The sequence below is a fragment of the Kitasatospora sp. NPDC040550 genome (assembly GCF_055594965.1).
Genome location: NZ_JBVIWC010000012.1, coordinates 108,406 through 163,094, shown reverse-complemented (window position 1 = coordinate 163,094; position 54,689 = coordinate 108,406). Strand labels below are relative to the sequence as shown.

Sequence of the window (54,689 nt, the reverse complement as noted above, 5' to 3'; positions counted from 1 at the left end):
GGGGTGGACGCCGCTGCGTCCACCCCCGGGTGCGTGTCCCGACGGCGCGGCCGGGGGACCGTGGAGGCGTAGTCCGCGACCGTCAGGAGCCTCCCATGTCCCTGCCGTCCCTCCTCTCCCTGCTCGGCGTCCTCTGCTGGGTCGGCTACGAGCTGGTGCTGCGCCGCCGCGAGGACAGCGCGGCCGGCAGCTGGCGCGCGGACGACCGCGACCGCGGCTCGACCCGGCTGCTGCTCACCTGTTACGTCGCGTCCGTGCTGGTGGTGGTGCTGTTCGGACGCGCCGACGTCGGCGTGCTGTCCACCGGGCCGCGCTGGTTCGGGGTCGCGCTGGTCGCCGCCGGGCTGGCGCTGCGCGCCTGGGGCATGCGGACCCTCGGCCGCTACTACACCCGCACCCTGCGCACCGTCGACACCCAGCACGTGGTCCGCACCGGCCCGTACCGCCTGATCCGCCATCCGGGTTACGCGGGCAGCCTGCTGGTCTGGACCGGCTACGCGCTCGGCACCGGCAGCTGGGCGGCGTCCCTGCTGGTCACGGCGCTGCTGCTCGGCGCGTACGGCTGGCGGATCGCCGCCGAGGAGCGGCTGCTGCTCGGCGCCTTCGGCCCGGCGTACGCCGACTACCAGCGGGTTTCCAAGCGGCTGGTGCCGTTCGTCTACTGATGGGCCACTGACGGCGCGAACAGCGGGAATCGTCGGACGGGCCCTCGCGGTCCGCTCCAACGGCACCTGGTTTTCGGCCAGCGTTTCCCGGCCGGTGTATCCGTTCGGTGTCAGGTCCAGGCATACTGGCCAGCAGGGCCTAGCGCCCTCCGTGACTCTAGACAAGAAGGGACCGGTGGCCAGGGATGCTGCGGAACGGTCTTGAGCCCTGGCACATCTTGGTGGTGCTGGCGGTCGTAGTCCTGCTGTTCGGATCGAAGAAGCTGCCGGAAATGGCCCGTGGCCTCGGCAAGTCGATGCGCATTCTGAAGGCGGAGACCAAGGCGATGCGCGAGGACGGCGGCGAGCAGGCGGACGCCGGCACCGCGCAGAGCACGGCCGCCCCCCAGCAGGCCGCCGACCGCCCGGCCGTCACGCCGACCAACGTGACGAAGAGCGCCGAGGCGAAGCGCCCCGAGACGACCGCCTGAGTCGTCCGAGCTCCGTTGTCGAGCCCCCCGGTGGATTCCACCGGGGGGCTCGACGCTTTCCCGGGCTGCCTCGCCCCGGCGGAGTAGTCGGGCGGGCGGGGCGCGCCCGGGTGGACCAGGCTGGGCGGGATGTCCGAAAACCCTCCTCCTCCGCCCACCGACCGCCGGGCCGTGGCGTGGCTGCTGGGCGCGTTCACGTTGCTGACGGTCGGGTACTTCACGCTGCCGTTGGAGTGGTTCGGTGACCGGCGTCCGGTGCTGAGCTGGACGGTCTTCGTGGCGGCGCTGGGCGGGTTGAGCTGGCTGATGTTGGCGAAGATCGTCGGGGTGATGCGGGGGACGGCGAAGCGGCCGGTGGCCTGGCTGGCCTTCCTCATCTTCCTGGCGATGATCATCTTCTCGGCGACGTACTACGCGCTGGGCGCGCACAAGGCCGAGTTCGCGGGGCTGGAGACGCGGCTGGACGCGCTGTACTTCACGGTCGTGACGATGGCGACGGTGGGGTACGGCGACATCACCCCGGCGGGGCAGACGGCACGGCTCGTGGTGGTGCTGCAGATCGGGTACAACTTCGTGTTCCTCGCTGCGGCGGCCGGGACGGCGTCGCGGACGATCCGCGGGAACGTGGAACGGCGGATCCGGCGCAGAGGGTGAGGACCGCCGGGGTCCGTCCGGTCCGTCAGTCACCCTCGTCGGGCTCGGGCGGGGTCGCGCGGAGGGCGGTGACGACACCCAGGGCGACGGTCGCGAGCGCGAGCGCGAGCGCGAGGAGCGTCGCGAAGGCCGCGGCGATCAGGAATCGCACGGCGCGCCCCACTGGCGTTCGGCTTCGAGGAGGAGGGACAGGAGGTTCAGCAGCGTCGACGCGGGCGCCGTGTTGAAGCAGACCAGGACGCGGCCGTCGAGGGTCAGGTCGGTGTCGATGGAGGGGAAGAGCAAGCCGAACTTACGGCCGCGCTGCTGGAGTTCGGCGATCAGCGTACGGATGTGCTCGTCGGTGCAGGCCCGGACCCGGGGATCGGTCGGCAGCAGCGGGCGGCGGGGGAGGGACATCAGGCGGCGCCCAGGTCGCACTCGAACCAGATGACCTTGCCGCGCTCCTGCGGGTCGACACCCCACCGGTGGGTGAGGCCGGCGACCAGCTGGAGGCCCCGGCCGGACTCGGCGAGGAGGTCGAGGGGCTGCGGGGCAGGGAGCGCGGGGCTCTCGTCGGCGACGGAGACCCGGAGGGTGTTGTGGAGGAAGAGGATCTCGGTGACCGGCGCGGGGGTGTCACCGTGCAGCCAGGCGTTCACGAGGAGCTCGCCGAGGGCGAGTTCGGCCTCGAAGGTGGCGGAGGGGTGCCAGCCCGCGCGGACCATCGCGTTGCGGAGGGACTGGCGGGAGAGGGCGAGGGAGGGCGTGTTGAGGTGACGCATGGGAGAACTCCCGGGCGTGTGTGGGGTGGAGAACCGGCGGACACGTCGCCGTGAGCCAGGCCGAGGAAGAAGACACGGCTGCTCTGCGGTGCTTGCCAGCAAGCGTTACTGACGATCCGTCGGATCGGTGTGACATCGACCATAGCGCCCACCGACCTAATATTAGGTCGATTGGCCGAAGTTCCCTCTCTCGGGGGACAGATGGCCCCATCGACTGGCGGCGCGGCACACTGGACCCACATGATCTGAGAGGACTCCATGCCAGGCCGCCAGAACCCAACATTCCGTCAGCGCCGCCTGGGCGCCGAGCTTCGGAGGATGCGCGAGCAAGCAGGCCTCAGCGGCAACCAGCTTGCCCACATGCTCGGAGTAAGCGCTCCCCAGGTCACGCAGATGGAGAACGGAAAGACCAGTGCCAGCGCTGACCGAATCCGGACCATTGCCGAAGCCTGCAAGTGCGAGAACCTGCCACTCATCAACGCCCTTGGCGGCCTCATCACTTCACGCAGGAAGTCCTGGTGGGATCAGTATCGCGACCGCCTTCCTGACGGCCTACTCAAAACCGCCGAGCACGAAGACTTCGCTGCCGGTGTCATTCGGTCGTGGACGTCCGCCATCATCCCAGGCCCTTTGCAGACAGAGGACTACGCGCGAGGAGTGTTCAGTCGGCGGATCCCTCCGCTCTCTACTGAGGAGCTCAACCTGCGCGTCGAGTTCCGCTCAGAGCGCAGAAGAAAGATCCTCCAGCACCCGGGCAAGAGCCATGAGGCCTATATCCACGAGTCCAGCCTCCTCACACGCTTCGGGGGCACTGATGTGCTGCGGAACCAGCTTCACTCGCTGATGGACGACTCCCTCCGAGAGGATGTGATCATCCGCGTCGTTCCATTCACAGCTCACACTTGCCCAGGCCCGATCGAGAACCTGATCTACTCCTTCGGGGAGGTCCCCGAGCTCGACACAATAGAGGTGGAGTTGTCGCATAGCCCGATCTACCTCGACGACCCGGCCGAGCTCGCGTCCTATCGCAAGGTCTTCGACCAGATCGCGCGCGCCGCGCTCAGCGATGAGGACTCCCAGGATCTGATCCGGCAGACGCTCAAGAACTTGAAAGGCTGAGATGTCTCAGAACCAGTGGCAGAAGTCGTCCTTCAGCAGCTCCGGAGAAATGTGCGTCGAGATCCGCGCAATGGCCGGGGCGGTCGAACTCCGGGAGTCCGACGAAGGCGACACCATCCTCCGCACCACCCCCACCGCCCTCGCCGCCCTCCTCCACGGCCTCAAGGCAGGCGAGTTCGACCACCACGCCTGACCCGCTGCCCCGCGCAGGAAGTCGGTCTGCCCGACTTCCTGCGCAAGCACCCCCTCGCAACCCGGCGGCTCCTTGCACCCGCAAGGAGCCGCCGAGCAAAGGCAACATGCCTCCACGCCGACAGCGACCTCACCCCAGAGGCACGGCGCACGGGGCGCAGGACACTAGGAGGCAAGATGTTCAGCCCCCACTGGCAGAAGTCCAGCCACAGCGGCGCGACCAACGAATGCGTGGAGATTCGTGCCGCTGACAGGCTGATCGAACTCCGCGAGTCCGACGAAGGCCACACCATCCTCCGCACCACCCCCACCGCCCTCGCCGCCCTCCTCCACGGCCTCAAGGCAGGCGAGTTCGACCACCACGCCTGACCGCCCGGCGGCCCCTCGCGCGCTCGCGAGGCGCCACCCCCAATGCCCCTCGGAGATCAGATGTCTAGCTCCCACTGGCAGAAGTCATCATTCAGTGGGTCCACCGAGCACTGTATGGAAATCCGCAAGGCCGAAGAGCTTGTCGAACTCCGGGAGTCCGACGAAGGCCACACCATCCTCCGCACCACCCCGGCCGCCCTCGCCGCCCTCCTCCACGGCCTCAAGGCAGGCGAGTTCGACCACCACGCCTGACCGCCCGGCGGCCCCTCGCGCGCTCGCGAGGGGCCGCACCGCATGTGGTGCGGCACGCTCGCGCAGGTGGGCGACCGTCACCCGAGCTGTGCGCGGCGGACCTGCAGGCCCTCGGGAATGAATCTCAGGATCTCGTGGCTGTCGATCAAGTCGGGGTGATCACAGCTTCCCGGCTCCGATTGTTCAGTTTTGAGGGAGTGTCAGCGATATGTCCGTCACACAGCCTGCCGCCGAGCGCGTGCGCGTCTCCGCGGAGCCCGACTGGTACGAGTCGGCCGGTATATCGCTCGGCGTCCGGGTCGGAAACCTGGTCTTCACGTCAGGGCAGGCGCCGATCGATGCCCAGGGAGCCACGGTCGGCGCTGGGGACTTCGAGACGCAAGCCCGTCAGGCGCTCGCGAATCTGTCGACGGTCCTCACGAACGGGGGCTCCAGCCTCGCCGACGTCGTCAAGGCGACCGTGTTCGTCACGGACATCTCGCAGCAGGACATCTTTGCCACGTTGCGCGCGGAACACTTCCCGGACAAGCCGCACCTCGCGGAGTCGTTCGTGGAGGTCTCCTCACTCGCCAACCCCGAGTGGATGATCGAGATCGAGGCCATCGGACTCGTCCGGTGATGCCGGGTACTCACAGGTGAAAGAGCTAGGCCCTCCTGCCGAACCTCGTAGCATCGCCCGGAAGTTCTTCCACGCGTTGATCGTCCGCTCAACTTCCTTCCTGCGCTTGTAGGTCGTCTTGTCGAAGGTCAGGGCAGGGCGTTGCCGGGGTCGTCCAGCCAGACGGATTGTGCGCCGTCCGGGGCGATGCTCACTCCGAACCGGCCGAGGTCCGGCTTGCCCTCCTCCAGCCACCACAGCCGGGCGCCGGTGATCTCGTCCCACAGCCGGCGCGGCCCGGACTGGCGGACGGCATCCTCGGCGTCCCACCCGGAGTAGCGGGCCGACGCCCACGAGCCCGCGCCGTCCGAGAGTTGCATGCGGTAGGTGCCGCTGGGGTCGGCCTCGTCCCAGACGTGTTCGTACCGGACGCCTGGTACCCGCAGGCCGATGGCGAAAGCCGCGTGGACGTCCTCCTCCGCGAGGTCGGGATCCATCAGGGACGGGCCCCGGTAGTCCGGCGTGCCGGCGGGGCCCGTCACCGCGTGGGGCCGCTGCGACCGCATCCACATGAAGCTGACGTTGCCGACGAACCGGCCGTGCGACGGCTCGCCCGGCCTACCGACCACGAGGCGCAGCAGTCCGGCGTTGGCGTACGGGGTGCCCCACGGGGTGACGATCACGCCGCCGGGTCGGGTCTGCGAGATCCAGGCGGACGGCACCCGGCGGACGGCTGCCGTCGAATGGATGCGGTCGTAGGGGGCGCCTTGGGCCCACCCGGCGAGCCCGTCGCCGACCACGCACTCGGGTGCGAATCCGGCGGCCCGGAGTCTCAGCGCGGCCTCAGCCGCCACGCCCGGGTCCACCTCGACCGTGGTCACCTTCTCGTCGCCGAGTCGGCTGCACAGCAGGGCACTTGTCCAGCCCGTACCGGTGCCGATGTCGAGCACGCTGTGCCCGTCGCTCACGTCCAGGTGGCGGAGCATGTCCGCCACCAGGGACGGCACGGACGCTGACGACGTGGCGACACCGGGACCGTCCCCGACCCCGTCGTCGACCTGCGTAACGACCACGCCGTCGGCGTTCACCAGCGCCCACCAGGCGTCCGGATCGTCAACGCGGGTGATCCGCCGGTAGCCGGTCGGGGCGTCGTCGTCCGGGGTCCACACGGCGTCCGGAACGAACGCGAAGCGCGGGGCGCGCTCGAACGCGCCCCGCCACTCCTCGCCCAGTACCCCGGCCTCGGTCAGATCGGCCAGCAACTGCGCGTACTGATCCATTGGTTGGCGCTCACTTCTTCGGGGGAACGGGCTTGGTCCACTGGCCGTCCGACTCCTTCGGGGACTGCTTCTTGTCCCCGGACCCGCCGCCCTCGACGACGGGTTGATCGAGTACACGGAGTCGTGCCTGCCCGCTCGGTTCACCATCGGCTACGAGTACACGCCGTAGGGGCGCAGCGCACAGGGTTGTCCACAGGGTGTGGACAACCCTGTGCTCAGCCGTGCGCGGTGTCGATGACGCAAAAGCGGTTGCCGTCGGGGTCGGCGAGGACGACGAAGTCCGGGTCCTCGGGGTAGAGGTCCCAGTCGACCTCCTCGGCGCCGAGGGCGAGCAGGCGCCGGACCTCGGCGGCCTGGTCAGCCGCGTTCCCCGCGTAGAGGTCGAGGTGGACGCGGGGGTGCTCCTGGACCGGGGACTCGGAGATCCCCAGGGCGAGTTGGACGCCGGTGCCGCCGTCGGCGGGGACCAGGACCGTCCAGTCGTCCTCGGCCAGGCCGCCTCGCGGCACGTAGTCCAGGGCGGCCGTCCAGAAGGCGACCGCGCGGGACATGTCGGCGACACCGAGGACGAGGGATCCGATCGTCAGCACCGCGCCATTATGACGTGGCATCAGCCTTGTTGCGGCGGGCGTAGGCCCGGGCGGCGCGGACCCGGTCGCCGCAGCGGGTCGAGCACCAGTGGCGGGCGGCGTGGGTGCGGACCAGGAAGCGGGTGCACGGGCTCGCCGCGCAGGCGGCGAGGCGGTCGGCGTCCGGGCCCGTGAGCAGTTCCGCCGCGTCGGCGGCGATGACGGCCATGGCGTGCACGGCGACCTGGTCGGCCGGGTGCGCCAGGGCGCGGTACGGGCCGTCCGGCGCGTCCCAGCGCAGCAGGGCGGCGGCGGAGGTGGCGGTCAGCGCGGAGTTGAGCGCGTCCACGGCCTCGCCCGGCGGCACGGCGCCGTCGACCCGGGCGGCGAGCAACACCCGCAACTGGGAGCGGAGTTCGCGCAGCCGCCCGGTGCAGTACTCGTAGACCTCCGCGCCCTCGGGGGCGAGACCCCGCTCGACCAGCCAGCGGGTGGCGTCGGCGGGGGTGGCCAGTAGGTCGAGGCGGCCGGCGGTGAGCGCGAGGTCGCTGTTGGCGAAGTCGAGGGCGACGTGCTGCTCCGAGCCCGGTGCGGGCGGCGGGGCGGTGAGGGTGGCATTCACATTTCTCATGGTAAACCTTGCGCTCTTCCGTGATGGAGGTGCTAGGTTCATCACGTCAAACGACGACTTTCTCCGTGAGGTGAACCAGCATGTCGACCATCCGCGTCTTCGGCGGCCCGACCGCCCTCATCGAATTCGGCGGCCTCCGCTTCCTCACCGACCCGACCTTCGACGAGCCCGGCGACTACCCGCGCGGCGGCGGCCGCGCCCTCACCAAGACCGCGCCCTCCCCCGTCACCGCCGCCGCCATCGGCCCGGTCGACGCCGTCCTGCTCTCCCACGACGAGCACCCGGACAACCTGGACACCTCGGGCCGCGCCCTGCTGCCGACCGTCCCCCTGGTGCTCACCACCACCAGCGGCGCCGAGCGGCTCGGCGCCACCGCGCGCGGGCTCGCCCCCTGGGAGTCCGTGGAACTGGCCCGCCCGGACGGCGGCAGCGTCACCGTCACCGCCGCGCCCGCGCTGCACGGGCCCGAAGGGGCCGAGGCCGTGCTCGGCCAGGTGATCGGATTCGTCCTGACCGCCCCCGACCTGCCGAGCGTCTACGTCAGCGGCGACAACGCCTCACTGGCGCTGGTCAAGGAGATCGCCGAGCGGTTCGGCCCGATCGACACCGCGGTCCTGTTCGCCGGCGCCGCCCGCCCCGGGCCCTTCGACGGCGCGCTGCTCACCCTGGACAGCGCCCAGGCCGCCGAGGCCGCCGTCCTGCTGGGCGCGCGGCGCGTGGTGCCGGCGCACTTCGACAGCTGGGCGCACTTCACCGAGGGCCGTGCGGCGCTGGAGGCGGCCTTCGCGGCGGCCGGGCTCGGCGACCGGCTGCAGTTCGCCTGATCAGGGAGCCCGCTGCAGTTCGCCTGACCAGGCGACCGGCTGCAGCTCGCCTGATCAGGGAGCCGGCTACAGCTCGCCTGACCAGGGAGAAGGGACCCTAGTCGTCCTGGAAGTTGCCCGCCGTGTGGAGGGTCGCGTACAGCGCGGACAGCCGGGCGTTCCAGTTGGCGTAGGTGGGGGCGTCGATGGCGTGCTTCTTGCCCAGGTCCTTGATCGTCTTCTGGGCGGCCCGGAGCTCCTGGGCGGCGTCGTCGGGGTTGCCCTCGTTCAACCGGGAGGCGGTCTCGTCGAGGATCTGCAGCAGCTCCGTCTGCTTGTCGCGCTCCTTGCCGACCTGCGCCTGCGCCACAGCCTGGCGGAAGGACTGGAGCTGGAGCTCCGCGGGCTGGTTGCGCGGGACGGACTGGGTGGGGGCGGGGAGCGCCGCCGGGCTGGTGGGGGCGGCGGAGGCGGACGTGCCGGAGGGGGTGGGGGCCGCGGCCGGGGTGGTCCGGGCGGGCGCCGCCCCGCTGGTCCTGGCCGCGGCGGGCTTGGCGGCGGCGTTGCCGGCCGGCTCGTCGGCCGCGGTCAGCACCACGGCGATGACCCCAGCGAGGCCGGCTATGCCCAGCGCTCCGAGGACCAGGGGCTTGTTGCGGCGGCTCACGGTGGGGGCGGGCACGGGGAGCCGCCCGGCCGGGTGCGCCGTGGGCGGCATCGCCGGGAGCGGCGCCATCACCGAGGTCGCGGCCGGGACGGGGTGGTGCGGGGACTGGGGCGGGAGCAGGGTGGTGTGCTGCTGGTCCGGGTGCACCGGGGCGACCGGCGGCAGGAACTGGGTGGCGGCCGAGGTGGTCGCGAGCAGTTCGGCGGTCGGATCGCCGACGGCCAGGCCCGGGACGGTGGCGAGCAGTTCGGCCCGCGCCGCGGCGGCGTCGGCCGGGCGGTGGGCCGGGTTCTTGGCCAGCAGGCGCAGCGCCACCGCGTCCAGCGCCGGCGGCAGGCCCGGACGGCGCACGGACGGGGGCAGCGGCTGCTCGCTGACGTGCTTGAAGGCGATCGCCACCGGGGTCTCGGCGGTGAACGGGGTCGCGCCGGTGAGCATCTCGGTCAGCACGCAGCCGACCGCGTACAGGTCGGTGCGGCCGTCCAGGGCGGAGGCGGTGGCCTGCTCGGGCGAGAGGTAGGCGGCCGTACCGAGCACGCTCGCGGTCTGGGTCAGGTTGCTGGACGATCCGGCCCGGGCGATGCCGAAGTCCACCACCTTCACGCCGCCGTCGTCGGTGATCATGATGTTGCCGGGCTTGATGTCCCGGTGCACCAGGCCCGCCGCGTGCGCGACCGACAGCGCCTCGCAGACCGCCGCCGCGATGCCGACCGCGCGCTCCACCGGCAACTGCGGCTGCTGGACCAGGACGGCGGCGAGGGAGCGGCCGTTCACCAGCTCCATGACGATGAACGGGGTGCCCGCGTCCACGCCCGAGTCGAAGACCATGACGATCCTCGGGTGCACCAGCATCGCGGCGTGCTGCGCCTCGCGGCTGAAACGCTCGGCGAAACGGGGGTCGTCGGCGAGGCCGCCGTTGAGGACCTTGACGGCCACCTGGCGGCCCAGGACGCGGTCGACGCCTCGCCAGACCGTGGCCATGCCGCCGACGCCGAGTATCTCGACGAGTTCGTAACGCCCGTTCAGCGCGCGTCCGATCACCTGGGACTCCCCTCACGTGCGGCCTCCGGGGTCCCGGGCGGCCTCGTGCACCTGTGCACGATAGCCGCCCCGGGCCCGGGGCCTGAGGGGGTGGCGGCCGGGGGACCGGGCAGCGGTCCCCCGACCGCCGGCCGTGGGGTGCGGCCCGCCCTGACTGCGGGAGGGCGGGCCGCACGTTCCGGGCCGGCCGGGCCGGCGGCGCGTCCGGGGAGAGCGCCTGCCGGGCCGGCCGGGGCCGGCCGGGTGGACGGTGGGCACGGGGGAGCCGACCGGCCACCCGGGGTCTTCGGGTGGTTGTGCGTACTGCGGGTGGTGCGGTCCGGATGGGCGGCGAGCCCGGGGGGGTCGCTCGCCGCCCATCCGGAGTTCTGGGGGTCAGCTCCGGGCGGACTGCTGGTCCTCGGAGGGGCCGGTTCTGCCCGGACGGGTGTCCGGCGGGGTGGGGAGGTTCGACGGGGTCGGGATCGCGGGGCCCTTGCCGGGCTTGGCCTTGCCGTCGCCGTTGCCGTTGGTGTCCTCGTTGCCGTTGGTGTTGCCGTTCCCGTTGCCCTTGCCGTTGGTGCCGTCCTTGCCGTCGGCGTTGCCGCTTCCCTTGCCGGTGCCCTTGCCGGCGCCGGAGGGGCTCGGCTGCGGACCGTTGCCCTGGTGGTCGCCGTCCTGGTGACCGGGGGTGCCCCCGCAGTAGTCCTGGACCTCGTCCGCTCCGCCGGCCGCCGCGACCAGCGGGGCGAACAACGGGTCGGCAGCCACCTTGCCGGGGCGTTCGCCCTTGCCCGTACGGTCCGCGAAGCGCTCGCAGAGCGGGAGCAGAGCGGCGGGCGGGGCGGGGTGTCCGGGGTGTTCACCGGCCGTGGGGCCGTTGGGTGAGGCGGGGTCGGGCGGGACGGTGCGGTGCGGGTCCGCGAGGGCGCCGACGGACGGCCGGGTGGTTCCGCCTGGGGAGGCGGAGCCGGTTCCGGTGCCGGTTCCCGTCCCGGTGGAGGCGCCGGACGGGGAGCCCGGGGCGGCGACCGCGTGCTCGGGTTCGGATGTGCCGCCGCCCAGGGGGGACGGCAGGTTGCCGGTGCCGGCGGCGACCGCGACCCCGCACAGCGCGGTGGCGCCGAGCACGGCGGCAGCGGCCTTCGTGCTGAAGGCCCTGGCCAGCGCGGCGGTTGCCATCGATCGTCTCCGGACGGGTGTGACTACGGGGTCGGGCGTGAGACTCGCCTCCCGGAACGCGGCCAGGGCGGCCTCCTCCCCGGCCAGTTCGGCGGCCGTCGCCGGGGCGGCGGCCGCGGCCAGCACCCGGGCGAGCTGCCCGGGGCCGTCCGGTCCGGTGAGCGAGGCGTCCTGCCCGGCCGACGGGCCGCCCACGGCACCGCCGAGCAGGTGCTCGGCGGCATCACGGTCGATCCGACGGGATCGGTTGGTGCTCATCTCATGTCCTTCAGCGTCGCGGCCCGGCGTTCTGTCACACCCTGCGGAGAAGTTTTTTCCGCGGGTTCCACGGCAGGTTGCCCCGCGGACTCCCGCGCCCGGGCCGGCGCCCGTTCCGCGGCCGCCGGTTCGCCCCGGCGGGCGGCCGGGATCCCGGCCCCGGGGGCGAAGGGCTGCTCCAGCAGCTTGCCCAGTCGGCGCAGCCCCCGGTGGGCGGCCATCCGGACGCTGCCGGCCCGCTTGCCGAGCACCCGGGCGGCGCTCTCCGCGTCCAGTTCCATGACCACTCTCAGCAGCACCGCCTCGGCCTGGTCGCGCGGCAGCCGGGAGATCAGGGCCAGCGCGTCGGCGGTGCCGACGGTGGTGAGGGCGGCGCGGGCGGTGTCGTCCCCGGCGGCCAGTTCGGCCAGGTACTCGTACGGCAGGTCGGCGACCGGGCGGCGGCGCCGGGCGCGCAGGTGGTCCATCGCCCGGTTGCGGGCGACGGTGGCGGCCCAGCCGCGGAAGCCGTCGCCGTCGCCGGAGAAGCCGCGCAGGTCGCGGGCGATCTGGAGCCAGGCCTCGGAGGCGATGTCCTCGGCGTCCTGGACGTCCTCGGGCCGGCCGCCGACGAGCACTCTCAGGTAGCGCAGCAGGCCCGGCTGGACGGTCCGGAACAGCAGCCGGAACGCCTCCTCGTCCCCCTCCTGGGCGGCGCGGACCGCCTCGGTCAGGTCGGTGGGAGCGGGGCCCCCGCCCGGTGGTGGGCCGACGGAGGGTACTGGTCCGGACCGGCCGAGGGGGCTGCCGGTGTCCGCTCCGGGGTGTTCTGCACTCTGCACCCGCCACATGATGCGCCATCCGGGCGAACGGGTCGGCTCCGGTCGAAGGACCGGGCCGGACGGGGCCAAGGTCCCGCGGACGGCTGCCGTTCGCCCGCAGCCCCGGGACACCGGCCCCGCCTACCTTGTCGGTAGGCGAATCGATCCGGGCGCCGACCGTGCCCCGGACGCCGGGCCCGCCGACGCACCCGGCCCCTCGCCGTGACCCCGCGACCCCGCCGCGCCCGTTCTTCCGACGCCCGCCCGAACCCGTTCGGGCGGGCGCTTCCGGGCGGGCGCTTCCGGGCTGTCCCCGGCCGGAGCGGGGCCGGGACGACCGCACGACCAGCAGGGAAAGACCGCGATGACGACTGCCCACGAGCTCCACACGACGGGACTGCGCGAACACCTCGCGCCCGCCCTGCGCGCCCTGGGCCTCACCGGTCGGCAGCGGGCCTTCGTCCTGCCGGACGACACCCACCGGCTGCTGGTCGAGCTGGTCGAGCGACCCGCCGCCGACCGGGTCGCCTTCACCTTCGGGCTCCGGGTGGTCCGCCGGGGCGACGGAGGCGACGGAGGCGGCGGGACCGACGGGGAGCGGCCTGACGCGGCCCCGGCCCCGGTCCCGGCCCCGGACGGCGCCCACGGCGTCGAGGTCTGGCGGGCCCGGATCGGCGAGGTGCTGCCGGTCGGCGAGGACGTCTGGTGGGAGGTGCTGCCCGGGCCGCGCTGGCAGCTGCCGCTGGACGACGCCGTCGCCGCCGTCCGCGACTACGGCCTGCCGGAGCTGCGGCGCCGGGCCGCCGCGGACCTCTCCCCCGCCGTCGGCCCCTACCTCTCCCCCGCCGAGCTGGAGGACGTCAACGCCGCACTGCTGACCGCCTCGGTGGCCCGGGTGCAGCGGGCCGAGCTGGCCGACGGGGCGCTGGTGCTGACCGGCGCCTGGACCCGGGGCGACGGGGTCGCCCGGACGGTGCTGGCCGGGGCCGCGCAGGGCTTCCTGTCCGCCGGGGACGAACGGTTCCGGACGGTGCGGTGCCTGGACACGCTCGGCCGGGAGCTGTGGACCTTCGCATAGGTCCGCGGGGGTCCGCGGGGGTCCGCGAGGGTCCGCAGGGGTCCTGGGTCCGCAGGGGTCCTGGGTCCGCGGGGGTCCGCGTGGATCCGTGCAGGTCGGCGGGGGTGTCACGGGCCGCACCATGACACCTGTCATGCGGATCCGGCAACGGACGACACTGCTCTGACGGAGGGTCGGACGGAAAGACTGGAGGCACGACGCGGGCAGCGGCCCGCGGCCACCAGTCGGGGAGGAACCCACCATGAGCAGCCAGACCCTCAGCGCCGCCGGCACCGTTCCCACCACCACCGCCGCCGTCACCGCCGCCACCGCCGTCACCGCTCCCGCCGCTCCCGCCACTCCCGCCGCTCCCGCCGTGGACGAGGCCGCCGCCTCGGCGCCGAACCCGGTGGTCGCCGGGATCCGCCCGCTCCTCCTGGACGTGGCCGCCCCGCTGGCCGGCTACTACCTGCTGCACTCGGCCTGCGGCCTGAGCGAGTTCGCCGCGCTGGCCTGGAGCAGCGTCTTCCCGGCCGGCCGGACCCTCCTCGGCCTGCTGCGCGAGCGTCAGGTCAACCTGTGGGCCGCGCTGATGCTGGCGGTCAACCTGGCGGGCCTGGCTCTCACCTTCGTCACCGGCGACGCCCGGATGATGATCGCCAAGGACGGCGGACTGAGCGGCACCGTGGCCGTGGCGGTCCTGGTCTCCGGGCTGGCCGGCCGGTCGGTGATGACCCCGATGCTGATGCCGTTCATGACCAAGGGCAAGCGGGACCGCGCCGCCGCCTGGCAGCGGCTGGTCGAGGGCCGGGCGGCGGGCTCGCGGGCCTTCCGCCGGCACGAGCGGGTGTTCGCCGGCATCTGGGGCACCGCCCTGCTGGCCGAGTGCGCGGCCCGGGTGGTCGGTGCCTTCACCCTGCCGGTGTCGACCATGGCCTGGCTGGCCACCGTGTTCATGATCGGCGCGATCGTGGCCGGTTCGCTGCTCGGCCAGATCGCGGCCGAACCGATCGAGAAGCTGGTCGCCGCCGAGGCCGCGACCCCGACCGCGGCCTGACCCCTCGTCGGTACGCCGTACGAACTGCCGGTGCCGACGGTTCGAACGATCAGGAACCAATGGGATCTCCCGGGAGTCATATAACGAGGGGATAACGGGATCCCCCGAGACGACCAACCGGGGAGCCCCACATGCGGACCGACGCACTGACCACCACCGAGGACCGCACCCTCGTCTGGGACGGTTGCCTGAACGTCCGCGACCTGGGCGGACTCCCCACCGCCTCCGGCCGCCAGACCGTCCGGGGCGCGATAGCCCGGGCCGACAACCTGGACCGGCTGACCCGCGAGGGCTGGGACGCCCTTCTCGACCACGGTGTCCGCACCGTGGTCGACCTGCGCAACGCCGAGGAGTACAAGCCGCTCCTCCCGCTCCCCGACGGCACGGACCTGGTCCGCGTCCCGCTGGACGAACTGGCCGGCCCCGCCTGGTGGGCGGAGCACGGCCGACTGGACGGCACTCCGCTGGCCTTCCGCCCCTACCTGGAGCACTGCCCGCACGCCGCCGCCGCGCTGATCACCGCGATCGCCGACGCCCGCCCCGGCGGCCTGGTGGTGCACTGCGGCGCCGGGCGCGACCGCACCGGCCTGGCCGCCCTGCTGCTGCTCGCCCTGGCCGGGGTCGACCGGGCCGCGATCGCCGAGGACTACCTGCTGAGCGGCCCCAACGTCCGCCCACTGTACGGGATGCTCGGCCTGCCGGACCCGTACCGCCGGATCGACGCCGCGCTGGCCGAGGCCGGAACCACCGCCGAGGCCGCCCTGGCCGCCGCGCTCGACGGGCTGGACCCTGCGGGGTACCTGCTCGCGGCGGGGGTCACGCCCGCCCAGGTCGCCGCCGTCCGGGCCCGGCTGCTGCCCGCCGTGTAGCGGCGGGGGCGACAGGAGGCGACGGGAGGCGACGGCGGCGGAGTCCAGGGGAGGCGGGGGCGTTCGACGGAGGGCGAACGCAAGCTACCCAGAGGTAAGCGTCAACCGATGGTTGACGATTCTCGGATCGACAACCTACGGTTGACGCATGGAGAATCCCGTCGTTCCCAACACCACTCCGCTGCGCCTCGACGACCTGATCGCCGCGATCAAGAAGGTCCACACCGACGCACTCGACCAGCTCTCCGACGCGGTCATCGCCGCCGACCACCTCGGCGACCTCGCCGACCACCTCATCGGCCACTTCGTCGACCAGGCCCGCCGCTCCGGCGCCTCCTGGACCGACATCGGCCACAGCATGGGCGTCAGCAAGCAGGCCGCCCAGAAGCGCTTCGTCACCAAGGGCCCGGGCAGCCCGGCCGACCTCGACCTCGACCCCAGCCAGGGCTTCTCCCGGTTCACGCCCCGGGCCCGCAAGGTCGTGGTGGCCTCGCAGGAGGAGGCCCGCCGGGCCAACAACCCCGAGATCGGCCCCGAGCACATCCTGCTCGGCCTGCTCGCCGAGCCCGAGGGCATCGGACTCAAGGCGCTCCTCGCCCAGGGCGTCACCCCGGAGGCCGTCCGGACGGCGACCACCGCCGTACTGCCGACCGCCGTCGAGCAGCAGGTGCCCGCGCTGATCCCGTACTCGACCCAGGGCAAGAAGGCCGTCGAGCTGACCTTCCGGGAGGCGCTCAAGCTCGGGCACAACTACGTCGGCACCGAGCACATCCTGCTCGCCCTGCTGGAACTGGAGAACGGCCAGGGCGTGCTCGCCGGGCTGAACGTGGACAAGACCGAGGCGGAGACCTTCGTCTCGGAGGCCGTCGCCGCCCTGATCGCCGCCCGGGACGCCGCGCCCGAGCAGCGGTGAGGCCTGCGCACCGACCGTGCCCCGAGAGGGAACTCCCTCCCGGGGCACGGCACTTCGGCAATCCGGCCTAGAAGCCGGAGACGTGGGTGGTGACGATCCGGACCCGGCCGTCGACGGCCGCCTCCAGGGCCGCCCGCAGCCGGGCCGAACGGGCCGGGCCGAGCAGCTCAAGGGCCTCGTCGAGCGGGGCCCAGCGGTGGGTGTCCAACTCGCCGGCCGGGACGGTCACGGGGGTGCCGTCCGGGACGGTGCCGAAGTCGAACATCAAGTGCTGGGCCGGGTGGTCGAGTTCGTTCGAGGGGTGGGTCCAGGAGATGGCCAGCAGGTCGCCGGCCTCCTTGACGATGCCGGTCTCCTCCTCCAACTCCCGGGCGGCGCACTCGACCGGGCCCTCCCCGAGGTCGATCGTCCCGCCGGGGAACTGCCAGTGCTCGCGGTACCCGGCCTTCACGATCAGGATCCGGCCCGACTCGTCACGCAGCAGGCAGCCCGCCGCCGCGTAGATCCGGGGCAGGGAGGCAAGCCACTCCTCGCGGGATCTCAAGGGCTCAGCCGTCACGGTGTTCCTCCTGGGGCAGGGCGGTTCGGTCGCCCCCACTCTGCCACCGGCCCGGCTCTGCCACCGGCCTGGTTCTGCCACCACTCTGGTGCTGCCGGCCCCTGGTGCTGACACCCCGGTGGACCGGACCGATGAGTCCGGCGCCCGCGGGCGGTCCAACCCGCATGGAGAACAGAGCGAACGACGCCGTACTGACCTGCGACCTGGGCGCCCTGACCGCCCCCGACCTGGCCGTCGTCGACGCCCTCGCCCGACTGCGGCTGGCCGCCGCCCGGCACCGGGTGGCCGTGGTGCTGCTGAACACCACCGGCCCACTACGCGAACTGCTGGCGTTCAGCGGGCTCGCGGCGCTGCTGCCGGGCGCGGTCGGCCCCGCCCGACCGGCGGGCCTACTCGGCGGGGAGCCGGGCCGGGAGGCCGAACAACGGGAAGAGCACGTCGGTGTCGAGGAAGTTGGTGAGCCCGGTGATCCGACCGTCTGACACCTCCGGCACGATCAGCGCCCACGGCTCGTACCCGCCCGCCGGGCTCGGCCGGTACTGGGCGAGGGCCGGGCCGCCGTTGGCCGTCACCGGGAGCAGCCGGGAGCCCCGGCAGCCGTGCCCCGGGCCCAGCATCCAGGCCCGGACCTCGGCCGCACCCCGCAGCCACATCGAGTACGGCGGCATGTTGAGCGTGACGTCCTCGTGCAGCAGCGCGGCCAGGCCGTCCATGTCGTACGCCTCGAAGGCGCGGACGTAGCGCTCCAGCAGGGCGCGGTGCGCCTCGTCCAGCGCGGCGGCCGGGCGGGCGGCGGGGGCGTCCGCGGCGAGCACCGCGCGGGCCCGCTGCAACGCGCTGTTGACGGAGGCGACCGTGACCCCGAGCAGTTCGGCGACCTCGGCGGCCTTCCAGCCGAGCACCTCGCGCAGGATCAGCACCGCCCGCTGCCGGGGCGCGAGGCGCTGCAGCGCGGCGACGAAGGCCAGCTTCACCGACTCGCGTTGGGCGGCCACCTCCGCCGGATCCCCCGCCCCGGGGAGCACCCGACCGTCCGGCGCGGGGCCGATCCACGTCACCTCGGGCAGTTGGGTACCGCTCGCGGTGGCCACCGTCACCGGACCGGCGAGGTCCATCGGACGGGCCCGGCCCTTGCGGCCGTTCAGCGCGTCCAGGCAGACGTTGGTGGCGATCCGGTACAGCCAGGAGCGCAGCGCCGCCCGGCCCTCGAAGCCCCGGTGCCCGCGCCAGGCGCGGACCATCGTCTCCTGCACCGCGTCCTCGGCCTCGAAGACCGAGCCGAGCATGCGGTAGCAGTAGCCGGTGAGTTCGGTGCGGTGGCGCTCCAGTTGGAGCTCGACCGGCTCCTCCGTGGTCACGTCGGCCATGGTGCGCCCCCGTCGTCCTGTGCGTTCCGTCCGCCCCGCCGCGTACCGGTGAACGGGTCGAACGTAGCGCACCCCACTGACAGTCGGCCGGTCAGCGGGGTGCGTCGCCGAGCGGGGCGCTCGGGTCGGGTCGCTCGGCGGGGTTCGCCCGTGGGAGTCGCGCGTGGGAGTCGCCCCTGGGAGTCGCTCAGTGGGCCGAGTGCTTCTCGGCGCCGCGGTGGCGGTGCCCCTTGAGTTCCGCGTGCATCGCCGGGGCGGCGTGCGGCATCGCGGCGGCCGCGTCCCGCCCGCCGTGGCGGAAGAGGTCGCCGGCGGGGCTCCCGGCGGCGGCGGACAGCGCGCCGAAGGCGGGCTTCGGTCCGAGCCGGCCGGGCATCGTCGCCATGCCCCGGCGTTCCAGCAGTTCCTGGGTGCCCTTGCGGAGCTGGGCGGTGCTGCCCGCGGTTCGCTTGGTCATCGTCGGCCTCCCTTCGGCGGCCGCGGCCGGACGGATGCCGGGCCGAGGGGCCGCTCGGGTGTTATGTCCGGATTTTATCCGGTCGGCGGGCCGGTGCCACCGGAGCGGTCGGGGCCGGCTCAGCCCATGACCTCGTGGACGTAGCACCAGCGCCAGTCCTCCCCGGGTTCGTAGGAACGGATCACCGGGTGGGAGGAGTTGTGGAAGTGCGCGGTGGCGTGCCGCTGCGGCGAGTTGTCGCAGCAGCCGATGTGGCCGCAGTCCAGGCAGACCCGCAGGTGCACCCAGTCCCGACTGCCCTGGGCCAGGCAGTCCGCGCAGCCGTCGGTGGGCGGGGCGGGCTCGATGTCCCTGGGGGCCATGGCGAGGTCTTCGCAGGCGGTCATGTTCGAAGGCTATGACGGCTCCGGCCTGGCCGCCCGCTCAGCGCTACCGCTCAGGACCCGTCACTCCCGCTCAGGACCCGTCGGCGGGCTCCGCGGGCTCCACGCGCTCCGCAGGCTCCGCGGGCTCCCGAACCGGGCCGGTGGCCGTCCAACTGGCCAGCAGGGCCAGCTTCTGGGCGGTGGGCGAGCCCGGCGCGGCGGTGTAGGCGACCAGCACCTGGTCCGGCGACCCCTTGACGGCCAGGGTCTCGTAACCGAAGTCGAGGTCGCCGACCAGCGGGTGCCGGAGCTGCTTCACCCCGCTGGTCTTCTCCCGTACCAGGTGGTCGGCCCAGAGCCGGCGGAACTCCTCGCTGCGCACCGACAGTTCGCCCACCAGGGCGGCCAGGGCCGGGTCGTCCGGGTGCAGCCCGGCGTCCCGGCGCAGCTGGGCGACCGTCTCGGCGGCGACGGCGTCCCACTGGCGGTACAGGGTGCGGGCGGCCGGGTCGAGGAAGGCGTCCCGGACCTGGTTGAGCGGCGCACCGGGCTTTCCGGCCCCGGCGCGCTCGGAGAAGCCGTTCACCGCGTCGCCCAGGGCGTTCCAGGCCAGCACGTCCATCCGGCGGCCCAGCACGAAGGCCGGCACCCCGGTCATCAGGTCCAGCAGCAGCCGCGTCCCCGGGCGGACCTGCCGGTCCCCGCGGACCCGGGCGGGCGCCTCCTTCGGCGGGCGGTTCAGCGACCGCAGGTGCGCCGTCTCCGCCTCGTCCAGCCGCAGCACCCGGGCGACGGCGTCCAGCACCGCGTCCGAGGCGCTCCCGCCGCGGCCCTGCTCCAGCCGGATGTAGTAGTCCACGCTGACCCCGGCGAGCTGTGCCACCTCCTCCCGACGCAGACCCTGCACCCGGCGGCGGCCGTGCGCGGGCAGGCCCACCTCCTCCGGCTGGATCCGGGCCCGGCGCGAGCGGAGGAAGTCCCCCAGGGTGTTCTCCATGCCAGGCAGGGTAGCCCCGGGGCGGCGGCCCGAGGGTGGTACCGCCTTTCCCAGGTTGGGAGTTCCACGGAAGCCCGGACCCGGGAAGTCCCCACCCGGGAAGAACGTGGCCCTGGGTAGGCGGGCGGCGGCGCCGCAGAGTGGTCGACGTCAACCCGCCCCGGCCCCTCCAGGAGTCCCCGATGAGCTACCCCGCCCTCGCCACCCGCACCGCCGTCGTCACCGGAGCCGCCAGCGGCATGGGCGCCGCCACCGCCCGGCTGCTCGCCGCGAACGGCGCCCGGGTCGCCCTGCTCGCCCGCCGCACCGGGCGGATCGACGCGCTCGCCGCCGAGATCGCCGCGACCGGCGGACAGGCCCTCGCCGTCACCGCCGACATCACCGACCAGGCCTCGGTCGACGCCGCCGCGAAGGCCGTCCACGACGCCTACGGCCCGGTCGACCTGGTGGTCAACAACGCCGGGGTGATGCTGGCCAACCCGCTCGCCGACGGACGGATCGACGAATGGACCCGGATGATCGACACCAACCTCACCGGCGCCCTGCGGATCGTCCGCGCCTTCACCGCCGACCTCACCGCGGCCGCCGCCGACGGCCGCACCGCCGACCTGGTCAACGTCTCCTCCATCGCCTCGCACGTCTCCTTCCCCGACTACGCGGTGTACGGCGCCACCAAGGCCGCGCTCACCCAGCTCTCCACCGCCCTGCGCACCGAGTTCGGCCCGCGCGACGTCCGGGTCAGCGCCGTCGAGCCCGGCCTCACCGACACCGAACTCGGCGGGCACATCGACAACCCGGTGCTGCGCGAACAGCTCGGCGGCATGTTCGCCGCGATCCCGGCACTCGCCGCGGACGACATCGCGGACCTCATCGCCTACACCGTCAGCCGCCCCCGGCACGTCAACCTGCGCCACCAGGTGGTGCTGCCGACCCGGCAGGCGTGACGGGGCCCCCGAACCCCCGCCCCCGGCCCACGGGTGGCATGGGAGCATGCCACCCGTGGCGATCGTGACGGGGAGAACGAACGGCGACACCGGCGGGGGCGGCACCACCACCCCGGCCGGGCGACCGGACAGCAACGGGGAGATACCCGGGCAGCGGCATGCCGACCGGGCCGCACCCGGCCGACCGGGAGGCCCGCGACGACGGGCCCGCCCGCTGTCCGAGGCCGGGCGGGTCCGCCAGCCCGTCGCCCTGATCCGGCTGCTCACCGGCCTGATCACGATCGCGCTCACCCTGCTGCTCGCCGACTACGCCCGCGCCACCACCGGCGGCATCGCCGCCGACGTCGCCGAGGCCGCCGCGCTGGTGCCCAGGCCACTGGCGAACCTGGCCGGCGGACTCACCACCGCCGCCGTCCTGCTGCTGCCCGTCGGCCTCGCCGTCCGCCGCCTGCTCGGCCCCGACCGGCGGCGCGCCCTCCAACAGGTCTCCGACGGGCTGCTCGCCGCCGTCATCGCGTACGGCGCCACCCTCGCCCTCGACCTGTGGGCCGACGACCTCGCCCCGGCCTCGCTGCTCACCGCCCTCACCCAGCGACTGCCCGCCGACGCGCTCGCGCACACCGAACCCGTCTACGGCTACCTGGCGCCCGTCCTCGCCTTCATGACCGCCTCCGCCGGCCGCGAACGGCGCCTGCCCTGGGCCGTCCTCACGCTCTCCGGCCTCGCCGGACTGGCCGGCGGGTACGCCACCCCCACCGCCCTGCTGCTCGGGCTGCTCATCGGCTGGACCGGCGCCCACGGCACCCTGTACGCCGTCGGCACCCCGGACCCGCGGCCCCGGCCCGGCGAAGTGCTGCGCACCCTGCGCGACAGCGGACTGCGACCGGTCGAGGCGCTACCCGCCGGGCCGGACCGCTACCGGGTCCGGCAGGCCGACGACCGGCCCGAACTCGACGTCCAACTGCTCGACCGGCAGGCCGTCACCGCCGCCGCCGTCCAACGCGCCTGGCGCCGACTGCGCCTGCGCACCGCCCCCCACCCGCGCGCCCTGCGCTCACCGCGCACCGGGCTGGAGCACGAGGCCCTGGTCACCTACGCCGCCCTCGCCGCCGGCGTCCGCACCCGCCGGATCGCCGCCACCGCGGGCCTCGGCCACGACACCGCCCTGATCGCGTACGAGCACCTGGCCGGACGCACCCTCGACCAGCTCGACGACGAGGAGATCACCGACGGCCTCCTCACCGACGCCTGGGGCCAGCTCGCCCTGCTCCAGCGCCGCGAGATCGCCCACCGCGCCCTCGTCCCGTCCTCGCTGCTGGTCGACGGCTCCGGCGCGGTCCACCTGGTCGACTTCGCCGACGGCGACATCGCGGCCAGCGAACTCGTCCTGCGCTGCGACGTCGTCCAGCTGCTCACCACCCTCGCCCTCCGGGCCGGCGCCGCCCGCGCCGTCCGCACCGCCACCACCGTCCTCGGCCGCGACGCCCTGGGCGCCGCACTCCCCCTCCTCCAACCGATCGCCCTCGCCCGCTCGACCCGCCAGGCGCTCAAGCGCCGCCCGGGCGGAAGCGCGCTGGGGGCGGAGGTCCCGGAGGGGGGCGCGGGCACCGGGGGTGCCGGGGGTGCCGGGAGTACCGGGAGTACCGGGGCGCAGGCGCCGGGCGACGCGGCCGGCCACGGGCGGCCCACCGGGCAGCCGGTGGTCCCGGGCGACCGGGGGCACTCCCCCGCGCTGCCCGCTCGCACCGGCGGTGTCGGCGAACACGACCTGCCCGTGGGTGGGGACGGCGGCTCGGGCAGCGCTGCCGTCCCCACCCGGTCGTGCGCCGCTCCGGCGGCCGGCCGGGTCGGCTCGGCCGCAGCGGCCGGGGCGGGCCGGTCGGCGGAGACACCTGCGGCCGAGGCCGGAACCGGTGTCCCGGCCGGGGCGGCCGGCGGGTTGCTGGAGGAGATCCGGGCGGAGGTGTCGCGCGGGCGGCCGGAGGTGGTGGGGCGGCCGGTGCGGCTGGAGCGGTTGCGGCCGCGGACGCTGTTCGCCGTGGCGGGCGGGGTGGTGGCCGGGGTGCTGCTGATCCCGCAGTTCTTCGCCGTGGAGGACAATCCGATCGCGGCGCTGACCGATGCCGATCCGTGGTGGATGGCGCTGGCGGTGCTGGCGGCGGGGCTGAGCCACGTGGCGGCGGCGATGGGGTTCGTCGGGTTCGTGCCGGAGCGGCTGAGCTTCCGCAACGTGGTGCTGGCGCAGGTGGCCGGGGCGTTCGTGAAGCTGGTGTCGCCCGGGGGCGTCGGCGGGATCGCGCTGAACACCCGGCTGTTGCAGCGGGCGGACATCCCCACCGCGCAGGCGCTGTCCAGCGTCGGGGTGGGGCAGTTGATCGGGCTGGTGCTGCACCTGCTGCAGCTGGGGGCCTTCGTCTACCTGGTGGACGCGCAGCCGGGCGGTTCGGAGCTGGCGGCGCTGCCGGCCGTGGTCGGCGGGCTGGTGGTGGCGGCCGTGCTGCTGGTGGTGGTGTGGTCGATCCCGCCGGCCCGCCGGTGGCTGGCGGCGCGACTGCGGCCGTTGACGGCCGAGGTGCTGCCGCGACTGCTGGACCTGCTGCGCAACCCGGGGCGGCTGGCGGTGGGGGTGGCCGGACAGCTGCTGGTGTCGCTCTGCCTGATCACCTGCCTGTACTGCTGCGCCCTGGCGATCGGCCGGGCACCGTCCTTCGCCGCGGTGGCGGTGGTGTTCCTGGTGGGCAACGCGGCGGGCAACGCCGCGCCGACCCCCGGCGGGGTCGGCGCGGTGGACGGGGCACTGCTCCTGGGGCTCCAGCAGACCGCGTCGATGGAGGAGGGCGGGGCGCTGGCGGCGGTGGCGCTGTTCCGGCTGCTGACGCTGATCCTGCCGGTGCTGCCGGGCTGGGCGGCGATGACCTGGTTGCAGCGCCGCAAGGCGCTGTAGGGGCCGGTAGGAGCCCGTACGTAGGGGCCGGTAGGAGATCGCAGGGGCCGGTGAGAGCGCTCAGGGGCTCGGACGCTCGCAGCGGCTCGAACGCTCGTAGGGGCTCGGACGCTCGCAGCGGCCGATGGGCACTGTCGCTATTCCCGGTACTCGTCCTCGTCGAGCTGGACGACCCGGCTCTGCTCGGCGGCGTCCGCCAGGTCGGTGGCCGGGTCACCGCCGACGGCCCGGCGCTCGGCGACCTCGTCGTACTCGTCGCCGTCGGTCGCTCCGTCGTCGGGCTCGACGGTCTCGGCAGCCTCGTCGATCAGGTAGTCCTCGTGATTCTGCGGCATGGCGTCCGTCCTCACTGTCGGGAGGCTCCCAGGGCCCGGGTGGCGGTACTCGCAGTATCCGCCGCCGGGCGCGCGGACGCGACGCGCCGAGGGCGCTCCGGCGTGTTGTCCGGGCCCCGATTGACCCACCGAACCGGTGCACGAATGACCCATGAACGGGGTTCATTCCGCGCCTAGGGTCGTCGTCATGACCACGAACGAGACCACCACCGCCCCCGCCCGCCTCGACTACGCCCGCACCGTCCCCAAGGTGTTCCGCGCGATGATCGCCCTGGACGCCGCCGCCCGCGAGGGCCTGGACCCGGCGCTGGTGGAGCTGGTGCTGATGCGCACCTCGCAGCTGAACAACTGCGCCTACTGCCTGGACATGCACGTCAAGGACGCCCGCAAGGCCGGCGAGACCGACGAGCGGATCTACCTGCTGCCGGTCTGGCCGGAGGCCCCGGCCGGGGTCTACAGCGAGCGCGAACGGGCCGCGCTGGCGCTGGCCGAGGAGATCACCCGGATCGGCACCGGGGTCCCGGACGCGGTGTACGCCCGGGCGGCCGCGCACTTCGCCGAGGCGGAGCTGGCGCAGCTGATCTCGGTCTGCTTCACCATCAACGCCTGGAACCGGATCAACATCGCCACCCGCAAGACCCCCGGCACGCTCTGACCGCGCCCCGACGGGACCGCCCGACCGGACCGCCCCGACCGGACCGGGCCCCCTCCGGCGGGGCCCCGCCGGGCCCGTCCCGCCGGGCCGGGCGGAACGCCCCGCAGGCCGCCGGGGGTACGATCGGTGCCGTACCCAGGGCCGTCCCGCACCCACCCGGTGGGCCCCGAGGCCCATCCGCACGACGGCCTGACAACGACGGCCCTTACGAACGACGGGGATCCCATGTCCGGCTCGCACTACTTCTCCAGTGCGCCCGAGGTCGCCAGCGAGCGCCGGCCGATCACGGTCTCGCTCCCGGACCTGACCCTCGAACTCACCACCGACGCAGGGGTGTTCTCGCACGGTCGGCTCGACCAGGGCACCCGGGTCCTGCTGGAGCACGCCCCACAGCCACGGGTCCGCGGCCCGATCCTGGACATCGGCTGCGGCTACGGCCCGATCGCGCTGACCTGGGCGAGCCGCCGCAAGCGGCTCCCGGTGTGGGCGGTGGACGTGAACGAGCGCGCGCTGGAGCTGGTCCGGCTGAACGCGGAGGCGCTGCGGCTGGGCAACGTCCAGGCCGCGCTGCCGGACGAGGTCCCCGAGGACCTCCGGTTCGCCACCATCTACTCCAACCCGCCGATCCGGATCGGCAAGGCGGAGCTGCGCGGGCTGCTGACCCACTGGCTCGGCCGGCTGACCCCGGACGGCTCGGCGTTCCTCGTGGTGCAGAAGCACCTCGGCTCGGACTCGCTGCAGAAGTGGCTCAACGAGCAGGGCCACCCGACCTCCCGGGTCACGTCGGTCAACGGGTTCCGGATTCTGGAAGCGCGGCCCCGCCCCGAAGCGGGCGAGGGCACCGAGAGTGGACGGGGAACGACGTCGTGAAGCAGCTGCGCGGGACCGAATTGAAGCGACTGCACCGCACCTGGCGGCGCAGCAACGAGTTCCGGCTCGCGATGATCCTGGAGAACCTGCAGTCGCCGTTCAACGTCGGTTCGGTGGTGCGCACCGGGGCGGCCATGGGCGCCGAGAAGCTGTACCTGACCGGGGACACCCCGTCGGTGCGCTCGTCCGGCGCGCAGAAGGCCGCGATGGGCACCGACAAGTACGTGAAGGTGGAGCACTTCCCGACCGTCGCCGAGGCGGTCGCGGCCGCGAAGGCCGACGGCTTCAAGGTGGTCGGGCTGGAGCTGGCGGACGACGCGGTGCCGATGTTCGCCGCCGGGCTGACCCCGGCCGTGGCCTTCGTGCTGGGGCACGAGGACCGCGGGATCACGCCCGAGGCGCTGGCGCTCTGCGACCAGGTGGTGTTCGTGCCGCAGCTGGGCCGGGTCGGCTCGCTGAACGTCTCGGCGGCCGCGACGGTGGCCTGCTACGAGGCGCGCCGGCAGGGATACGCGATCAGCGGCACCCCGGACGGGAGTGACGCCGGGGACCTCGGGGGCGACTTCGGCGACGAGGACTGACATCTGATCCGCCATCAGATGGCCGGAGGGGTGTGCCGAACGGCACACCCCTCCGGCGTTCTCCGACGTGATCCGGCGTGATCCGGCGCCGGAAGCCGCCGGATATCTGCCGAACGGCAGATGTGCGGGCGCGGCCCGGGCGGAAGCATTCGGGACGTGACCGAACTCCAGATCATCGACCTCACCAAGGAGTACCGCGGCGGCAGACGCGCGGTCGACTCCTTCTCGCTGACGCTCCGGCCCGGCGTGCTCGGCCTGCTCGGCGCCAACGGCGCCGGCAAGTCGACCCTGATGCGCATCCTGGCCACGGTCACCCGGCCCACCTCGGGGCGGGTGCTGTGGGAGGGGGTGGACATCACCCGCCGGCCCGGGCCGCTGCGCCGCGCCGTCGGCTACCTGCCGCAGGACTTCGGCGTCTACCCGCAGCTCACCGCCCGCGAGTTCCTCGCCTACCTGGCCGCCGCCAAGGGGCTGCGGCGGCGCTTCGCCGCGGCCCGGATCGAGCAGCTCCTCGACCTGGTCAACCTCACCGGCGCGGCCGGGCAGCGGCTGGGCGCGATGTCCGGCGGGATGCGCCAGCGGGTCGGCATCGCCCAGGCGCTGCTCAACGACCCGGCGCTGCTGATCGTGGACGAGCCCACGGTCGGCCTCGACCCGGAGGAGCGGCTGCGCTTCGGCAGCCTGCTCAGCGGGCTGGGCGCCGACCGGATCGTCGTGCTGTCCACCCACATCGTCCCGGACGTCGCCGCCACCGCCGACCGGATCGCGGTGATGGGCGCCGGCCGGCTGCTGCACCACGGCAGCCCGGAGGAACTGCTGCGCGGGGCCGAGGGCGCGGTCTGGGAGCTGACCGTCACCGCGGCCGGGCTGCCGGCACTGCGCTCGCGGTTCCCGGTCGGCGGCACCACCCGCACCCCGGAGGGCGTCCGGGCCCGGGTGCTCTCCCGGCACGCGCCCGCGCCCGGGGCGCAGCCCGTACCGCCCCGGCTGGAGGACGCCTACCTGCTGCTCACCGCCGACCGGGCGGTGCCCGGGCGGCCGGAGGCGGTGAGGGCGTGGTGACGCGCATCGGGGCGCTGGCCCTGGCCGACTTCCGGGAGCGTCGGCGCCGGCCCGGCTACCTGGTGGTACTGCTCGGCACGCTCGCGCTCGGGCTGCTCGCCGCGCCGGTGGGCGACTCCCGCTGGGAGGTGTTCCAGGTGACCGACCTGCACGGCCGGTACACCAGCGGTTACGTGGGGACGGTCACGGCGCTCGGCGGCGCGGTCTGGCTCTCACTGGCCGGCTTCGGGATCGCCCGGGGCAGCATCGGGCGGGACGAGCTCAGCGGCGTCGGCCGGCTGCTCGCCGCCACCCCGTTGAGCCGGACGGGCTACCTGGCGGGCAAGTTCGTCAGCAACCTGCTGCTGTTCGGCTCGATGCTGCTCGCGCTGGCCGGGACGGCGCTCGCGGTGCAGCTGGTCAAGGGCGACTCCGGCCGGGTGGACGCGGTCCGGCTGCTGCTGCCGTACGTCCTGATCACGCTGCCGCTGCTGGCGGCGGTGGCCGGGTGCGCGGTGCTCTTCGACACCGTGCCCGGGCTGCGCGCCGGACTGGGGGCGGCGGTCTGGTTCGCGGTCTGGCTGGTGACGGTGCTGGGCGCGCAGGCCGGCGGCGGGCCGGATCTGCTGGGCATGCGGCGGATCACCGCCTCGATCCGGGAGTCGCTCGCGGCGGGCGGGCGGCCGGTCTCCGGGGTGGAGTTCGGCGTGGGCCTGACGGCGGACAACCGGGTGCTCGGCACCTTCGACTGGCCCGGGCTCGGACCGGGCGAGGCGGGCGGACCAGCGGCCACGGGGGTGCTGCTGGTCGGCGCGGCGGTGGGGATCGCGCTGGTCGGGGCGCTCTGGTTCCGGCGCTTCGACGCGGATCCGGCCCGGCGGGGCATCCGGCCGGTGCGGCCGAGCGGAGCGGGCGCGCCGGCCGGAGCGCCGACCGGAGCGAGCGGCCCGGGCATGGCGGGCGGTCCGGGCGGGGGCGCGGCGGTGTCCCCGCCCGGACCAGCCGGCTTCGCCCTGGACCAGGCCCGGTCGGCCGCTCCCCGGCAGGGGCGGATCGGCTTCGACGCGATGCTCGGCGAGCTGCGGCTCCTGGTGCGGGGGCAGCGGCTCTGGTGGGCCGGGGCGGCCCTGCTCGCGGTGGCCGCGGCGGCCGTCGCACCGGACGGCCCGAGCCACCCGGTGCTCCCGCTCGCGGTGCTCTGGCCGCTGCTGCTCTGGGCCCGGATGGGCCACCGGGCCGACGGCGGCAGCACCGAGCAGTTGCTCGCCGCCTGCCCGTCCCCGCTGCGCCGGGGGCTGGCCGGGCTGCTCGCCGGGATCGTCCCGGCGCTGGCGGTGACGGCCGTGCCGGCGCTGCGGCTGGCCGCCGCCGGGCAGTCCCGGGCGGCGCTGGGGGCCGTGGCGGGCGCGCTGCTGGTGCCCGCCCTGGCGCTGCTCTGCGGCAGCCTCAGCCGGGGGCCCCGGCTGTTCCAGACCGTCTACCCGATGCTCTGGTACGGGATGGTCAACCACGTCTCCGGGCTGGACTTCCTGGGCCTCTCCGGGGGTCGCGCCCCGGCCCCGGCGGCGGTCGCGGGGCTGGCCGCCGCACTGGCCGCGGCCGCGCTCGCCCTGGAGGCGATACGCCGGGCCGTGCGGTGACGCCCGTACGGTCACGCCCGTAAACGGCGGGCGCGTAAGGGCGGGCACGTAAGGGCGGGCCCTTGCGGCGGTGCGGGGCGGCGTGGCCGGGCGGTGCGCCGTACGGACGAGGGGCGGTTCCCCCGGCGGGGGGAGCCGGTCCCTCCCCGCGGCGGAGGCCTCGACCGTTGGTGGGCTGGGAGTTTGGAGGTGTCGGGCGAACGCCCGGCATCCGCCGAGAATCCCGAGGATCGACCATGCGCAAGCTCACCGCCGCCGTCGCGCTCGCCACCGCCGTCACGGCCCTCGCCGCCGGGACTACGGGCACCGCCGCGGCCGCGCCCGCATCCGCTGCCGCGCCGGCCCGACACCTCGCCCTGCACGGCTGGACGCTGCTCAACGAGCACGGTCCGGGCCCCAACCCGGGCGAGCGGCTCACCGCGCAGGTCAGCGCCCGTACGGTCGACGGCCGCGCCCGGGGGCACGCCGTGGTGCAGCACGTGTTCGAGAAGGACGGCACCATCCGGGCCGAGTTCGACGTCGACTGCCTGACCGTCGACGGGACGGGGGCCGTCACGGTGACCGGGCCGGTCTCCCGGATGGTGCTCACCCCGCTCGGCGGCGAGCCCCGGCCCTTCGAGCCCGGGCAGCACCCCGAGGCGGGCCTGACCTTCTACCCGGCCGACGGGCAGGGCGAGCGCCGGGTCGGCTGGCAACGGACCGATCCCGCGATGCACACCGAGGTCACCGAGTGCGGCACCGTCCCGGCCGGCCTCTGGGTGATCGGGGGCGGCACCGTCCTGCACCGGTAGCGGCCGGGGCCGGAGACGGCCGGTCCGGCGTCGGCCGAGCGTCAGCGCCGCGCGCCGGCAACGTGGGCATGACGTCGATCACGACCGTCTCCAGCCACCTTCCCGACACCATCCCGACACCATCTCGATCGCCCCACCGGACTGGCCGTCAATCTGTCGTCAGTGTCCGGGATTTACGGTAGCGTCGGCCGCGCCAACTGTGCCGCCTCGAAGGCGGGGATCACCGGCTTCACCGATTCCCTCGCCAAGGAGTGCGGCCCGCGCGGCGTGCGAGCCAACGTGGTCGCCCCGGGCCTGATCGCGACCGACACGGTCGGCGGGATGTCCGGGGCAGCGCTGGAGCGGATGCCGGGGGACGTTGCGCTCGGGCGGGTCGGCAAGCCGGAGGAGGTCGCTGATCCGGTCTCCTTCCTGCTGTCCGACCGGGCGGCGCACATCAGCGGGTCGGTCATTCGACATCCACGGCGGCGGCACGTTCTGATGGTCCGACGAGTGGGGCGGGAATGCGGGAAGTGCAGGGTCCGACGGCCGGGGGCGGCAGAGACCACTACGACGCGATCGTGGTCGGCAGCGGCCTCGGCGGGCTGGTCAGCGCGGCCTACCTGGCCGCCGACGGGCGCAGTGTGCTCGTCCTCGAACAGCACGACGTGGCCGGCGGCAACGCCCACGTCTTCCGCCGCCGGCGCAAGTACGAGTTCGACGTCGGCACCCACTACCTCGGCGACTGCGGGCCGGACGGCATCTTCCCCGCGATCCTGTCCGGACTCGGCGTCCGCGACCGGGTGACCTTCCGCCCGATGGACAACGAGCAGGGCTTCGACCGGATCATCACCCCCACCGCCACCCTGGACGTGCCGGCCGGCTGGACCGGCTACCGGGACCGGCTGCGCGCGGCGCTGCCCGAGGAAGCCGAGGGCGTCGACCGCTTCGTCCACCTCGCCGAGACGGTGGCCGGAGCCACCCGGGAGGCCCTGCTCGGCCGCCCCATGGTCGACCTGTTCCGCCAGTACCCGGACACCATGCGCTGGGCCCGCCGGGCCCGGACCCTCGCCGAGGCCCTGGACCACTGCGGCCTCTCCCCCAAGGCCCGCACCCTGCTCGCCGCCCAGGCCGGCAACTACGGCACCATGCCGGACGGCATCACCTTCGCCGAGCACGCCGCGATGCTCGACCACTACCTGCGCGGCGCCTACTACCCGGAGGGCGGCGGGCAGGTCCTGGTCGCCGCCTTCGTCGAGGCCCTGGAGTCGTACGGCGGCGAACTGCGCACCCGCTGCGAGGTGCGCCGCATCCTGATCGAGGAGGGGCGCGCCACCGGCGTCGAACTCACCGACGGCACCCGGATCTCCGCCCCCCTGGTGATCTCCAACGCCGACTACCGCCGCACCGTGCTCGACCTGTGCGGCGGCGAACTGGCCTTCCCCGCCGACCTGGTCGACCGCACCCGCGCCGCCACCATGCGCGGCGCCCTGGTCGCCGTGTACATCGCCCTCGACACCGAGCTGCCCGGCCTGCCCAACGCCAACCTCTGGTGGCACGGCAGCGACGACATGGAGGCCGCGCACGCCGCCATGATCGAACGCTGGGAACGCGACCGCACGGTGGACTCGATACCCCAGCTGATGTTCTCCTTCGCCTCCCGCAAGGACCCGGACGCCGCCGCGGTCTGCCCGCCCGGCCACTCCAACTTCCAGCTGCTCACCCTCTGCCCGCCCGGCTACGACTTCTGGGGCGTCCGCAGCGGCCCGGTGGACGGCGAGCCCTACCGCCGCGACGCCGCCTACCAGGCCCGCAAGCGGCAGTTCACCGACCTGATGGTGACCGCCGCCGAGAAGGTGGTCGGCCCCTTCCGGGACCGCATCACCCACCTGGAAACGGCCACCCCGCTCAGCCACGAGCGCTACACCCGCAGCAGCGGCGGCACCCCGTACGGCATGGCCCGCTGGGGCAACGTCAGCCAGCGGCCCGACGTGCGCACCGACGTCGAGGGCCTCTACGTGGTCGGCCAGAGCACCCGCTTCGGCAGCGGCCTGAGCGCGGTCGCCACCAGCGGCATGGTCGCCGCCGGGCAGATCCTCGACCGCCCGCTGCTCACCGAGGCGGCCGCGGGCACCGTGCTCGGCGACCCGGCCAAACTCCCCGACCGCGGCCCCGACTGGGACCCACTCCTGGTCTCCCGCGGCCGCGCCCGACAGACCGCCAAGGGCCTCGCCCGAATCGGCTGAACCCCCCTCCCGCCTCCCAATACGTCGAACCCCTCTACACCCGCGAACTCCTCGCCAGCGGCGACCGCGGCGTCGGCTACATGCTCAAGGACCGCGTCACCAACGGCTCCCAGTTCCTCGACTCCACCCGCCGCGTCGCCGCCGCCGACAACCGCCGCGTCCTCGCCGTCCTCGCCCACCTCGACCGATAGCCCCCCACCAACGCGAAAGGCCCGGTCAGAGTCACTGACCGGGCCTTCCACCATCTGAGCCGCCTGCGGGATTCGAACCCGCGACCTACGCATTACGAGTGCGTTGCTCTGGCCAACTGAGCTAAGGCGGCACCGCTGCCACGTGTGGTGGCAACGCGGGTCAGTCTACACAGGTTTCGCAGGTGATCCGTAGCCGGGGCGGTGGGGCCGGGGTGGGGGTGCGGCAGGGGTGGGGCAGGGGCGGATGGTTTTCGCTTCAATCGATCGCCGGTGCGACGTTACGATGAGCGCCCCCTGCCAGCCCCTCCCCACTCCCGGAGCCACCGTGTTCGGTGTCAACGACCTGGCGACGTACGTCCTCGGCGCCCTCGTCATCATTCTGCTGCCCGGCCCCAACTCGCTGTACGTGCTGTCGGTCGCCGCCCGCAAGGGCGTCCGGACCGGGTACCGGGCCGCGGCGGGGGTGTTCGTCGGCGACCTCACGTTGATCAGCCTGACCTCGCTGGGGGCGGCCTCGCTGTTGAAGGCCAACCCGGCGGTGTTCGCGGTGGTGAAGTTCGGCGGTGCCGCGTACCTGCTGTGGATCGGGTTCGGGATGCTGCGGGCGGCCCGCCAGCTGTGGCGCGAGCGCCGGGCCGAGGCCGATCCGGCGGGCGGCGCGGAGGCGGTGGAGGAGGCGGGTGAGCGGCCGTTCCGGCGGGCACTGGTGATCAGCCTGCTGAACCCGAAGGCGATCTTGTTCCTGCTGTCGTTCTTCACCCAGTTCGTCGACCCGCACTACGGACAGCCGGTGCTCTCCTTCGCGCTGCTGGGCGGGATCCTGCAGAGTTTCAGCATGCTGTACCTCTCGCTGCTGATCTTCGCGGGCACCACGCTGGCCACGGCCTTCCGTCGCCGCCGGCGCCTGTCCGCGACCCTGACCAGCGGTGTCGCCGTCCTGTTCGCGGGCTTCGCCGCGAAGCTGGCGGTCTCCTCCGCCTGAGCGCAGGCCCGCCGGGGCTACCGGTCGCAGCGCTTGCCCTGTTCCGGCGCCTCCCCGGTGAGCAGGAAGCGGTTGACCGCGCCGTCGACGCAGCTGCTGCGCCGCCCGTACGCGGTGTGGCCGTCGCCGTCGTAGGTGAGCAGGCGGCCGGATTCCAGCTGTCCGGCCAGTGAGCGGGCCCACTCGTAGGGGGTGGCCGGGTCGCGGGTGGTGCCGATGACGACGATCGGGGCGGCGCCGGCGGCCCGGATGGTGTGGGCCGCGCCGGTGGCCCGGACGGGCCAGTAGGCGCAGGTCAGGGCCATCCAGGCCATGTCGCGGCCGAAGTGCGGCGAGGCGCGTTCGAAGTCCGGCACCGCCCGCTGGACGTCCTCGGGCGAGCGGAACGGCGCGGGCAGGTCGAGGCAGTTGACGGCCGTGTTGGCGAACATCAGGTTGGGGTAGGAGCCGTCCGCCTCGCGCCCGTAGTAGGCGTCGGAGAGCTTGAGCAGCCCGGTGCCGTCGCCGGCCTTGGCGTCGGTGAGCGCGGTGCGCAGCTTGGGCCACAGGAACTCGGCGTACATGGCCTGGACGACGCCGGTGGTGGCCTGGGCCTCGGTGAGCCGGCGCCCGTTGTCGGTGCTGGGCAGCGGGTGGGCGTGGACGGTCGCGAGCAGGGCGGTGAGCTGCTCGGCGACCTGCTGTTCGGTGCGGCCGAGCGGGCAGTCCTCGCGTTTGGCGCAGTCCTCGGCGAAGGCGGCCCAGGCGGTCTCGAACCCGCCGGCCTGGGTGCGGTTGCCGGTGACGGAGTCGAGCGCCGGGTCCATGGCGCCGTCCAGCACCACCCGCCCGACCCGGCTCGGGAACAGGCCCGCGTAGGTGGCGCCGAGGAAGGTGCCGTACGACTTTCCGACGAAGTTCAGCCGCTCGTCGCCGAGCAGGGCGCGCAGCACGTCCATGTCGCGGGCGGACTCGACGGTGCTGAGGTGGCCGAGCGCGGCCCCGGCCTGCCGGCGGCAGCCCTCGGCGAACTCCTTGTCGACGGCGACCAGCGCGTCGACCGCCCCCTGGTCGCCGGGAGCCAGGTCGGCGGCGGTGAAGGCGTCCATCCGCTCGCCGTTCAGGCAGCTGACCGGGTTGCTGCGGCCGACCCCGCGCGGGTCGAGGCCGACCAGGTCGTACCGGGCGCGCACCGTGCGGTCGTACGTCCCGGCGACGGCCTCCAGGTACTCGACCGCCGAGCCGCCGGGGCCGCCCGGGTTGAGCAGCAGCGAGCCCGCCCGGGAGGGGTCGCCGGGGTTGCCGGCGCCGCCGGGGTCGCCGGGGTCGCCGGGCAGGGCGGCGGCACGGGCGGCCGAGAGGGTGAGCTCACCGTCACCGGGGTGGTCGTAGTCCATCGGGACCCGGAAGGTGGCGCACTCGAAGCCGCCGTCGCAGGACTGCCAGGCCGGGTGCTGTGCGTAGTACGGCGCGAGCGCGGCGGGGACGGCTGCGGGCAGCGGCTCCAACGGGGTGGCCGCGACGCCGGCACCATCACCGCCGCCACCAGCACCATCGGCCCGCGCACCCGGCCCCGTCGAGTCGGAGGAGGCCTGTCCGGACGCACCGGACGCGCCGGACGCGCCGCTCCCACCGACCGGCCCCGAGGAACCCCGGCCGCATCCGCCCGCCGAAGCCGTCAGCAGCCCGACCGCGAGCACCACCGCGACCGCCCGCAACCGCGCGAAGCCCCTCATCCGCTTCCTCTCCACCCACCACTCCGGGACCACTACGAGCCTGCTCCGGGCCCACTCCTGGACGACTCCGAGCCCACTCCGGGACGGCTCCGGACCGCTCCGGACCGCTCCGGGAAACGCACGGGAACGACGAAACACCGCTGCCCGGCACCCACCCCGGGCACCGGGCAGCGTAACGCCGGCTCGGTCGGCGTCCACGACGCCTCGACCGGCGTCGCTCAGGACGCCTTGGTCAGCGTCTCGGCCAGGAACTGCGCCGCCTGACGGACCAGGCGCAGCCGCTGCCGGTCTGCCGAGTAGTCCTGCACGTTGTCCGAGATCCGCACCTCGGCCTTGGCCGCCGGGCCCGGAGCGGCCTTGAGCGAGGCCTGCAGCTTGCGGGCCGCGTCGAGCCCGGCGGCGTCGCCCTTGGCGGCGGCGAGCAGCAGCTTGGCCGCGCTGCCCGCCGGGGCCTCGGCGCCGGTCTGGGTGAGCGCGGCGGTGTCGTAGCGGCCGGAGACGGCGGCGGCCGCGCCGTACAGGTCCGGGCGGGAGAGCCCGGCCGCGGCGGCGCACGGCGCGCCGCCGTCGACCCCGAGGGTGCCCCAGGAGGCCGGGCCGGGCGGGAGGGTGCGGAAGGAGGCGGCGATGGTGGTGCGCAGGGCCGCGTCGTCGGCGACGGCGGCCGGGGCGGCGGCGACCAGTTCGCAGGGGTGCGCGGTGCCGTTCGGCGCCTCGGGGGCGACCAGGATGAACGGGCGGGCGCGGCCGGCCTGCAGGGCGGCGCCGACGCCCTCGAAGACGTCCGGGACCTCGGCGTCGGCGGTCTTGCGCGGGGTGGCGGCGTGCATCACGACGACCGGGAAGCGCGCGTTGGGCTCCTTGGCGTACTGCGCGGGCAGCCAGACCCGGACGTTGCGCGGCTTCCCGTCGGGGCCGAGCACCGCGGACTGCAGCAGCTCGCCGCCACCCGGGTGCCCGACGCTGTCGAAGCGGCTGACCACGGCGGGGGCGGCCGCCGGCCCCGTGGCACCCGACGCACCAGCACCCACACCTGACGCCGCCGCACCAGCACCCGCCGCCGCACCCGCCCCCGCGGCCGACTCGGTGGCGGCGGGCGGCACCGCCTGCTGCCGGCCCGCCGCCCCCGGTGCGGAGCCCGCCCAGGCCCCGGCGGCGGCCGCGCCGACGGCCGATTCGGTCCGGTCAGTCGGGGAGGTGCCGCGGCCCAGACCGCCGAACGCCCCGAGCGCGGTCAGCAGCGTCAACGCGGTGACGCACACCCCGCAGACCATCGCCCCGCCCGCCCGGACCAGCATCGGCCAGCGGTCGCCCGCCAGCTCGTAGGTCGCGGCGGACTGCAGGTCACGCCAGCGCTGGAGCGCACCGCGCGCCAACCAGAGTCCGCCGAGGGCGGCAGCCAGCAGGGGAATGACGAGGAGCGGACGAACCACGGAACGCACCACCTCGGGACGAGGGCCGGCGCCGGACCGGACCCGGTGCCGTGCGGGGGGCGACCGCTCCGGCGGCGGGCCCTCCCGACGGGGAGGACCGGGGTACGGCCGGGGCACAGTCGGCCCCCAGCGTGCACAACGGGCACGCCGTCACACGCGGGTGTGCCCGGCGAGTATCGCCCGTTCACTCGAAGGTGGGACGCCGGACCGACCCCAGGCGCCTCCGGGCGGCGTACGGGCCCTGCCCCACCACCGGCCGCACAGCCGCACAACCCGACAACCCGACAGCCGCACAGCCGCACAGCCGCACAGCCGGGCAACCCGACAACCCGACAACCACCCCCGGCCGGGACTCCCCTCAGCCCGCCCGCAGCGCCACCGTCATCGCCTCGACCGCGAGCAGCGGGTCCACGTTGCGGTCCAGCGCCACCCGGCAGGCGAGCACCGCCTCGATCCGGCGCAGGGTGTTCTCGGCCGTCCCGTCCTGGGCGACCCGGTTCAGCGCCTGCCGCTGGTCCTCGTTGGCGAGCGCACCGGTGGAGCCGAGCTGGATCGCCAGCACGTCCCGGTAGAACCCGAGCAGGTCGAGCAGCGCGACCCCGAGCGTCTCCCGGCGGGTGCGGGTGGCCCGGCTCTTCTGCCGCTTCTCCAGCTCCTTGACGGCCCCGGCCATGCCGCGCGGCGCCTTGCTGCCCTCGGCGGCGCCGTAGGCGGCCTTGAGGTCGTCGGTCTCCTTGGCGTCCTGGGTCTCGGCGAGGGCCTCGGCATCGGCCTTGGCGGTGTCGACCAGGCGCTGGGCGGCGGTCAGGCAGCCGCCGATGTCGGCGACCTCCAACGGGATCCGCAGCACCTCGGCCCGACGGGTGCGGGCCTGCTCGTCCACGGCGAGGCGGCGGGTGCGCTCGATGTCGCCCTGGCCGGCGAGCGCGGCGAGCCGGGCGGTCTCCGGGTCCACGCCGTCGCGGCCGACCAGCATGTCGGCGACCGCCTCGGCGGCGGGTGTGCGCAGCACCAGCAGGCGGCAGCGCGAGCGGATGGTCGGCAGCACGTCCTGGACGGAGGGGGCGCAGAGCAGCCAGACGGTGCGCGGGGACGGCTCCTCCACGCCCTTGAGCAGCGCGTTGGCGGCGGCCTCGGTGAGCCGGTGGGCGGCGTCCACCAGGATGACCGACCAGCGGCCGCCGGTCGGGTAGCTGGAGGCGCGCAGGACCAGGTCGCGCATGTCGCCGACGCCGATGGACAGGCCGTCCGTCCGCACGTACTTGACGTCGGCGTGGCTGCCGGCCAGCACGGTGTGGCAGCCGTCGCAGAACCCGCAGCCGGGCGTGCCGCCCAGCGCGAGGTCGGGGCTGGTGCACTGGAGGGCGGCGGCGAAGGCGCGGGCGGCGGTGACCTGCCCGGCGCCGGGCGGGCCGGTGAACAGCCAGGCGTGCGTCATCAGGGAGGCGTTCCCGCCCTGGTCGGCGGCGGCGCCGCGACCGGCCTCGACCGTCGCCCAGGCCGCCCGGGCCGCGGCGGTCAGCTGGTCGACCACCCGATCCTGGCCCACCAGGTCGTCCCAGACGGCCACAGCTGCTCCCAAGCTCCGTACGGCAGCGCGCCAGGCGCCGATTCCCCGCCGTCGAGCATACGTCTCCGCTCCGACAGCCACTGCTCCGTCCGAGGGGCACCGGGCCGCTCACGACGGCCGAACCGCCACCGAACCGTCACCGAACCAGCCGGACCGCAGGCGGACCCGGCCCGACCACGGGCGGAGCCAGCCCGACCACGGACGGCCCACACCCGGACCACAGCCGACAGCCGCGTACCCCCGGTACGACGACGGGCGGTGCCGCTCTGGGGGGCTCCCCCGGTACGACACCGCCCGTCCGTCGACCGGCCGTCAGGTGTCCCGGCCCGCGCTCAGCTGCGCCGGCCCCAGCGCCGGCCCTTGCCCTTGCCGCCGTCCTCGCCGCGGCCGTCCCCGCCACTGCGGCCGGAGTCGTCCCGGTCTCCGCCGTGGTCCCAGCGCGCCCACTCGTCCCGCGAGCCGAGCAGCGTGTCGGTGAGGCTCGGCAGGTCGTCCATCGGCGTCTCCTCGGCCCAGTCCGGCCTCGGCCGCTCGGCGGTGGACTGCGACTCGCCGACCTGCGGCCCTCCGGACTGCGGCTCCCCGGACTGCGGCACCACCGGCAGCTCCCGGGTGCTGTCCACCGGCTCGCCGGGACGCCCCGGACCGACCCGCGGCAGCACCGCGGTCTCGTCCACGGCGGGGACCCGCGGCAGCACGGCCGTCTCGTCCACCGTCGGCACCTTCGGCAGCACCGCGGTCTCGTCCACGGCCGGCACCTTCGGCAGCCGGGCGGTCGCCTCAGCCGCGTTCGCAGCGTTCGCACTGTTCGCAGCCTTCGCGGCCTCAGCCGCCTCCGCCGCCCGGACGGCCGCCTGCCGGTCGCGCAGCGTCAGCTCCCGCGTCGCCTCGTCGCCGAGGCCGTCCGCCGCGTCCCGGGGCGCGCTCCGAGGCGTGTCCCGGGGGTTGTCCCGAGGCGTGTCCCGAACCGCCCGAAGCTCCGCCGTCGCCGCATCCCCGGCAACCGGCGCACCGGCCTCACCGGCACCCGCAGCACCCGCAGCACCGGCCGCACCGGCCCGGTCCGAAGCCGTCTCCGCCGCCGCAGCCGCCGCCGCGAGCGCGGCGGCCTGCGCCAGCCGGGCCTCCTCGGCCCGCTGCAGCGCCTCCTCCGCCCGGCGCCGCTGCTCCTCGCGCGCCAGCTCCCGCTGCCGCTGGAGCTCGGCCTGGGCGGCCGCCTCGTCGGCGATCCGCTTCCGTTCGGCGGCCTCCGCCGCCAGCCGGGCCTCCTCCTCGGCCCGACGGCGAGCCTCTTCCTCCGCCCGGCGACGAGCCTCCTCCTCGGCCCGACGACGGGCTTCCTCCTCGGCCTTGCGCCGCGCCTCGGCGGCGACCCGCTCGGCCTCCTCCTTGGCGAGCCGCTCCTGCTCGGCCTGCTCGGCCCGCAGCTGCGCCAGCACCTCCTGGCGCTTGCGCTCGGCGGCCTCCTCCTCGGCCTTCTTGCGGGCCTCCTCGGCGGCGCGCCGCTCGGCCTCCTCCTTGGCCAGCCGCTCCTGCTCGGCGCGGGCGGCCTTCTCCTGCTCGGAGAGCGGCAGCTCGCGGTCGAGCCGGTGGCGGATGGCGGTGGTGACGAAGCCGGGGGCCTGGCTGCCGTCCACCACGAGGTAGCGCGCCGGGTCGGCGGCCGCGAGGGCGAGGAAGCCGGCCCGGACCCGCTGGTGGAACTCGGTGGGCTCGGACTCCAACCGGTCGAGCGCCTCGGTGAAGCGCTCCCGGGCCCGGGTGGGGTCGACGTCCAGCACCACGGTGAGGTCGGGCAGCAGCCCGCCGGTCGCCCAGCGGGAGATCCGGGCGACCTCGGTGGCGGCCAGGTCGCGCCCGGCGCCCTGGTAGGCGATGGAGGAGTCCATGTACCGGTCGGTGATCACCACGGCGCCGCGGGCGAGGGCCGGCCGGATGACGTTCTCGACGTGCTCGGCGCGGTCGGCCGCGTAGATCAGCGCCTCGGCGCGGTGCGACAGGCCGGTGTTGCCGACGTCCAGGACGAGGCCGCGCAGCCGCTGGCCGACCGGGCTGCCGCCGGGCTCACGGGTGAGCACGACCTCGTGCCCCTTGCCGCGGATCCACTCGGCGAGCGCCTGGGCCTGGGTGGACTTGCCCGCGCCGTCGCCGCCCTCCAGGGCGATGAAGAAGCCGGTGCCGGTGCCCCGGTACGGCACCGGGCCGCTGCCGCCGCGTACGGCGTCGACCAGGTCCCGGCCGAACGGCACGGTGCCGCGCCGGTCGTCGGTGCGCAGCAGCACGACGGCGGCGAGGACGAGGGTGAGCAGCCCGGCGGTGGCGACGGCGAGGGCGCCGCCGCCGTGGATGAAGGTGAACGAGCCGGGCTCGACGGTGCCGTACTCGACGTCCCCGTAACCGGCGGCGATCAGCGGGACGACGACCAGCGCGGCGGCGACCACGGCCCGCAGCACCGCGTACAGGTGCTCGGTGACCTTGGGCAGCCTGGCCTCCTCGACCTCCTGGGCGAGCAGGCCCCGCCCGGCGGAGACGACGATCCCGGCGGCCAGTCCGGCCAGCACGGTGAGCAGCAGGACCAGCACGAAGTCCAGCACCAAACCGGCCAGGATCAGCGCGACGCCCTCGGCGAGCAGCGCCAGCGCGAGCAGTCGGCGGCGGGAGAGCGAGGGCAGGGTGGCCCGGGTGAGCCGGGCGCCCAGCGCGGGGGCACCGGCCGCGGCGAGCACGATCAGGCCGTAGCCGATCGGCCCGGCCCGGTGCTCGGCGGCGGTAAGCAGTGCCAGGGCGGCGACGCCCGCCATCGAGGCGTAGCCGGCCGCGACGGCGAAGGTGAAGTACGGGGCGCTGCCGGTGCGGCCCTTGCTCAGGGCGGGGCCGGGGGCCGCGTCGGTGGGGGCCCGCAGGCCGGTCAGCGGCGAGTGCGGGGCGACGGCCACGGGGCCGCCGGGCAGCTGCTGGAGGTAGCCGCGGACGGCCGCGGCGGCGAACAGGCCGGCCGCGCCGAGCGCCGCGAAGGTCAGCTGGTGGGCGCGCAGCCAGTCCGAGCCGAGCGCCGCGCCGACGTTGTTGACCAGGGTGAACGCGACCAGGCCGACGGCGCCGAGCGGCACGGTGACCCAGCCGGTGAACCGGTCGATGCTCCGGACGGTGTCCAGGTTGGCGGCGGCCGGCCGCTGCTCGGCAGCCGGGGCGTACGGGTTGGCCGGCGGCAGCAGGCCGGGGACGGCGACGGCCCTGGCGATCCCCCGGACCCGTTCGGCCGCACCGGTGAGGAACACGGTGGCGAGCAGCACGTAGGTGGCCCCGCCGGAGGGCTTGGGGCCGGAGCCCAGCCAGACCGTCCACCAGGGCGCGAGCCCGATCAGCAGGGCGCTCAGCGCGTCGGAGCCGACCAGCGTCCAGCGCCGGTCGAGCTTGCCGGCGACCAGCTGGTGCACCGGCTCCAGCAGCGCCGCGCCGACCAGCCCGGTGGCCACCACCCGGGCGGCGAGGACCGCCGCCACGGCGAAGGCGAGGCTGCGCGGCAGGTCGCCGAGCTGCCCGCCCTGGGCGACGGCGATCACGGTGAGCGCGAGCAGCACCAGCAGCCCGAGCCGGTCGGCGGTACCGCCGATCAGCTGGGTGGTCCACAGGCGCCGGTAGGGCCTGGTCCGCAGCAGCGCCCGGGCCCGGTCCACCGGGGTTCCGGCGGGCGTGACCTCGGGCAGGTCGGGCCCGGTGGCTCCGGCGGCCGGGGCGGCACTGGGGGTGGGCTGCTCCTCGCTCGTCATACGGTCAGCGTAGCGGGCTGGGCTTTGCCCGATTGAGATGAACGGGGTTCCGGTTCGCCCTCATCACCGGCCTGTGACGATCCCTGCACAGAGCTCGGGCCCGCGCCCCCCGGGTGGGGGACGCGGGCCCGGTGCCGCCGTCGGGCTTCCGTGAGGCCGCCGTCCGGCTTCTGCCGGACTGCCGCCGGACTGCCGCCCGGCGGATCAGCCCTCGTCGGTGGCGGTGGCCTTGGCGGCCGCAGTCTTCTTCGCGGCCGTCTTCTTCGCCGCCGCCGTCTTGGTGGTGGTGGTCTTCTTCGCCGCCGTCTTCTTGGCGGCGGTCTTGGTCGCCGTCGCCTTGGCGGTGGTCGTCTTCTTGGCCGCGGCCTTCTTCGCCGGGGCCTTCTTCGCCACCTTCTTCACCGGCCCGCGCGCCCGCTTCTCGGCGAGCAGCTCGTAGCCGCGCTCCGGCGTGATGGTCTCGACGTCGTCGTCCTTGCGCAGCGTGGCGTTGGTCTCGCCGTCGGTCACGTACGGGCCGAAGCGGCCGTCCTTGACCACCACCGGGCGCTCGGAGACCGGGTCGGTGCCCAGCTCCTTGAGCGGCGGGGCGGCCGCGGCGCGGCCGCGCTGCTTGGGCTGGGCGTAGATCGCCAGCGCCTCGTCGAGGGTGATCGTGAGGAGCTGGTCCTCGCTGGTGAGCGAGCGCGAGTCGGTGCCGCGCTTGAGGTACGGGCCGTAGCGGCCGTTCTGCGCGGTGATCTCGGCGCCCTCGGCATCGGTGCCGACCACGCGCGGCAGCGAGAGCAGCCGCAGCGCGTCCTCCAGGGTGACGGTGTCGAGCGACATCGTCTTGAACAGCGAGGCGGTGCGCGGCTTGACGGCGTTCTTGCCGGTCTTGGGCGTGCCCTCGGGCAGGATCTCGGTCACGTACGGGCCGTAGCGGCCGTCCTTGGCGACCAGCATGTTGCCGCTGACCGGGTCCGGGCCGAGCTCGAAGTCGCCGCTGGGCTTGGCCAGCAGCTCCTCGGCCAGTTCGACGGTCAGCTCGTCCGGCGGCAGCTCGTCCGGGATGTCGGCGCGCTGGCCGGGTTCGCCCTCGACGGTGGAGGCGCGCTCGACGTAGGGGCCGTAGCGGCCGACCCGCAGGGTGATGTCGTCGCTGATCCGGAACGAGCTGATCTCCCGGGCGTCGATCGCGCCGAGGTCGGTGACCAGTTCCTTGAGGCCGCCCAGGTGGTCGCCGTCGCCGTTGCCGGCCTCGGCGGCAGCGCCGGCCACGCCGTCGCCCTCACCGAAGTAGAAGCGCTTGAGCCACGGCACGGACTGCGCCTCACCGGCGGCGATCCGGTCGAGGTCGTCCTCCATCCTCGCGGTGAAGTCGTAGTCGACCAGTCGGCCGAAGTGCTTCTCCAGCAGGTTGACCACGGCGAAGGAGAGGAAGGACGGGACGAGCGCCGTGCCCTTCTTGAACACGTACCGGCGCTGGATGATCGTGTCGATGATCGACGCGTAGGTGGAGGGGCGGCCGATCTCCCGGTCCTCCAGCTCCTTGACCAGCGAGGCCTCGGTGTAGCGGGCCGGCGGCTTGGTGGCGTGGCCCTCCGGGGTGATCCGCTCGGCGGCCAGCGGGTCGCCCTGGGCGACCTGGGGCAGCCGGCGCTCGCGGTCGTCGAGCTCGGCGTTCGGGTCGTCGGCGCCCTCGACGTAGGCCTTGAGGAAGCCGTGGAAGGTGATGATCTTGCCGGAGGCCGAGAACTCGACGTCCCGGCCGTCGGCGGAGGCGCCGCCGACCCGGACGGTGACGGACTGGCCGACCGCGTCCTTCATCTGGGAAGCGACGGTGCGCATCCAGATCAGCTCGTACAGCTTGAAGTCGTCGCCGCTCAGACCGGTCTCGGCGGGGGTGCGGAAGCGGTCGCCGGAGGGGCGGACGGCCTCGTGCGCCTCCTGGGCGTTCTTGACCTTGCTGGCGTAGGTGCGCGGGGCGTCCGGCAGGTAGTCGGCGCCGTACAGCTGGGTGACCTGCGCACGGGCGGCGGTGACGGCCGTCTCCGAGAGCGTGGTCGAGTCGGTGCGCATGTACGTGATGAAGCCGTTCTCGTACAGCTTCTGGGCCACCTGCATGGTCCGCTTGGCGCCGAAACCCAGCTTGCGGCTGGCCTCCTGCTGGAGCGTGGTGGTGCGGAACGGCGCGTACGGCGAGCGGCGGTACGGCTTGGACTCGACGCTGCGGACGCTGAACGCGGTCTGCTCCAGGGCGGCGGCCAGCTGACGCGCGGCCTGCTCGTCCAGGTGCAGGGTGTTGGTGCTGCCGGCCTTGAGCCGGCCGTCCGAGCCGAAGTCGCGGCCGCTGGCGATCCGCTTGCCGTCGACCGAGGCCAGCCGGGCGCCGAAGGTCTCCGGGTTGGCGGCGTCGGCCGGGGTGCGGCCGGTGCCGAAGGTGCCGACCAGGTCCCAGTACGAGGCGGAGCGGAAGGCGATCCGCTCGCGCTCGCGCTCGACCACCAGACGGGTCGCCACGGACTGCACCCGGCCCGCCGACAGCTTCGGCATGACCTTCTTCCACAGCACCGGCGAGACCTCGAAGCCGTAGAGGCGGTCGAGGATGCGGCGGGTCTCCTGGGCGTCGACCAGGCGCTGGTTCAGCTCGCGCGGGTTGGCCACGGCCTCCTGGATCGCCGTCTTGGTGATCTCGTGGAACACCATCCGGTGCACCGGCACCTTGGGCTTGAGAACCTGCTGGAGGTGCCACGCGATGGCCTCGCCCTCGCGGTCCTCATCGGTGGCCAGGAAGAGTTCGTCGGACTCCGCCAGGAGCGACTTCAACTTGCTGACCTGGGACTTCTTGTCCGCGTTGACCACGTAGATGGGGGCGAAGTCGTGATCGACGTCCACCCCGAGGCGGCGCACCTCGCCGGTGTACTTGTCCGGCACCTCGGCCGCGGTGCTGGGCAGGTCGCGGATGTGCCCGACGCTCGCCTCGACGATGTAGCCGGGGCCAAGGTAGCCCTTGATCGTCTTCGCCTTGGCCGGCGACTCGACAATGACGAGTCGCTGTCCGTGCGCGGTCTCGCTGCTCGGGGACACCTTCGCTCTTCTCTCCCGGTCCTTATGTGGCTGGTCGGCGCTGGCAGCACGGGCTGCGCTCCGCCCGACCCCTCCACCGTCCCGGGGTCGCCACTGCACGACACCCCACCAGCGGAGTGTGACCGTACCCCGGCCACCCTTGTCAAACGGACGGATCCCGCTGTTTCGCTTGCCGCGCTCACCGACGCCACTCGAACGGTAACCCGATGACGGAGGTTCGCGCCCCGTGGAGGGGGGCTTCGGCAGGTTCCGGAGGATGGAATGACGGATTTCAAGATCTGTCAACGGAAAATCGGCGCGCATGCGGTACGGCGCTCTCCAGATCGCTCCGGCCCCGGGTCGGCGGACCGACCTGCCCGGCCGGCGGACCGACGGGTTGCTCGCCCCCTCAGCGGCCGACCGCCGCCAGCAACCCGGCCCCCGCCCCCAGGCACGCCACGCCCAGGGCGCACCAGAGCAGGTCGACGACCGCCGCCCGGCCGATCTCCCCGGCCGCCAGCACCGCCCGGCGGGGGCGGTCCGGGTCGTAGCAGATCCGCACCGGGGCTCCGGGCGCGAACCGCTCCGGACGGCGCAGTGGGGTGTGCCCGCGCGGCCGGGTGAGCACGAGTTCCGCGATCCGGCCGGAACCGGAACCGGACCCGGTCCCGGTGCCGGTGCCGCCGATCGCCGGCAACACGGAGAAGGAGAGCAGCGGTGCGCTGTCCAACTGGCCGTGCACGTCCTTCTCGGCGACGACCGTCGCCACCACCGGAACCCCCGAGCGGCGCACCCGGTGGCGAAGGCGCACTTCGGCGGCGCACCAGAGCAGCAGCGCGCCACCGAAGAGGGCGAGCACCAGCCCGCCGACGGTCGCCGTCGTCGTGTCCACCCCTGGCCCCCGGCTCCCCGACTCTGTCCACAGCCTGTGGACAGAGCCTCACAGCACCCGACCAACGGCGGGCGGCCGGACGGGGACCACCGGACGAACCAGGGGGTACGGGCGAGTGAACCGGAGGGATCTCACCGCACCGGGTCGATGAACCCCTGCTCGGTCAGCAGCCGCAGCGACTCCGGCACCCGGTCCCGCAGCACCACCCGGTCCTCGCCCAGCAGGTGCGCGATGGCGTCCACGATCTCGCCCGCCGACAGCGTCCCGTCGCACACCCCGACGAACCCGGCGCCGACCGTGTCCACCTTGGTGGCCCGCCGCATGCCCCGGTTGTGCCGCAGCACCACGTGCTCCGGGTCCTCCGCCCCCGGCGCGCCGACCTGCTCCTGGACCACCTCGTCGGCCAGCACGTAGCGGGCCGCGAGCAGGCCCGCGTCGTCGTGCGAGCGCAGGAAGTCCTGCCGGTCGAACCACTCGTCGATGTGCGGACCGAGCGGCTGCTCCACCGGGTGCGGCCACTCCTCCACCCGCAGTGTCGGACGCTCGGCGCCGCCTGCCCGCAGGGTGATCCAGCCCATCCCGATGCCCTCGACCCGGCCCGCCTCGAAGGCGTCCAGCCACTCGCCGTACCGGGCCTGGTAGTCGCCGCCCGGACCGCGGTGGTCACCGCCGTCGCGCAGCCACAACTCGGCGTACTGGGCCACGTCCTGGACCTCACGCTGGACCACCCAGGCGTCCAGTCCGGTGCCCGCCACCCAGCCGGCCAACCGCTCCTGCCAGTCCTCGCCCCTGACGTGCTGCCAGTTGGCGAGCAACTGGCAGTAGCCGCCCGGCTCCAGGTGCTCGGCGGCCGACCGCACCAGGCTGCGGCAGAGGTCGTCCCCGGCCATGCCGCCGTCACGGTAGGTGAACCGGCCGCCGGGCGAGATGACGAACGGCGGGTTGGAGACGATCAGGTCGAACTTCCGCTCCCCGACCGGCTCGAAGAGGCTGCCGGTGAGCACTTCGGTGTTGTCGAACCCGGACAGCGCCAGGGTCAGTTCGGTGAACCGCAGCGCACGCGGGTTGAGGTCGGTGGCGGTGACGGTCCCGGCGTGCCGGGCCGCGTGCAGCGCCTGCACACCGGAGCCCGAGCCGAGGTCCAGCGCTGCCCGGACGGGGCGGCGCACGGTGATGTTGGCCAGCGTGGTGGACGCCCCGCCGACCCCCAGCACCAGGTCCTTGCGGGCCACCCCGTGCGCGGTCTCGCCGGAGCCGATCCCGCCCGCGCCACCGACCGCGCACCCCAGGTCGGACACCACCCAGGCATCCGAACTGGGCATCCCGGCCACCTCGTTGGCGTACGGCCGGACGTCCACGGTGGCGCGCACCAGGTCCCCGTCCGGGCGCAGCCAGCCGTCCGCCAGGCAGTCCTCCACCGGCAGCGCGGCGGCAGCCGCCCGGTACGGCACCGGCTGCTGCAGCAGGAAGAGCCGCACCAGCGTCTCCAGCGGGCTGCCGCCCCGCGTCGCGCGCAGCGCCGGGACTGCCTCACTGCGGGCCAACGCCGCGTAGCCGGTGGGCCCCAGGAGGTCCAGGCACCCATCGGCGGTGAACGAGGCGGCCAGCAGCGCCTCGCGCAGCTTGGCCAGGCGGGTCGGGTCGAGAACGGGGCTACTGATCACCCCGCCATTGTCCCCCGCCCCACCCCGCCCCGGCCCCACCGGCCCGCCGACCCCGCCGGGAGCGCGGACCCGACGCCACGCCCCCGCCGACGGCCGGAGCGCCCCACCGGGCGCACCAGGACGTCGGGCGGGGCCCCAGGCGGGACCTCAGGCGGGACGTCGGGCGGGGTGTAGGGCAGGACGTCGGGCGGGGTGTAGGGCAGGACGTCGGGCAGGGCTGCGGCCCGGGCCTCGGGCGGGACCTCGGCTCAGCTCGCGCTGGGGGCCGGCGTGGCCGGGGCCGAGGACGAAGCCGGGGCCGCCGGGGTGGTGGCGCCCGCCGAGGGGGTGGCCGACGGGCTCGCGCTGTCCGTCCCGCCCGGCACGGGCGTACCGCTGGGGGCACCCGCCGAGGGGGTGGCACCGGCGCTCGGGCTGCCGCCCGCGCCGGGGGTGGCCGTGGAACCACCGGCACTGCCGCTCGTCCCGGCGCCCGGGGTGGCCTGGGAGGGCTTGCACCCCTCCTGCTTGGCCATCGCCTTGCCGAGCTCGCCGCTCGCCAGCTTGCTCTGTGCCTGGGTGGACAGCGAGGACAGCCGGCGCAGCTGGTCGCCGACGCTGTTCAGCCCGTCCGCGAACTTCGCCTGGTCGTCGGTGGCCAGGGCGTCCAGCTTCTTCTGGACGTCCAGGTAGCCGTCTGCCGCCTTCTTCAACTCGTCGACGGTGTCCTTCTGCAGGGCGGCACCGTTGTCCACCTTGGGCGCACCGGCCGCGTCGATCGCGGCCGCGATGTCCTGGTTGGTCTTGCCCAGTCGCCCGATGTCCGCCGACAGCCGCTTCCGCAGGTCGGTCGGGGACTCGCCGGTCTTCACCTGGGCGGTGTCGGAGAGCGCGACCTGCGCCTGGGCGATCGGGTCCTTGGCCGCGCCGCAGACGTTCGACGCCCAGGAGTCCAGCTGCTTGCTGTTGTCGTCGCCGCAGCCGACGGCGCCGAACGCGAGCAGCACGCCGAGGGCGGGTACGGCCAGCAGTCGCTTGTTCACCGGGAGGAGCCTTTCGGTTTCGGTCGTCTTCGGTCGTCGAACCTACACGGCCGTCACCGACCGTCCGGTTCCCGGCTGCCCGGCTCCCGTTCCTCCCGGCCCCGAACTCCCGCCCCACGCACGGCGACCGGACCCCGGCCCGGCCCCTCCCCGGCACTCAGGCCCGCTCACCCCGGCCGCACCCCAGCCCCTCCCCGGCCGGTCAGGCCCGCTCGACCCGGATCGGGTCGCCCGGCCGCACGGTGCGCAGCACCCGGGCGTCACCGTCCAGCAGGCCCAGGACGTTGCAGGGGCTAGCCAGCCGGCACTCGCCGTCCTGCGAGATCGGGGTCGGTCCGTACGGCAGCGCGAGGCTGTCGCCGTCGGTCCAGTACGCGACCGTGCCCGGCTCGACCACCTGCCGGGCACCGTCCTCGCGCGGCACGCTCACGGGCGTGCCGAAGTAGACCTCCTCGCCCCAGGTGCCGGCCGTGGAACCGATCGGCAGCTCGGCCCAGAGCGCTTGGGTGGTGGGGGTGGCCGCCAGCGTGGCGGTGGCCTGCCCGGCCGGCCACAGGATGCGGATCCGCATGTGCTTCCTCTTCCGCGACGAGGTCCGGTCGATGACCGGACCCGGTCGTGCCGGAAGCAGCGAACCGCCGGGCCGCACACCTTGTCAACGGGTGCCCGGAGTGTGGGCGCCCGCAGGAAGCAGCCGGGTGACGTCAGACCGCGACGGAGGGGACCGAAACCGGCCAGCTCATCCGGATCACGCCGCCGTCAGCGCCGTTGGTGACCTCCAGGTCCTCGACCAGACCGGTGATCACGGCGAGGCCCAGGGTGTCCTCGTCCGGGTCGCCGCCCTCGGCGGCACCGGCGGACGGGACGGTGGCGGGGCCGGCCTCGTCCTCGACCTCGATGAGGAAACGCTTCTCCTGGTCGGTCAACGCGACCCGCACCGTGCCGCCGATCCCACCGCGCTGGTGCAATCCGACCGCACGGGAGCACGCCTCACCGACCGCGAGCCGTACCTCGTCGAGCACCGACTCGTCGACCCCGGCCCGTCTGGCGACGGCCGCGGCGACCAACCGGGCCGTCCGCACGTGCTCGGGAAGCGCGCTGAATCGAAGTTCGACGGTTGCCATCTCTCCCCCTCGGGGTACTCCGACGGGGGCCGGCGGTGCGGCCCCGCGGGCCGGCTGGACCGGCCCTGAGACGCCCGGGGAACGGGGGCAGCGCAGGCCCCCGCGCCCCGGACGCTTGGAACGGGCGGGCCGACCGCTCGGGCCGGCCCGGACGCGTCAGTCGGTCGCGGCGACCGCGTCGTCCACCGAAGTGTGGATCGGGAAGACCTTGGTCAGACCGGTGATCCGGAAGATCTTGAGAATGCGCTCCTGGTTGCACACCAGGCGCAGCGAGCCCTCGTGGGCACGCACCCGCTTCAAGCCACCGACGAGCACGCCGAGGCCGGTCGAGTCGAGGAAGTCGACGCCCTCCATGTCGACGACGAGGTGGTACTTGCCGTCGTTGACGAGCTCGACCAGCTGCTCCCGCAGCTTCGGGGCGGTGTACACATCGATCTCGCCGCCAACCTCGACGACCGTACGATCGCCGACTGCACGGGTCGACAGGGACAGGTCCACGGAACCTCCAGCACCTTGCCTTGCTACGTCATGTGCGATCCTCGGCCGGACGGCCGCCACCGCATGGTCGCGAGCCCGGGCACGCCAAGCCAACAAGCCAACGCGTGGCAAGCCTCAGCGCTGCGACCCACGGCCATACGGCCGTCACGGCCACATTCAACCACCTGCGACCATGACCGCACGATGGCTTACGACGATTCTCCGTCACGCCGGTGACACACTGGGTCCTCATGCCGCCCCGACACAGCCTGCCCGAGGCACTGCTCACGACCCTGTCCACCAGTCGGGGGCGGGCCGACCGGCTCACCCATACGGAGCACCTTCCCGCCCGACCTGCGCGTTATTCACCGTGGCCCGACTCGATCCGACCGGAGATCGTCGCCGCCGCGGCGGACGTCGGGGTGGAACAGCCCTGGGCGCACCAGGCAGAAGCGATGAACCTGGCCAAAAGCGGCCAGACTGTGGTGATCGCCACAGGCACCGCCTCGGGCAAGTCGCTGGGCTACCTGGCGCCGGTCCTCAGCGACCTGCTGGAGGGCACCGAGGCCCGCAACGGCCGCGGCGCCACCGCGCTCTACCTGGCCCCGACCAAGGCGCTCGCCGCCGACCAGCGCCGCCGCGCCGCCGAACTCGCCCCGCCGCGGGTCCGGGCCGCCCTGTACGACGGCGACACGCCGCCCGAGGAGCGCGAGTGGGTCCGCCAGTACGCCTCCTACGTGCTCACCAACCCGGACATGCTGCACCGGGGCATCCTGCCCGCGCACGCCCGCTGGGCCTCCTTCCTCAAGGTGCTGCGCTACGTGGTCGTCGACGAGTGCCACAGCTACCGGGGCGTGTTCGGCTCACACGTCGCCCAGGTGCTGCGGCGGCTGCGCCGCCTCTGCGCCCGTTACGGGTCGTCACCCACCTTCCTGCTCGCCTCCGCCACCACCGCCGACCCGGCCGTCACCGCCCGGCGACTGACCGGACTGCCCGCGGTGGCCGTCACCGAGGACGCCTCGCCGCGCGGCCCGATGGTCTTCGGCCTCTGGGAGCCGCCGCTGACCGAGAACGTCGGAGAGCACGGCGCCCCGGTGCGCCGCACCGCCACCGCCGAGGCCGCGTACCTGCTGACCGATCTGGTCGAACGGCAGACCCGGACCGTCGTGTTCGTCCGCTCCCGGCGCGCCGCCGAACTCGTCGCCCTGCAGACCCAGGACCAGCTCGGCCGACCGCTCGCCGACCGGGTGGCCGCCTACCGCGGCGGCTACCTCGCCGACGAACGCCGCGCCCTGGAGCGGGACCTGCACTCCGGCCGACTGCTCGGACTCGCCTCCACCTCCGCACTCGAACTCGGCGTCGACATCTCCGGCCTCGACGCCGTCCTGATGGCCGGTTACCCCGGCACCCGGGCCTCGCTCTGGCAGCAGGCCGGCCGGGCGGGCCGGGAGGCCCAGGGCGCGCTGGCCATCCTGATCGCCCGGGACGACCCGCTGGACACCTACCTGGTGCACCACCCGGAGGCGCTGTTCGCGACTCCCGTCGAGGCCACCGTGCTCGACCCCGACAACCCGCACGTACTCGCCCCGCACCTGTGCGCGGCCGCCGCCGAACTCCCGCTCACCGACGCCGACCTGGAGCTGTTCGGGCCCTCCACCGCACCGCTGCTACCGGTGCTGGAACGGCGCGGCCTGCTGCGCCGGCGCACCGACGGCTCCTGGTACTGGACCCGCCGGGAGCGCGCCGCCGACGCCGTCGACCTGCGGGGCAGCGGCGGCAGCCCGGTGCAGATCGTCGAGGCCGACACCGGCCGGCTGCTCGGCACCGTGGACGCCGCGGCCGCCCACACCACCGTCCACACCGGGGCCGTCCACCTCCACCAGGGCCGTACCTACCTGGTCCGGGAGCTCGACCTGGAGGACTCCGTCGCCCTGGTCGAACCGGCCGACCCGCCGTACACCACGGCCGCCCGTGACATCACCTCCATCTCCGTCCTCGACACCAACACCACCGTCCACTGGGGCGAGGGCCGACTCAGCTTCGGCTCGGTGGAGGTGGTCAACCAGGTGGTCGGCTACCTCCGGAAGCGGATCTCCACCGGGGAGATCATGGGCGAGAGCAAGCTCGACCTCCCGCCCCGCACCCTGCGCACCCGCGCCGTCTGGTGGTCCGTCACCGAGGACCAACTGCTCGACGCGAACCTGCCGCTCGACCGGCTGCCCGGCGCCGCCCACGCCGCCGAGCACGCCTCGATCGGGCTGCTGCCGCTGTTCGCCACCTGCGACCGCTGGGACATCGGCGGCGTCTCCGTCCCGCTGCACCCCGACACCGGGCTGCCCACGGTGTTCGTCTACGACGGCCACCCGGGCGGGGCCGGCTTCGCCGAACGCGGCTTCCAGCGCGCCGTCGAGTGGCTCACCGCCACCCGCGCGGCGATCGCCTCCTGCGAGTGCGAGCGCGGCTGCCCGTCCTGCGTCCAGTCGCCCAAGTGCGGCAACGGGAACGACCCGCTGGACAAGGCGGCCGCCGTCCGGCTGCTGGACGTCCTGCTGGCCGGAGCGGCCGGGGCGGGCGGAGCGGCCCCCGCCACAGGCCCCGCAGCGGACCCCGCAGCGAACCCGGGCGGCGGAGCACCGGCCGCTTCATGAGGCCACCGCCCCACCCGGGGCCGTAGGCGAGCCAGGGGCCGCAGGCGGGCCAGGGGCCGTGGGCGGGCCGCTCGCGGTCCCGCCCGGAGTGCCGGGACCGCCAGGGCCGCCAGAACCGCCAGAACCGCCAGGGCCGCCCCGCGCCTCGCCGAGGCCGTCCTCGGCCGCGGTGACCGGGGCCCGCACCGGTCCGGCCCGCGACCTCGCCCGTGCCGGACCGACCTGCAGCCGCCGCGGAAGCCCACCGACCGGTACCTCGGCCACCACCTCGACGGCGTCGGCGGAGCGGTCCACCGTGCAGGACACCAGCGCGGCACCCTGCGCCGCCGCGATCCCGACGGCCCGGGCGCAGCCGCCGTCCGGGTCCAGCAGCAGCCGGTCCGCGGCCGCGAGGGCCGCCAGGTCCGCGGCCGACTCGGCCCGGTGCCGGGCGGCCACCACCGTGCCGACCGCGACCGTCGCCGCGAAGACCGCCGTGCCCAGCATCGCCAGGGCGAGCAACCAGACCGTCGCCGATCCGGTGTCCGCCCGGTGCCCGTACGCACCCGGCACCACCGCCCGAGCACCACGGACCCTCGCCAGCCGCGCCAGCCACTCCACCGCCCACCGACTTCCGTCCGGACGGCTGTCGGCCGGTCGGGCGGCCCCCTGGGCCATCTGCCGGGCCGTCAGGCGGGCCATGCGCCTCCACCTCCCGCCACGGTTCCTCCCGCGGTTCCTTCCGCTCCTTCCGCAGTGCCGCCCAGCACGTCTTCCCGGGCGGCCACCGCCATCGCACCGACCCGGACGGCGAGCAGCCCGGCCAGCCTCCCCGGCGCCGCGCACGGGGCGTCCACGTCGACCCGTACCGTGTCCGCCGCGACCGCCACCCGGACCCGCGCTCCCGGCGGCGCCGACGCACGGGCGAGTTCGGCGGCGTCCGACTCGCCCCGGGCGGCCGCCCTGGCGCCGATCCGGGCCGCGTCCACGCAGGTGATCTGCGCTGCGGCCGCGAGCACGCCCCAGATCAGCATCGCCGCGAGCAGGACGAGCGCGGGCAGCAGCACCGCCGTCTCCGCCGTGACGAAGCCGGCGTCCCCGCGCCGCCCCCGCCACGACACCTGCCACGGCCTCCGCACGGGCCGTGCGGCCCGGTTCGACCGGCCGGGCCGCGGGCGGGCGCTACGTCGCACGGAGCGCCCGTTCCAGCGTCTCGGTCAGCGCCCCGGTGATGGCCGCGCTGGTGACCACCTTGTACAGCCCGGCCGCGAGGGCGCACGCACCGAGCGTGCCGACGGCGTACTCCGCCGTGGTCATCCCGGCGTCCGAACGCCCCCGGTGCCGTGCCACCCTGCGCACTCGGCCGGCGATCCCGCGGCTCTTCCGCCGCCACGCTCCCGGCAGGTGCTGGAACGGACGGCCGATGCCGGGCCTGGTCGCGAAAACTGCAGTCATCGATCTCTCCTGTCTGGTCTGGACACTTACCTGTCCCTCTCGCGGGTCCCGGCCCGATGGGCCCGGACCCGACACCCACTCACATCTCCCACCCGAAACGGCTGGTGAGGCCGATCACCACCGGCACCACTCCGATCAGGACGAAGGCCGGTAGGAAGCAGAGCCCGAGCGGCGCGGTGGCGAGCACCGCGGCCCGGCGGACCCTGACGTGGGCCGCCCGGGCGGCGGCGGTCCGCTGCTCCCGGGCCAGTTCGACCAACGGGCCGGTCGCGGGAGCTCCGCCGATGCTCGTCCGAACCAGGCACCGCGCCAGCGGCGCCAGCGCCGGATGCCGTTCGCCCAACCTGGTCCAGCAGAGCTCCGGTGGTGCGCCCAGGACCAGTTCGGTCCCGATCGCGACCAGCCTCGGCCCCAGCGGCGCGCCCACGCTCCGCCCCACCGCCGCCACCGCTGCCGAGGGCAGCGCCGCCGCCCCGAGGCAGGCCGCCAACAGCTCGGCGGCCAGGGGAAGTTGCCTGAGCAGCAGCTGCTCCTCCAGCATCGCCCGTCGGTCCGTCGGCGACCGGGCCCGGGCCGACCACCGGTGGACGCCCACCGCCGCCAGCACCCCGGCCACCGCTCCGGAGCCACCACCGACCAGCGCCGCCACCGCCAGCCCCGCGACGACCGCCGTCGCCAGTCGCCGTCGAGGTCCAGCACCGCTGCGTCCACCACCGCCGGCAACACCGCCGGGCCCAACACCGCTGTGCCCCGGCCCGG

Annotated in this window: 55 protein-coding genes, 1 tRNA gene and 1 pseudogene; 26 read left to right on the top strand and 31 right to left on the bottom strand. The window is 74.5% G+C overall.

Annotated features, from left to right (window positions below; genetic code table 11):
• The first annotated feature begins 95 nt into the window (after positions 1-95).
• The 3 genes from ACZ58X_RS19650 (at position 96) to ACZ58X_RS19640 (ending at position 1,789) form a co-directional block, all read left to right on the top strand.
• Positions 96-665: a methyltransferase family protein gene (locus ACZ58X_RS19650; RefSeq protein WP_470334878.1), complete on the top strand. Its 570-nt coding sequence runs from the start codon at positions 96-98 to the stop codon at positions 663-665.
• 185 nt (positions 666-850) lie between these two features.
• Positions 851-1,135 (top strand): Sec-independent protein translocase subunit TatA, encoded by a 285-nt coding sequence (tatA, locus tag ACZ58X_RS19645; protein WP_360226432.1) that lies wholly within the window; start codon positions 851-853, stop codon positions 1,133-1,135.
• A gap of 129 nt (positions 1,136-1,264) precedes the next feature.
• Positions 1,265-1,789, top strand: coding sequence for an ion channel (locus ACZ58X_RS19640; protein WP_470334877.1), 525 nt, complete (start codon positions 1,265-1,267; stop codon positions 1,787-1,789).
• Positions 1,790-1,814: 25 nt separating this feature from the next.
• On the opposite strand, the gene ACZ58X_RS19635 is transcribed toward ACZ58X_RS19640, so the two are convergent.
• The 3 genes from ACZ58X_RS19635 to ACZ58X_RS19625 are packed head-to-tail and all read right to left on the bottom strand — an operon-like array spanning position 1,815 to position 2,553.
• Positions 1,815-1,940: a hypothetical protein gene (locus ACZ58X_RS19635; protein WP_470334876.1), complete on the bottom strand. Its 126-nt coding sequence runs from the start codon at positions 1,938-1,940 to the stop codon at positions 1,815-1,817.
• On the bottom strand, positions 1,928-2,188 hold the full coding sequence (locus tag ACZ58X_RS19630) for a hypothetical protein (RefSeq protein WP_470334875.1): 261 nt from the start codon (positions 2,186-2,188) through the stop codon (positions 1,928-1,930). The genes ACZ58X_RS19635 and ACZ58X_RS19630 overlap by 13 nt, the downstream gene beginning before the upstream one ends.
• Positions 2,188-2,553 (bottom strand): ATP-binding protein, encoded by a 366-nt coding sequence (locus ACZ58X_RS19625; protein ID WP_470334874.1) that lies wholly within the window; start codon positions 2,551-2,553, stop codon positions 2,188-2,190. Before ACZ58X_RS19625 ends, ACZ58X_RS19630 begins: the two co-directional genes overlap by 1 nt.
• 258 nt (positions 2,554-2,811) lie before the next feature.
• Between ACZ58X_RS19625 and ACZ58X_RS19620 the strand changes: the two genes are divergently transcribed.
• From ACZ58X_RS19620 to ACZ58X_RS19600, 5 genes are all read left to right on the top strand, one after another.
• Entirely contained in the window at positions 2,812-3,672 is an 861-nt protein-coding gene (locus tag ACZ58X_RS19620) for a helix-turn-helix domain-containing protein (protein ID WP_470334873.1), read from the top strand.
• A 1-nt stretch (position 3,673) separates the two neighbouring features.
• Positions 3,674-3,865 (top strand): DUF397 domain-containing protein, encoded by a 192-nt coding sequence (locus tag ACZ58X_RS19615; protein ID WP_470334872.1) that lies wholly within the window; start codon positions 3,674-3,676, stop codon positions 3,863-3,865.
• A 176-nt stretch (positions 3,866-4,041) separates the two neighbouring features.
• Positions 4,042-4,233 (top strand): DUF397 domain-containing protein, encoded by a 192-nt coding sequence (locus tag ACZ58X_RS19610; protein WP_470334871.1) that lies wholly within the window; start codon positions 4,042-4,044, stop codon positions 4,231-4,233.
• A gap of 42 nt (positions 4,234-4,275) precedes the next feature.
• On the top strand, positions 4,276-4,485 hold the full coding sequence (locus ACZ58X_RS19605) for a DUF397 domain-containing protein (protein ID WP_470334870.1): 210 nt from the start codon (positions 4,276-4,278) through the stop codon (positions 4,483-4,485).
• 208 nt (positions 4,486-4,693) lie between these two features.
• On the top strand, positions 4,694-5,104 hold the full coding sequence (locus ACZ58X_RS19600) for a RidA family protein (protein WP_470334869.1): 411 nt from the start codon (positions 4,694-4,696) through the stop codon (positions 5,102-5,104).
• 128 nt (positions 5,105-5,232) lie between these two features.
• Here the strand turns inward: ACZ58X_RS19600 and ACZ58X_RS19595 are convergent, their stop codons facing one another.
• The 3 genes from ACZ58X_RS19595 to ACZ58X_RS19585 form a co-directional block, all read right to left on the bottom strand.
• Positions 5,233-6,363, bottom strand: a complete 1,131-nt coding sequence (locus ACZ58X_RS19595; protein WP_470334868.1) for a methyltransferase domain-containing protein — start codon at positions 6,361-6,363, stop codon at positions 5,233-5,235.
• A 215-nt stretch (positions 6,364-6,578) separates the two neighbouring features.
• The gene (locus tag ACZ58X_RS19590) at positions 6,579-6,953 is read right to left on the bottom strand and encodes a VOC family protein (RefSeq protein ID WP_470334867.1); all 375 of its coding nucleotides are present in this window, start codon (positions 6,951-6,953) and stop codon (positions 6,579-6,581) included.
• Positions 6,954-6,960: 7 nt separating this feature from the next.
• Positions 6,961-7,563 carry a CGNR zinc finger domain-containing protein gene (locus tag ACZ58X_RS19585; protein WP_470334866.1) on the bottom strand — a complete coding sequence of 201 codons (603 nt, stop codon included), beginning with the start codon at positions 7,561-7,563 and terminating at the stop codon, positions 6,961-6,963.
• A gap of 80 nt (positions 7,564-7,643) precedes the next feature.
• Between ACZ58X_RS19585 and ACZ58X_RS19580 the strand changes: the two genes are divergently transcribed.
• Positions 7,644-8,387: an MBL fold metallo-hydrolase gene (locus tag ACZ58X_RS19580; RefSeq protein WP_470334865.1), complete on the top strand. Its 744-nt coding sequence runs from the start codon at positions 7,644-7,646 to the stop codon at positions 8,385-8,387.
• Positions 8,388-8,484: 97 nt separating this feature from the next.
• Here ACZ58X_RS19580 and ACZ58X_RS19575 read toward each other — a convergent pair whose 3' ends face one another.
• From ACZ58X_RS19575 to ACZ58X_RS19565, 3 genes are all read right to left on the bottom strand, one after another.
• The gene (locus ACZ58X_RS19575; RefSeq protein WP_470334864.1) at positions 8,485-10,074 is read right to left on the bottom strand and encodes a protein kinase domain-containing protein; all 1,590 of its coding nucleotides are present in this window, start codon (positions 10,072-10,074) and stop codon (positions 8,485-8,487) included.
• A 375-nt stretch (positions 10,075-10,449) separates the two neighbouring features.
• Positions 10,450-11,493, bottom strand: a complete 1,044-nt coding sequence (locus ACZ58X_RS19570) for a hypothetical protein (RefSeq protein ID WP_470334863.1) — start codon at positions 11,491-11,493, stop codon at positions 10,450-10,452.
• Positions 11,490-12,323: an RNA polymerase sigma factor gene (locus tag ACZ58X_RS19565; RefSeq protein ID WP_470334862.1), complete on the bottom strand. Its 834-nt coding sequence runs from the start codon at positions 12,321-12,323 to the stop codon at positions 11,490-11,492. The genes ACZ58X_RS19570 and ACZ58X_RS19565 overlap by 4 nt, the downstream gene beginning before the upstream one ends.
• A 334-nt stretch (positions 12,324-12,657) precedes the next feature.
• Here ACZ58X_RS19565 and ACZ58X_RS19560 point away from each other — a divergent pair, with 334 nt between their 5' ends.
• The 4 genes from ACZ58X_RS19560 to ACZ58X_RS19545 all read left to right on the top strand — a co-directional run bounded on the left by ACZ58X_RS19560 (position 12,658) and on the right by ACZ58X_RS19545 (position 16,189).
• Complete coding sequence (locus ACZ58X_RS19560; protein WP_470334861.1) at positions 12,658-13,371, top strand: hypothetical protein; 714 nt, start codon at positions 12,658-12,660, stop codon at positions 13,369-13,371.
• A gap of 241 nt (positions 13,372-13,612) precedes the next feature.
• Entirely contained in the window at positions 13,613-14,407 is a 795-nt protein-coding gene (locus ACZ58X_RS19555; protein ID WP_470334860.1) for a VC0807 family protein, read from the top strand.
• Positions 14,408-14,538: 131 nt separating this feature from the next.
• Positions 14,539-15,276, top strand: a complete 738-nt coding sequence (locus tag ACZ58X_RS19550; protein WP_470334859.1) for a tyrosine-protein phosphatase — start codon at positions 14,539-14,541, stop codon at positions 15,274-15,276.
• A 148-nt stretch (positions 15,277-15,424) separates the two neighbouring features.
• On the top strand, positions 15,425-16,189 hold the full coding sequence (locus ACZ58X_RS19545; protein ID WP_470334858.1) for a Clp protease N-terminal domain-containing protein: 765 nt from the start codon (positions 15,425-15,427) through the stop codon (positions 16,187-16,189).
• Between the two features lie 67 nt (positions 16,190-16,256).
• Here ACZ58X_RS19545 and ACZ58X_RS19540 read toward each other — a convergent pair whose 3' ends face one another.
• Positions 16,257-16,748 carry an NUDIX domain-containing protein gene (locus tag ACZ58X_RS19540; protein WP_470334857.1) on the bottom strand — a complete coding sequence of 164 codons (492 nt, stop codon included), beginning with the start codon at positions 16,746-16,748 and terminating at the stop codon, positions 16,257-16,259.
• Between the two features lie 164 nt (positions 16,749-16,912).
• Between ACZ58X_RS19540 and ACZ58X_RS19535 the strand changes: the two genes are divergently transcribed.
• The gene (locus tag ACZ58X_RS19535) at positions 16,913-17,230 is read left to right on the top strand and encodes a hypothetical protein (RefSeq protein ID WP_470334856.1); all 318 of its coding nucleotides are present in this window, start codon (positions 16,913-16,915) and stop codon (positions 17,228-17,230) included.
• Here ACZ58X_RS19535 and ACZ58X_RS19530 read toward each other — a convergent pair.
• From ACZ58X_RS19530 to ACZ58X_RS19515, 4 genes are all read right to left on the bottom strand, one after another.
• Entirely contained in the window at positions 17,138-18,115 is a 978-nt protein-coding gene (locus ACZ58X_RS19530; protein WP_470334855.1) for a sigma-70 family RNA polymerase sigma factor, read from the bottom strand. The genes ACZ58X_RS19535 and ACZ58X_RS19530 overlap by 93 nt on opposite strands.
• 187 nt (positions 18,116-18,302) lie before the next feature.
• Positions 18,303-18,572, bottom strand: a complete 270-nt coding sequence (locus tag ACZ58X_RS19525; RefSeq protein ID WP_470334854.1) for a hypothetical protein — start codon at positions 18,570-18,572, stop codon at positions 18,303-18,305.
• 119 nt (positions 18,573-18,691) lie between these two features.
• Positions 18,692-18,958 carry a UBP-type zinc finger domain-containing protein gene (locus tag ACZ58X_RS19520; protein ID WP_360226498.1) on the bottom strand — a complete coding sequence of 89 codons (267 nt, stop codon included), beginning with the start codon at positions 18,956-18,958 and terminating at the stop codon, positions 18,692-18,694.
• 70 nt (positions 18,959-19,028) lie between these two features.
• Entirely contained in the window at positions 19,029-19,934 is a 906-nt protein-coding gene (locus tag ACZ58X_RS19515; RefSeq protein ID WP_470334853.1) for a helix-turn-helix transcriptional regulator, read from the bottom strand.
• Positions 19,935-20,116: 182 nt separating this feature from the next.
• On the opposite strand from ACZ58X_RS19515, the gene ACZ58X_RS19510 reads away from it, so the two are divergent.
• Together ACZ58X_RS19510 and ACZ58X_RS19505 are read left to right on the top strand one after the other, a co-directional pair.
• The gene (locus tag ACZ58X_RS19510; protein ID WP_470334852.1) at positions 20,117-20,878 is read left to right on the top strand and encodes an SDR family oxidoreductase; all 762 of its coding nucleotides are present in this window, start codon (positions 20,117-20,119) and stop codon (positions 20,876-20,878) included.
• Positions 20,879-20,933: 55 nt separating this feature from the next.
• Positions 20,934-23,822 carry a lysylphosphatidylglycerol synthase domain-containing protein gene (locus tag ACZ58X_RS19505; protein WP_470334851.1) on the top strand — a complete coding sequence of 963 codons (2,889 nt, stop codon included), beginning with the start codon at positions 20,934-20,936 and terminating at the stop codon, positions 23,820-23,822.
• A 137-nt stretch (positions 23,823-23,959) separates the two neighbouring features.
• Here the strand turns inward: ACZ58X_RS19505 and ACZ58X_RS19500 are convergent, their stop codons facing one another.
• A complete protein-coding gene (locus ACZ58X_RS19500; protein WP_470334850.1) occupies positions 23,960-24,157 on the bottom strand; it encodes a hypothetical protein in 198 nt (65 codons plus the stop codon).
• A 187-nt stretch (positions 24,158-24,344) separates the two neighbouring features.
• Here ACZ58X_RS19500 and ACZ58X_RS19495 point away from each other — a divergent pair, with 187 nt between their 5' ends.
• From ACZ58X_RS19495 to ACZ58X_RS19460, 8 genes and pseudogenes are all read left to right on the top strand, one after another.
• The gene (locus tag ACZ58X_RS19495) at positions 24,345-24,812 is read left to right on the top strand and encodes a carboxymuconolactone decarboxylase family protein (RefSeq protein ID WP_470334849.1); all 468 of its coding nucleotides are present in this window, start codon (positions 24,345-24,347) and stop codon (positions 24,810-24,812) included.
• A 225-nt stretch (positions 24,813-25,037) separates the two neighbouring features.
• Positions 25,038-25,682 (top strand): class I SAM-dependent methyltransferase, encoded by a 645-nt coding sequence (locus ACZ58X_RS19490; protein ID WP_470334848.1) that lies wholly within the window; start codon positions 25,038-25,040, stop codon positions 25,680-25,682.
• Positions 25,679-26,263 carry a TrmH family RNA methyltransferase gene (locus ACZ58X_RS19485; RefSeq protein ID WP_470334847.1) on the top strand — a complete coding sequence of 195 codons (585 nt, stop codon included), beginning with the start codon at positions 25,679-25,681 and terminating at the stop codon, positions 26,261-26,263. Before ACZ58X_RS19490 ends, ACZ58X_RS19485 begins: the two co-directional genes overlap by 4 nt.
• A gap of 120 nt (positions 26,264-26,383) precedes the next feature.
• Complete coding sequence (locus ACZ58X_RS19480) at positions 26,384-27,325, top strand: ABC transporter ATP-binding protein (RefSeq protein ID WP_470334846.1); 942 nt, start codon at positions 26,384-26,386, stop codon at positions 27,323-27,325.
• Positions 27,319-28,944 carry a hypothetical protein gene (locus ACZ58X_RS19475; protein ID WP_470334845.1) on the top strand — a complete coding sequence of 542 codons (1,626 nt, stop codon included), beginning with the start codon at positions 27,319-27,321 and terminating at the stop codon, positions 28,942-28,944. The genes ACZ58X_RS19480 and ACZ58X_RS19475 overlap by 7 nt, the downstream gene beginning before the upstream one ends.
• A gap of 236 nt (positions 28,945-29,180) precedes the next feature.
• Complete coding sequence (locus tag ACZ58X_RS19470; RefSeq protein ID WP_470334844.1) at positions 29,181-29,735, top strand: hypothetical protein; 555 nt, start codon at positions 29,181-29,183, stop codon at positions 29,733-29,735.
• Between the two features lie 162 nt (positions 29,736-29,897).
• Positions 29,898-30,128: pseudogene (locus ACZ58X_RS19465) on the top strand (SDR family oxidoreductase); the annotation flags it as partial.
• Between the two features lie 110 nt (positions 30,129-30,238).
• Positions 30,239-31,960: a phytoene desaturase family protein gene (locus ACZ58X_RS19460; RefSeq protein WP_470334843.1), complete on the top strand. Its 1,722-nt coding sequence runs from the start codon at positions 30,239-30,241 to the stop codon at positions 31,958-31,960.
• Between the two features lie 248 nt (positions 31,961-32,208).
• On the opposite strand, the gene ACZ58X_RS19455 is transcribed toward ACZ58X_RS19460, so the two are convergent.
• Positions 32,209-32,282, bottom strand: a tRNA-Thr gene (locus tag ACZ58X_RS19455).
• 194 nt (positions 32,283-32,476) lie between these two features.
• Here ACZ58X_RS19455 and leuE point away from each other — a divergent pair.
• A complete protein-coding gene (gene leuE / locus ACZ58X_RS19450) occupies positions 32,477-33,133 on the top strand; it encodes a leucine efflux protein LeuE (RefSeq protein ID WP_470334842.1) in 657 nt (218 codons plus the stop codon).
• A 17-nt stretch (positions 33,134-33,150) separates the two neighbouring features.
• Here leuE and ACZ58X_RS19445 read toward each other — a convergent pair whose 3' ends face one another.
• The 11 genes from ACZ58X_RS19445 to bldG form a co-directional block, all read right to left on the bottom strand.
• Positions 33,151-34,848 (bottom strand): alpha/beta hydrolase, encoded by a 1,698-nt coding sequence (locus ACZ58X_RS19445; protein WP_470334841.1) that lies wholly within the window; start codon positions 34,846-34,848, stop codon positions 33,151-33,153.
• A 218-nt stretch (positions 34,849-35,066) separates the two neighbouring features.
• Entirely contained in the window at positions 35,067-36,281 is a 1,215-nt protein-coding gene (locus tag ACZ58X_RS19440; protein WP_470334840.1) for a hypothetical protein, read from the bottom strand.
• A gap of 358 nt (positions 36,282-36,639) precedes the next feature.
• Positions 36,640-37,851 carry a DNA polymerase III subunit delta' gene (locus ACZ58X_RS19435; RefSeq protein WP_470334967.1) on the bottom strand — a complete coding sequence of 404 codons (1,212 nt, stop codon included), beginning with the start codon at positions 37,849-37,851 and terminating at the stop codon, positions 36,640-36,642.
• Between the two features lie 332 nt (positions 37,852-38,183).
• Positions 38,184-41,621: a dTMP kinase gene (gene tmk / locus ACZ58X_RS19430; RefSeq protein ID WP_470334839.1), complete on the bottom strand. Its 3,438-nt coding sequence runs from the start codon at positions 41,619-41,621 to the stop codon at positions 38,184-38,186.
• A gap of 204 nt (positions 41,622-41,825) precedes the next feature.
• Positions 41,826-44,690, bottom strand: a complete 2,865-nt coding sequence (gene topA / locus ACZ58X_RS19425; protein WP_470334838.1) for a type I DNA topoisomerase — start codon at positions 44,688-44,690, stop codon at positions 41,826-41,828.
• 388 nt (positions 44,691-45,078) lie between these two features.
• Entirely contained in the window at positions 45,079-45,561 is a 483-nt protein-coding gene (locus tag ACZ58X_RS19420) for a DUF3592 domain-containing protein (protein ID WP_470334837.1), read from the bottom strand.
• Between the two features lie 131 nt (positions 45,562-45,692).
• The gene (locus ACZ58X_RS19415; protein ID WP_470334836.1) at positions 45,693-47,225 is read right to left on the bottom strand and encodes a DUF7059 domain-containing protein; all 1,533 of its coding nucleotides are present in this window, start codon (positions 47,223-47,225) and stop codon (positions 45,693-45,695) included.
• Between the two features lie 248 nt (positions 47,226-47,473).
• On the bottom strand, positions 47,474-48,247 hold the full coding sequence (locus tag ACZ58X_RS19410) for a hypothetical protein (RefSeq protein WP_470334835.1): 774 nt from the start codon (positions 48,245-48,247) through the stop codon (positions 47,474-47,476).
• Between the two features lie 202 nt (positions 48,248-48,449).
• Complete coding sequence (locus ACZ58X_RS19405) at positions 48,450-48,818, bottom strand: cyclophilin-like fold protein (RefSeq protein WP_470334834.1); 369 nt, start codon at positions 48,816-48,818, stop codon at positions 48,450-48,452.
• A gap of 133 nt (positions 48,819-48,951) precedes the next feature.
• Complete coding sequence (locus ACZ58X_RS19400; RefSeq protein WP_360226954.1) at positions 48,952-49,371, bottom strand: ATP-binding protein; 420 nt, start codon at positions 49,369-49,371, stop codon at positions 48,952-48,954.
• Positions 49,372-49,527: 156 nt separating this feature from the next.
• Complete coding sequence (bldG, locus tag ACZ58X_RS19395; RefSeq protein WP_188305076.1) at positions 49,528-49,869, bottom strand: anti-sigma factor antagonist BldG; 342 nt, start codon at positions 49,867-49,869, stop codon at positions 49,528-49,530.
• A 230-nt stretch (positions 49,870-50,099) separates the two neighbouring features.
• On the opposite strand from bldG, the gene ACZ58X_RS19390 reads away from it, so the two are divergent.
• Positions 50,100-52,496, top strand: coding sequence for a DEAD/DEAH box helicase (locus ACZ58X_RS19390; protein ID WP_470334833.1), 2,397 nt, complete (start codon positions 50,100-50,102; stop codon positions 52,494-52,496).
• On the opposite strand, the gene ACZ58X_RS19385 is transcribed toward ACZ58X_RS19390, so the two are convergent.
• The 4 genes from ACZ58X_RS19385 to ACZ58X_RS19370 all read right to left on the bottom strand — a co-directional run bounded on the left by ACZ58X_RS19385 (position 52,491) and on the right by ACZ58X_RS19370 (position 54,579).
• On the bottom strand, positions 52,491-53,177 hold the full coding sequence (locus tag ACZ58X_RS19385; RefSeq protein WP_470334832.1) for an Rv3654c family TadE-like protein: 687 nt from the start codon (positions 53,175-53,177) through the stop codon (positions 52,491-52,493). The two genes, ACZ58X_RS19390 and ACZ58X_RS19385, sit on opposite strands and share 6 nt — an antisense overlap.
• Positions 53,165-53,596 carry a TadE family type IV pilus minor pilin gene (locus tag ACZ58X_RS19380; protein WP_470334831.1) on the bottom strand — a complete coding sequence of 144 codons (432 nt, stop codon included), beginning with the start codon at positions 53,594-53,596 and terminating at the stop codon, positions 53,165-53,167. The genes ACZ58X_RS19385 and ACZ58X_RS19380 overlap by 13 nt, the downstream gene beginning before the upstream one ends.
• Positions 53,597-53,657: 61 nt before the next feature.
• On the bottom strand, positions 53,658-53,930 hold the full coding sequence (locus ACZ58X_RS19375) for a DUF4244 domain-containing protein (RefSeq protein ID WP_470334830.1): 273 nt from the start codon (positions 53,928-53,930) through the stop codon (positions 53,658-53,660).
• A 79-nt stretch (positions 53,931-54,009) separates the two neighbouring features.
• Positions 54,010-54,579 (bottom strand): type II secretion system F family protein, encoded by a 570-nt coding sequence (locus ACZ58X_RS19370; protein ID WP_470334829.1) that lies wholly within the window; start codon positions 54,577-54,579, stop codon positions 54,010-54,012.
• Positions 54,580-54,689 lie beyond the last annotated feature (110 nt).

Coding starts and splice junctions, on each gene's coding strand:
- ACZ58X_RS19650 (WP_470334878.1), top strand. CDS start 96: ATGTCCCTGCCGTCCCTCCTCTCCCTGCTCGGCGTCCTCTGCTGGGTC.
- tatA (WP_360226432.1), top strand. CDS start 851: ATGCTGCGGAACGGTCTTGAGCCCTGGCACATCTTGGTGGTGCTGGCG.
- ACZ58X_RS19640 (WP_470334877.1), top strand. CDS start 1,265: ATGTCCGAAAACCCTCCTCCTCCGCCCACCGACCGCCGGGCCGTGGCG.
- ACZ58X_RS19630 (WP_470334875.1), bottom strand. CDS start 2,188: ATGTCCCTCCCCCGCCGCCCGCTGCTGCCGACCGATCCCCGGGTCCGG.
- ACZ58X_RS19625 (WP_470334874.1), bottom strand. CDS start 2,553: ATGCGTCACCTCAACACGCCCTCCCTCGCCCTCTCCCGCCAGTCCCTC.
- ACZ58X_RS19620 (WP_470334873.1), top strand. CDS start 2,812: ATGCCAGGCCGCCAGAACCCAACATTCCGTCAGCGCCGCCTGGGCGCC.
- ACZ58X_RS19615 (WP_470334872.1), top strand. CDS start 3,674: ATGTCTCAGAACCAGTGGCAGAAGTCGTCCTTCAGCAGCTCCGGAGAA.
- ACZ58X_RS19610 (WP_470334871.1), top strand. CDS start 4,042: ATGTTCAGCCCCCACTGGCAGAAGTCCAGCCACAGCGGCGCGACCAAC.
- ACZ58X_RS19605 (WP_470334870.1), top strand. CDS start 4,276: ATGCCCCTCGGAGATCAGATGTCTAGCTCCCACTGGCAGAAGTCATCA.
- ACZ58X_RS19600 (WP_470334869.1), top strand. CDS start 4,694: ATGTCCGTCACACAGCCTGCCGCCGAGCGCGTGCGCGTCTCCGCGGAG.
- ACZ58X_RS19595 (WP_470334868.1), bottom strand. CDS start 6,363: ATGGATCAGTACGCGCAGTTGCTGGCCGATCTGACCGAGGCCGGGGTA.
- ACZ58X_RS19585 (WP_470334866.1), bottom strand. CDS start 7,563: ATGAGAAATGTGAATGCCACCCTCACCGCCCCGCCGCCCGCACCGGGC.
- ACZ58X_RS19580 (WP_470334865.1), top strand. CDS start 7,644: ATGTCGACCATCCGCGTCTTCGGCGGCCCGACCGCCCTCATCGAATTC.
- ACZ58X_RS19570 (WP_470334863.1), bottom strand. CDS start 11,493: ATGAGCACCAACCGATCCCGTCGGATCGACCGTGATGCCGCCGAGCAC.
- ACZ58X_RS19565 (WP_470334862.1), bottom strand. CDS start 12,323: ATGTGGCGGGTGCAGAGTGCAGAACACCCCGGAGCGGACACCGGCAGC.
- ACZ58X_RS19560 (WP_470334861.1), top strand. CDS start 12,658: ATGACGACTGCCCACGAGCTCCACACGACGGGACTGCGCGAACACCTC.
- ACZ58X_RS19555 (WP_470334860.1), top strand. CDS start 13,613: ATGAGCAGCCAGACCCTCAGCGCCGCCGGCACCGTTCCCACCACCACC.
- ACZ58X_RS19550 (WP_470334859.1), top strand. CDS start 14,539: ATGCGGACCGACGCACTGACCACCACCGAGGACCGCACCCTCGTCTGG.
- ACZ58X_RS19545 (WP_470334858.1), top strand. CDS start 15,425: ATGGAGAATCCCGTCGTTCCCAACACCACTCCGCTGCGCCTCGACGAC.
- ACZ58X_RS19535 (WP_470334856.1), top strand. CDS start 16,913: ATGGAGAACAGAGCGAACGACGCCGTACTGACCTGCGACCTGGGCGCC.
- ACZ58X_RS19530 (WP_470334855.1), bottom strand. CDS start 18,115: ATGGCCGACGTGACCACGGAGGAGCCGGTCGAGCTCCAACTGGAGCGC.
- ACZ58X_RS19525 (WP_470334854.1), bottom strand. CDS start 18,572: ATGACCAAGCGAACCGCGGGCAGCACCGCCCAGCTCCGCAAGGGCACC.
- ACZ58X_RS19520 (WP_360226498.1), bottom strand. CDS start 18,958: ATGACCGCCTGCGAAGACCTCGCCATGGCCCCCAGGGACATCGAGCCC.
- ACZ58X_RS19515 (WP_470334853.1), bottom strand. CDS start 19,934: ATGGAGAACACCCTGGGGGACTTCCTCCGCTCGCGCCGGGCCCGGATC.
- ACZ58X_RS19510 (WP_470334852.1), top strand. CDS start 20,117: ATGAGCTACCCCGCCCTCGCCACCCGCACCGCCGTCGTCACCGGAGCC.
- ACZ58X_RS19500 (WP_470334850.1), bottom strand. CDS start 24,157: ATGCCGCAGAATCACGAGGACTACCTGATCGACGAGGCTGCCGAGACC.
- ACZ58X_RS19495 (WP_470334849.1), top strand. CDS start 24,345: ATGACCACGAACGAGACCACCACCGCCCCCGCCCGCCTCGACTACGCC.
- ACZ58X_RS19490 (WP_470334848.1), top strand. CDS start 25,038: ATGTCCGGCTCGCACTACTTCTCCAGTGCGCCCGAGGTCGCCAGCGAG.
- ACZ58X_RS19480 (WP_470334846.1), top strand. CDS start 26,384: ATGTGCGGGCGCGGCCCGGGCGGAAGCATTCGGGACGTGACCGAACTC.
- ACZ58X_RS19470 (WP_470334844.1), top strand. CDS start 29,181: ATGCGCAAGCTCACCGCCGCCGTCGCGCTCGCCACCGCCGTCACGGCC.
- ACZ58X_RS19460 (WP_470334843.1), top strand. CDS start 30,239: ATGCGGGAAGTGCAGGGTCCGACGGCCGGGGGCGGCAGAGACCACTAC.
- ACZ58X_RS19445 (WP_470334841.1), bottom strand. CDS start 34,848: ATGAGGGGCTTCGCGCGGTTGCGGGCGGTCGCGGTGGTGCTCGCGGTC.
- tmk (WP_470334839.1), bottom strand. CDS start 41,621: ATGACGAGCGAGGAGCAGCCCACCCCCAGTGCCGCCCCGGCCGCCGGA.
- ACZ58X_RS19405 (WP_470334834.1), bottom strand. CDS start 48,818: ATGCGGATCCGCATCCTGTGGCCGGCCGGGCAGGCCACCGCCACGCTG.
- ACZ58X_RS19400 (WP_360226954.1), bottom strand. CDS start 49,371: ATGGCAACCGTCGAACTTCGATTCAGCGCGCTTCCCGAGCACGTGCGG.
- ACZ58X_RS19390 (WP_470334833.1), top strand. CDS start 50,100: ATGCCGCCCCGACACAGCCTGCCCGAGGCACTGCTCACGACCCTGTCC.
- ACZ58X_RS19385 (WP_470334832.1), bottom strand. CDS start 53,177: ATGGCCCGCCTGACGGCCCGGCAGATGGCCCAGGGGGCCGCCCGACCG.
- ACZ58X_RS19375 (WP_470334830.1), bottom strand. CDS start 53,930: ATGACTGCAGTTTTCGCGACCAGGCCCGGCATCGGCCGTCCGTTCCAG.